Below are 57,671 nucleotides of genomic sequence, written 5' to 3'. Positions count from 1 at the left end.
CACCCACCATGGGTTGGCCCGTGGTATCTCTCACAATACCGGAGATCTCCCTTTTACCGTTGTTCACAGGCGCTGTGCCGGCTGGCTGCTGGCCGCGCACGGTTACGGAAATATTATTGCCGGCCGTTTTGAACTGTAACCCGGCCTGCTTGCCGATCTCGGATAGCAGCTTTTCTACGGTAATGGTTTTGTAGTTCAGCGTGAGGTTGCGGGGAGCCGCTTCCAGCGATTTGTCATACAGGAACCTGAACGTAGTCTGTTTTTCAATACTGCGGAATACTTCCGTTACCCCGGCGTTCTTTACCGAAATGTTAACGGTCTGTGCATCCGTGCCTTGCGCCAGAACAGGCGTGGCAAGCGCCAGCAGCGGAATAGCGAATAGCAGCAGCCTGAGTTGCTGCAGCTTTCTCTGTAAAATTGGATTCATACATTCTGTTTTGAGCGTGTTAGGTGGTTATTTTTTGCGGATACGAACGGTGTTGCCATCCTGCGTGTATTGCAGTTGGAAAATGAAACAAATGGACTCCAGTGTGCTGTTCAGGGAAGTGTTGGCCTGGGTGCCTGACAGCATATAGTTGCCTATACCGGGTGTTTCCAGCACCACCCTGATGCTGTACCATCTTTCCAGTACGGCGCTTACTTCCTGCAGTGTGAGGTTGTTCATATTAATGATACCTTGCTGCCAGTTGCTCATCAGCGCGGGATCTGCGGTGGCGCTGCTGAAATCATCATTATCTGTATTATAGGATGCCTGTTCTCCTTTGGCCAGTACAATGCTGGCGCCGTGAGGGTCGGCCACTTTTACTTTACCGGTCAGTACGGCTATACGCGGTTTTTCTCTTGGGTAAGACTTTATATCGAACGACGTGCCGAGCACCTGTGTGGAAAGCTCCCCGCTGTGTACTACAAAGGGACGCTCCTGGTTTTGCCTTACATCGAAGAAGGCCTGCCCCTGCAGGTACACCGTGCGGGCAGCACCGGTGGCGGACAGGTTGTAACGGATGCTGGAGCGGGCATTGAGCGTTACCACCGAGCTGTCTGGCAAGCGGAGGGTCCTGATCTCTCCGTCTCCGGTGCTGGCGGTGAGCCATTCTGCGGACTGCGGGGAGGGAGAGGGCCATAACAACCGTACTGCCACCAGCAGCACGGCCGCGGCGGCGGCATAGGGCAGCAGGCGGCGGAGCAGCGGCTGACGGGGCGCGGCCTTGCGGAGGATGCGTTGCTGCAGATGCGGCGGTAACTGCCGGGGATGGGCCTGCTCCCACTCCTGGAAAGGCAATGCTTCCTGCTGGTCCTCCTTTTCCGTCAGTTCAAGAAAAAGGCGCAGTTCTTCCGGGGTAGCGGTGTTTTGCTGTATCTTTTCGTATAGTTCCCTGATACGCGCGGAATGGTGTTGACTCATATGGCAAGAGAAGCTTCTTTCCCATATATACACGAAAAACGGCGGCACTACTTAGCCGGTCTTCAAATTTTTTTAGCGGAGGAAGAGGAGCACCAGGAGTATATAGCTGTCTTTCAGCTCAGCCCTGATCACTTTAAGGCTGCTGTGGATATGGGCTTCTACGGTGCGGATGGAAATGCCGAGCCGGTCTGCTATTTCGCGGTGGGTGAGGCCTTCTTCGCGGCTCATTTTAAATACGGTACGCTGTTTATCTCCCAGTTTACCGAGTATTTGCTGGTACTGGCGGTACAATTCATTGTAGTCCAGCTTGCGGAGAATGCTGTCTTCCTGGTGCAGGGCGGCCTCTACCGGGCTGGCAGCAGCCAGTTGGCGCAAGGCCTTGTTGCGCATGAAGTTGATGATATGGTTGCGGGCAATCGTAAAAATGAGTACTTCCGGGTTGGCTTCAGGGTCCAGCTTGTCCCGGAAATGCCAGAGCTTGAGAAAGATGTCCAGCGTCAGTTCTTCCGCATCTTCATCGTTCCCCGTTTTCTTTTTACAATATCCCAATACTTTTGGGCCAAGGATGCCGAGTAGTTCCCGGAGAGCCTCTTCCTCGCCCTTTTTGAACCGGAGCATCAGGCCCGGCGCCATGTGGTTCACTCTAGTCTCCATGATGAACGCAAAATTAGAAAGCGAATGTTATCGAAAGGTTATGCTTCGTCTGCGCGGAGTGCCTGTCTTTCATCTGACCTAAAATTGTGGAATTAGCTACGGCCAATATTAGTAAAATAAAAATTAAATTTTCACTGGTAAATTCGCCTTCCCATGAGCTGGAAGGTGGGTAGGGGGTAATTTTGTATTGATATGGAGGGGATTTTTATGCGTAAAAATTTGGCTATTTGAAATAAATATTTCTATATTTGCAGCCCCGAAGGGGAACAACAGATGGGCTGAAAGGCTTGTCTGTGGTGAGGATCGGTAGTTCAGTCGGTTAGAATGCCGCCCTGTCACGGCGGAGGTCGCGGGTTCGAGTCCCGTCCGGTCCGCACGATTTAGAAGAGACCCGCGCTTGGCGCGGGTTTTCTGTTTTTAGTCGAGTATTTAGCCGAGTTCCCTTTTGTTTTCAATGATCTTTACGGAGGTTAACATACTTTTCATTTAAGAAAAGTGATTTGAAAAGATGGGATCAAGTCAAATTCCTGGGGGATTCTAAGTTTACGCATACAACTTCCGCATACGGAGTTCCAAGCCGATAACAAGGCGACAAGAAGCCGATAAGCCCGGGGTGCCAAGCCGACAACAAGGCGATAAGAAGGCGGCCGCCCCTTTATATGTCAAATTTAAGCCATCATTATAGCTATGATCCTCAATACCCTATAATACCGTTCTGCTCTTTTACGTCTTCCCCAATTTCTCAACCTGATCCATTTTACTTTTAACGGGTTGATTTTCAGAATTTAACAACAACTTCACCGCACGTTCTTCCTACCTTTATTTCAGCTTGACAATTTAAAAACTCGACCTGCAACTCGACCCGGGTCACGGTCTTTAAAATGTCAGGGTCATAAGGTTACCGATCAAGCTGATTTGTCGCACAAAAAGAATGCATGAAGACGGTACTGCTACCGTATTCATGCAATACTGTTACACAGCCGAACAAAGAACATTGCTGCATACCGGCATCAAAATTCCACCAGCTTACTGGAATAAAAAGCAGCGCTGTATTTCCGATGAACTGCCCTCCGAAGTAGGTAATCATGAAGAACTCAACATTGAGCTTAGGCGACAATTCAGGATAGCGGAAGACCTGGTGACACATGCCATCCGAAATAAAATGCCGGACAAAGGCGCATTCGTAAGGAAAACCTTCACGCCTTCTTTGGTAATCACATCAGTGGAGGAACGTGTCAATGAAGCAGCTGAAAAAGAAGAGGAAAGCAAAAGGTCTAAGATGGATGTCTACTACCAGTTTGACGAATATATCAAATCAAAGGAACGGAAGGTCAAAGAACTGCGTTTGATTTCGGGCGCTTCCTGTTAAATAATCCATATCAGTTATTTTGAATACTTGCATATTCACCAATTATTATGCTAATATCGGTAGTTGTCCATTTTTTTTCTTTTTTATACGCACCTCTTTTTTAGTGGTGTTAATTAGTAAGAAGTTCGAAGTGTGAATAATGCAGTTGATGTTAAGTTCAACTGCTCAGTTTTATTCGTCCAGCCCGGAATACTGATGAGCAGCGAACAAGACGATGAGATTATATTCGTCAGCTAGCATAGCCCTGTTAGTAGCTGTTGCTATTCGTACGTACAAATGATTTTAACATGGGAACAAAATTGTCTGCATTTTGATATATAGCTATATGGTCGCCTGTTAAACTGCCCGTTTTTGCATTTGAAAATTCTCGGCTAAGCAATTTATCAACTGTTTTATTTGGTTCGATTGTTTTAGTTCCAGTCACAATCAATACCGATTTTGAAAAAGCATATAGTTTTCTAAAATCGATTTTGTAGGCAGATACGACAGACAATCCTTTAAGGCGATCTTTTTGTTTTAGCCACTTGGGCCACATGGGGTGAGTGCGAATGTCAAACGTATCGCAATTAGTCATCTCACATCGAAAACTTTTGATCATGTCTTCGGTCACAATTGCTTGCGGCGTAAAATCTTTGGATAGCTCATCTATTTGTTTCATTTTTTCGGAATACTCGCCTTTTCTTTTTGCAATGTCAAACAAAGGAGGTTCAACTAAAACAAGGCACTTAATCCTATCAGGATGGTTTAGGGCAAACTCGAAAGCAATAACTCCACCGTATGAGTGTCCAATCAAAATGATTGGAGTCGTGATATGAAGGGAGTCAAGTGTCGCTTTTATAGCATCACTTTCCATACTCACGGAATAGTCTATGGGTAACGTCCACCCTGCGTCCGCATACTGAACATTGAATTGAAGCATGCGGATTACTGTAAATGTATCAGACAACAGCCTAGCGTGAGCAGCAAAAGCCGTATAGTCAAACGTACCGCCATGAAGAAAAACAATAGGTTGGCCGCTGCCTTCAATAAATACTTGTTTAGTCTTAGCCTGTGCTTGTCCAACCAGTTGGCTAAAGGAAAATAGCAAAAAAGTTAATATTCCTTTCATAACGAAAGTACGTTTTGCAATGGCTACTAACGAACAGGGCTTTATGCAGGTTGGGAATTGGTATTCCGTCTGCCAATAACCGCGGCTAATTGAAAATATGTTGTTGAAGTTACAAACAAAAGTTGATAGTAATTCGTTTGACTGGATTGAAGCTGGGATTTGTATTTGGCTGATGCAACAATGATCTTTACGGAAGTTAATGTTATATATATTCAATTTAATGAAACCCCGGGAATCCTTCTAGTTGCCCAAATTGAATCCACACAATTTTGATCGAGTGATAGGGATGCCGTTAACAAAAAAAAATGCAAATATATTTGCGCAACTCAAAAGTTGCACATATATTTGCAACCTGAGGGTTGCTCAATTAATAACCAAGAATGAAACAAGATATATTCCAGGCCATAGCCGACCCGACACGGAGAGCTATTTTAACGTTGCTTGCCATCCAGGCGTTGACACCAAATGCAATGGCGGGAAAATTTGATATGACCCGCCAGGCGGTGTCAAAACATATTAAAGTATTGCACGAATGCGAATTAATTAAACCGGAGTATAGCGGCAGGGAGATTTATTATCACCTTAACGCGAAAAAAATGCAGGAGTTTGACCATTGGCTGGCCCAGTTTAGGCAGAACTGGGAGACTCAATTTAATCAGCTTGACAATCTATTATCAACAATAAAAAAGCAGAAAAAATGAGCAACGATATGCTATTTGATTTTAATGTTGACAAAGCAGCGAAAACGGTATTCATAGCCAGGGAATTTAATGCAGGGCTTTCTTTAGTATGGGATGCCTTTACTAAACCAGAACTGCTGGACCAATGGAGCGCACCTGCACCTATGCGCGCCAAAACCAAGTATATGGATTTTAAAGTTGGTGGGCGAAGGTTCTATGCGATGATAAGCCCCGACGGACAGGAGCGTTGGTCGGTTCAGGAATATATTTCGATTACCCCGAAAACCAATTTCAAAATGTATAATTCTTTTGCAGACAAAGATGAAAACCGGGAATTGCCTGGGTCTGAATGGGATTACACTTTCAGCGAACAGCATGGCAGAACAAAGGTGAGTATCACTATTTTTAATGAATCCCTTGCCCGCATGGAGAAAATGATTGAAATGGGCTTCACCGAAGGATTTAAGATGACAATGAACAATCTGGATAGTGTGTTGGCAGCCTTATCGCAGAAATTATAAGAAAGAAATTGCCAATCATATTGACAATGGCAACGCTGAATAGCGTGAGCAGAAATTTTTAAAACTTAAAAATAAAACTATGAGAACAATTAATCCCTGGATCAACTTCAATGGCAACGCCGAAGAAGCATTCACCTTTTACAAATCGGTTTTTGGCGGAGAGTTCACAAAGATCATTCGCTTCAAGGATCTGTCAGGTCCTGAATTCCAGGTTCCAGAAAACGAAGCAAATAAGCTCTTACACATTGGTTTACCTATCGGCAAGCACAATGTATTAATGGCCAATGATGTTCCGGAATTTATGGGACGGGTAAACGAAAATGAAAACAGGTCTAAAATATTAATTAGTGCGGAAAGCCGTGAAGAAGCCAACAAAATATTTAACGGATTATCAGCAGGAGGAGAGGTTGAAGGGCCTATTGGAGACAGCCCCTGGGGTACATACGCCGGTATGTTCAGAGATAAATATGGCATTGAATGGATTGTGGAGTTTGACCCCAATTACAACGGATAAATTTAACGGAGATAAAAGCGGCCCTTACATGGTGCCGGGCCCAACGTCATAAAAGCCTGTGCGCTACAATTATCTCGTTTCCCTCTAGGTAAAAAGCCGCTGTTCCTTTACTGCTTCCATATTTTGGCAGTTGTTTACTGTTTCGACTTTATCCTGAAACTTTTATCCAGCTCAACCGCTTCATTTATCAGCCCGGTTAAAGCGGAAATATCAATTTCATCGACCGATTGATAGATCTTGTAGAAGATCTGTTTGTTAGTGCCATGTGTCAGATAATTGTTTTTATCTTTCAGGCGATTGCCATACCAAAAGCCGAACAATACGCCGTTTTTTACGCCACTTCGGGGAACGGATGCGGGAAAGATCAGGCAAATAGATTTGGTGCCGTAGAAAAACGGAACATTGTAAGACAGTTTCTCTTTTCCGTACCCATTTAAGGTTGCTATTGTTATCTCGCGTAGAACGTCTGTTAGCAGGACTTCATCTCTTGGAAGAAACTCAAAGAGTTCCAGCAACGACCGGAATTTTATCTGTTCTTTTGCCATTTATATTACTTTCCTTTTTTTAGGGTCAATAACAATTTGTCCAATTGCTGAAAATCTATGATCATACCTTCTTTAAATCCCATCTCTATCTCTTTTTCAAGATCAGCCAGCGTGTCATAAGTCAGCAGCATATCTACCTGCACTTTATTATCTCCCGGAATAAAGTTGTTCTCCCACAAATTTTGAGGGAACGCGGGGTTTAGAATGCCCTTTTCATCACTCAACCCACCTTTTGAAGCAAACGATCTTTCTTTTTCAATAGAAACAAAATTGGCTTTGGCATAGTGCTTTTCACAATTATTTGGTTTCGCAAATATTTTTAAGTGGGGATAAGCGGCTATACCATCAAAATCCACTTCCTTTCCCGCCGAGCACTTCCAGCGCAGTGCCTTCGGGCATCCCGTTCAGCAACGGCATGGCCTTCGTGATCAGCTCCCGCGTGGCGGGCAGCTTCAGGGAGTTATCATGTTCTTCCTTGCTTTCCCAAATTTCCCATACGCGTACGGCGTCCTCATCTTTTTCGTCTTTGGTAACAACGTACAGCAGGCAGCCTGCATAATTTTGCAGCCCGCCGGCCGCTTCCAGCAGGATGCCCGCCAGCTCGTCCCTTTTTCCCGGTTGGGCCCTGAGTACACCCATGTATCCGTACTTGCTCATTTTAACAGTTTTGTTCCTGCAACAAACTTAATCATAACTACGGTCACACCTGCATGTTATTGCCGGAATTTTTAACGGCAGTTATGCCGCTGATGGATTGTTAAAAGCCTGCAGCAGCCTGGCGGGTGCTAAACAATCCCGCTGGGTATTGCAATTCTCCCGGGAAATTTGCAAATTAGCGTCCTTCCAACTTTTTCCACGATTTCAAAAACGGACATGCGCAACTACTTTACACTCATTTGGCATATTGCCTTTCTTCCCTGCCTGTTTTTTTCTACGAGCATATTGGCTCAAAGCGCTCCTTCGGGCGCAAAGAAAGTTTACCGTTTCCATGCTTCCGAAGCTGCGGTCAACAAAGCAACTGCCGAAGTGGTAGCAGACGAGCGTTTAGGCAATCATAAAGGCACAACGCTGAAAGCCGGTGTAGCGGCTACGGTTGATGGCAGCACGCCTGAAGCCGACCTCGTTTTCCACGTAAAGCTACCCGCCGCCGGCCGTTATATGATGCATAGCTACGCCGTTACAGACGCGGAAGGCGCTGCGCTGATGAAAAAAGCGAAGACGAAGTTTGAGTCTTTATTTATGAAGCTGCAGGTGGGCAACGGCCGCCCCACAAAGAGGGTGGTATATGTGCCCTGGGACAGGCCCCGCCAGGAAACCGGCAAATTTGAATTTGACGGCGGGGAACAGGCCGTAAAGATCTGGCTGCCCAGGGGCGTGCGGCTGGAATATATTGAGCTGACGCCCTATACGCCGCCAGCCGTACCGCCCCAAGCGCAAAATTACCGGCCTGCCGTAGTGCCGCCGGCGGCACATCCCAGGCTCTGGGTGAACCGGCAATCTTTGCCGCTGATAAAGAGCCGGCTGGCGGCTGATGGGAACCAGGCGGCCTGGGAGAAGGTGAAGAAGGCCGCGCTGACGCCGTTCGTTTTTGAATTTGACAGGGCCAAAGAAGTGGCTTATAATGCTGAACTGGAAGTTGCGGCGGAGAGTAAGGCGTTCTACTACCTGATGACGGGAGATAAGAAAGCCGGCCGCGAAGCGATCACCCTGATGACCGATTATTTGTCGCACGTAGAGTTCGGCAACATCCTGGATATTACCCGGGAAATTGGCAGGGCCATTTATTATGGCTCGGAGGTGTATGACTGGTGTTATGACCTGCTCAGCGCAGAAGAGAAAAAGCAGCTTTGCAAACACCTGCTTCGCCTGGCAGATGATATGGAAATAGGCTGGCCGCCCTTCCTGCAAAAGATCATCAACGGGCACGGCAACGAAGCGCAGGTGAACCGGGACCTGCTTTCCATGAGCATTGCCATTTATAACGAAAATCCCTTGCCTTACCAGTACTGCGCTTATACTGTGCTGGAAGACCTGGTGCCGATGCGCAAATTCGAATACCAGTCTCCGCGGCACAACCAGGGCGTGAATTACGGCGCCTACCGCATGGGTTGGGAAATGCATGCCGCATGGCTGCTGTACAGGATGACAGGGCAGGAAGTGTTTGACCCCAATATCAAGAACGTTCGGAAATTCTGGCAATATATGCGCATGCCCAACGGACAAATGCTGCGTGATGGCGATGGTTTTGGCGCCGGAAAGCCGGGAGAGCCCTATTACTGGAAGTCTCCGCTCACCATGTTGCTCTTCTACGCTTATGCGGCTGACCCCGTGCTGAAAGGTGAATTTGTGCGGCAGGGCGGTTTACCGGGCAATCCCGTATTGTTCCTCCTGCTGAATGACCCGGCCCTGCAGGCGGAAGCCAGCCTGCAATCGCTCCCGCTTACCCTGGATTTTGGGCCTGTACTGGGAGCTATGGTAACGCGCACGGGCTGGAACATAGACGCTAACAGCAATGATGTGGTAGCAGAGATCAAAGGAGGCGGGTACCATTTCGGGAACCACCAGCATAGCGACGCCGGCGCCATACAATTGTACTACCGCGGCATGCAGTTTGGCGACCTGGGCGTGTATAAGTTTTACGGCACGCCGTACGACTTCAATTTCAATAAACGCTCCATTGCTCACAGCATGATGCTGGCCGTTGATCCCGCTGAAAAGTTCACCCGCGCGGAAGCCAACGACGGCGGAACGAAGTTCAACCAGCGCGCTCCAACCACTGTGCAAGAAGTACAGACAGACCCCTGGTTCAACAACGGCAAGGTGCTGTCTGCGGACTTTGGCCCATCAAAGACGCGCCCGTTCTACAGCTATTTTGCGGTAGACCTCACCGGCGCCTATACATCAAAAATGAACGGTTACAACCGCGGTTTTTGCTTTCTTAACCTGGGCCGCGAAGACGTTCCCGCCGCCATCATCCTGACAGATGATATGACCACGGCTTCGCCCGGTATCAAAAAATACTGGCAGATCAATGCGCTCAATGCACCCGAAACAACAGCGAACGGTGTGGTGCTGACTGCCCGGCAGGGCAACCTGACAGGCAAGACCCACATCAATATGCTGCTGCCCGCGGCCGCTAACCGCCAGATGGAGGTGCGCAGCGGCCCTGATGCCAACAACGTTTTCGACAAGAAATATGAAGTGCCCAATGTTGGCCAGCCGGAAGAGAACGGCCATCGTATCATGATCTCTCCCAAAAAGGCATCCCCGAGAGACCGCTTTCTGACGGTGCTGCAGTTAACCGCGGGAGACCAGCAGGCTTTGCCGGTCAAATATTATGAAACCCCGGTGAGTTATGTGGTGCTGCTGGCAGACCGCGTGGTGAGCATGAGCAACAGCAGGGAACTGATAAATAAAGGTTTCTCTGTAAAGGTGCCCGGTAATGCAGCCTGCCAGATCGTACTGACGGGCATGGCGCCCGGCAAATGGAACATCCGCGGGGGGAATAGCAGGCTGAACGTGAATACCAGTGTAGAAGCCGGCAAAAATACCATCTTCCTCAAAGCCAAAGGAGGAACGTACACCATTAGCCCGCAGTGGGCCGCGGATGCTGAAATGTTGCGCACGGAAGAGAACTTCGTACCATAAAATTTTTACCTTCGCCGTTCAATTTTATTTTCAAAGACATGAGTTCATTAGGCTGGAAGCTAGTCAGGAATTTTGAGCAGGATTTTCCCGTTGAAGGGCAGGCAGTAACGGTGAGGTTTGTTACCATGAGCTGCGTACACAAGCAGCTGTACCAGGTGTACGTGCCTTACAACGGCAAAACGGCGCGCTTTCACATACAGAAAAATGATGCGGGGGAATTTAAAATTGTAGGGAGCGGCGTATGCCCGCCACCGTATTTACCGCTTGAGGCAGATTTTGCGTCGGCCATTGAGGCGTCGCCGGTGGGGTAAGTGATAAAAGCGGTCAAACAACGCAGGAGATTTCCGCCTTTTAGCCTCCCATTATAGCAGTTTTTTCACTCAAAACAGTGTTATTTTACCATTTTGACCCTAACTTCCTAAAAAAAATAAAAAGTTTCTTGTTCATTTTAAAATTGTGACTATCTTGTAGCTGTTATTCTACTCCATGAAAAAGGATGAACAATATAAACGCCTGATTCTTCGTGAGTTTTATTATTCGAACATTCTATCGGCAACTGAGCTGAGTGAACGCATAGGTAAGAGCTTGCCTTTAATTATACGGACGGTCAATAACCTGGTGAAGGAAAAGATTTTGCAGGAGTCCGGTTATGCACCTTCCAGCGGCGGTCGCCGCCCTATCATCTACACTATCAATAAAAAAGCGCTGTACATCCTGTCTGTTTCCATGGACCAGTTGGTGACACGTATATCGTTGATGGACCTGGAGAACCGCCACGTCAGGGGAATTGAAAGATTTGAACTGCCGCTGAAGAACAATCCTGACGTGCTGAAGAAATTGGCAAAGAAACTGCTGGAGGTTATAAAAGAATCAGGGATCAGCAAATCAAAGATCATTGGCATAGGCATAGGCATGCCGGGTTTTATCGATGTGGAAAAGGGGGTGAACTATTCGTTTCCCCTGATGAGCAACGGTACGGGTACCATTGTAGAGTACCTGTCTACCGCCACCAAGCTGCCGGTATATATCGATAACGACTCCAGCGTGATTGCCCTGGCGGAGTACCGTTTTGGCAATGCGCAGCAAAAGCTCAACAGCATGGTGATCAACATCGGCTGGGGCGTAGGGCTGGGCATGATACTCAATGGCCGCCTCTTCCGCGGCAACAACGGGTTTGCGGGAGAGTTCAGCCACATACCGCTTTTTAACAACAACAAACTTTGCAGTTGCGGCAAAAGCGGTTGCCTGGAAACGGAAACATCCATGCTGGTGTTGCTGGAAAAGGCGGCGGAGGGGCTGAAGGCCGGCAAAATATCATCGTTGCCGAAGCATTTCCCCACCGGTGATATTGAGAAAGACTGCGAAAGCATTGTAGAGGCCGCCACCCGGGGAGACAAATTCTGTGTGGAGCTGCTGGCGCAAATTGCCTACAACATCGGCAGGGGCATGGCCATCCTGATCCACATCCTCAACCCGCAGTCAGTAATACTGAGCGGGAGGGGCTCGCTGGCCGGCAAGTTATGGATGGCTCCCGTACAGCAGGCGTTGAACGAACATTGTATTCCCCGCCTCGCAGATCATACGGAGGTGGAGGTGTCAAAGCTGGGATATGAAGCGGAATTGATAGGATCAGCCGCACTCGTGATGGAGAATTATGTACATCAGAATTAGGAGACAATAAAAATATCGATAGCACAAAACGTAAAATGATTTTCCCGGAAAAAGGGAGCAAGTTATGAATGAAAAACAGGGCAATGAATAGTCGCTGACTATCAAATTTATTCGTATACAGTGAACATTTTTTTCGTAACAGTGAACATTTAGTAATTCCTCGCTTTCATTGCCATTTGAGACAGGTTGTTGAGATTAGTACGCGTTCCAAAATCTAATTTTTAAATCAAAACAGATGAACAGATGTAGACTGCCCCTGTGGGCAATTTCCATGCGGTAGCGGCGTGGAAATAACAGACAGATCAACCAAATACCAGAATCTACGACTCTAAAAACTTCATTCTCATGAACAGATGTAAACTGCTCTTGTGGGCTATATCCCTATTGCTCATAAGTAACACCCCGTTATTTGCCCAGGTGAAACGTACCATCACCGGCGTTGTAAGGGGTACAGACGGTAATCCCATTCCTTATGCCACGGTACAGGTCAAAGGCGCCAAACAGGGCACGGCGGCAGACGAAACGGGTATGTACGCCATTATGATAGACAACCCCAATACCGTGCTGGTATTCAGCTCTGTGGGTTTCTCCTCCAAAGAGGCTGCCGTTGGGGCAGATAATGTACTGAACATTATGCTGGACCCGCCGGTAGCCATGAACGAAATAGTGGTTACGGCCATGGGCATCAAACGGGAAGCCAAATCTATCGGCTACTCCGCGCAGAAAGTAAGCAGCGTGGAAATTACCAGGGCGGCCGCGCCTGATATTGCGTCAGGCCTCATGGGCAAGTCGGCCGGTCTCAACATCACGCCCAATAACGGTGTGCAGGGCGGCTCCAGCCGCATCGTGATCCGCGGCAACAACAGCATCCTCGGCAATAACCAGCCCCTCATTGTAATGGACGGCATCCAGGTGCAGAACGACCCCGTGGGCGGCTCCGCGCAAACGGCTTCCACCAGCCTGGAGAACCCCAAAGACTGGGGCTCTTTCATGAACTTTATCAATCCCGATGAGGTTGAAGATATTACCGTGCTGAAAGGCGCTACCGCCGCCGCCCTTTACGGCGCCAGGGGCGCCAACGGCGTTATTCTTATCACCAGCAAAAAGGGCGCTAAAAGGCAGGGCATCGGCGTAGACTATAACTACTCCAACCTCTACACCAAAGCCTACCGCTTCCAGGAGATGCAGAACGAGTACGGTTATGGCGGCTCCAACGCCATGTGGTCTGCCGTACCGGAATTTCCCACCACAGCTTCCGGGGAACTGCGGTACCCCGGCAACTATCCGTGGGACGGGCAACCGGCGGGCGACAAATACCAGGCCGCGGGCGCTATACCGGGCGGCTATTCCACGTGGGACATCTTCAGCTGGTACGGCCCCGCCGCTTCATGGGGGCACCGGCTGGACGGTACGGAAATTGTATGGTGGGACGGCGTAAAACGTACCTGGTCTCCGCAGCCAGACAACCGCAAGGCGTTTTTCCGCACCGGCAACACCCAAACGCATAACCTGTCTTTCAGCGGCGGGGGAGATTTTGGAACCATCCGCGTAGGCCTCACCCATATAGACAATAAATCCGTTCAGCTCAACAGCCACTATGACCAGAACAATGTGAACCTCGGTTCCAACCTCAATATTTCCAAAAAACTGAAAGCCGAGATCAATGCCAGCTATACCAGCTACAACCGCCTCAACACGCCAGACGTAGGCTCTGAGAACGGTATCAGCAAGTTCCTCATACACGGTATGTCAAGAGATTACCGCCCGCTGGAAATGGACATCTATAAAAATGCGGACGGCAGCAAGAATATTTTTGACCAGACCTCGCCGCTGCGTTTTTATCCTTACAACAATAACGCCTTCAAAGACCTGTTCTGGAACCTGTTTGAGCACAACCAGCGCCTCAGCCGCAACCAGTTGCTCGGCTCCGTGCGCCTCACCGCAGACGTAACGCCCTGGCTTAATATTTCCGGCCGCACGTCGCTGAACTACGCCAATACATCCGTAGAAAGCAAGTACACGCCCATAGACGCCCTTGGCGTACGCGGCCAGTACGGCATGGAAAGCATCCGCAACCAGGATGTGAACTTTGAACTGTTTACCACCGTGCATAAAGAAAACCTCTTTACCAAGGGCTTCAACGCCAGCCTGCTGGTAGGCAACAGTGCGCTGAAAAGCCGTATGTATGGCAATAGTGCCTGGAACAATGGGGAGAAATCGGCTTTCTCCGTACCGCACAAATACTTCCTTGCCAATACTACCGGTACGCTGGACCTGCCTAAAGAAACATTTGCCAATTACAACCTGAACTCGCTGTTCGGTGTGCTGGACCTGTCTTATAACGATTACCTCTTCCTGCAGCTCACCGGCCGTAACGACTGGTCTTCCACGCTGCCGGTAGAAACGTCTTCGTACTTTTTCCCTTCCGCCAGCCTGAGCTTTGTGTTTACGGAAGCGTTCAAGAAGATGCAGAACATCAGCTGGCTCACCTACGGCAAGCTGAAAGTATCAGCCGCTCAAAGCGCTAACGGCGCCAATCCTTACCAGACCACGTATACCTACAATTCAAGGGTGATCTCCAATTACCTGAACGTAGCGGCGGAAAGCGCGCCTACTACTTTCGGGGGCCTCACCGTAAGGAGGCTGCAGCCCAACCTGCCGCCGGCAGACCTGCTGGTGCCGCAGCGCAATACATCTTATGAGCTGGGCCTGGAAATGGGTTTCCTGAACAACCGCCTGAACGCGGAGATCACCTACTACCAGGCAAAGGCCACCAGCCAGATCATGAGCGGCTCCCTGGCCTGGTCTGCAGGCGCCAACGCCATTACCTTCAACAGCGGCGAGCTGTCTAACAAGGGCGTTGAGTTCATTATCAGGGCCACGCCCGTTTCCACTCGCAACTTCCGCTGGAACCTGGCGCTGAACGGTGCGCACAATACCAACAAGGTAGTAGCGCTGGCGGAAGGTATTGACAAGTACCTGCTGCAAGACCTCTGGGGTAACAATGGTGTACAGATGTATGTAAAAGTAGGAGAGAACTACGGCACCATTTACGGGTATGACTATACGTACCTGAACGGCCAGAAGGTAGTGCAGCAAGTGCTGGATAAAAACGATCCCGCCAAAGTAGTAGGCACGCAATACGTAACTACCGCAGACCCTGTGCCCATCGGCAATGCCACGCCCAAGCTCACCGGCGGTTTGAGCAATACTTTCAGCTACAAGAATTTCAGCCTGTATGTGCTCACAGATTTCAAGCTGGGTGGCGATATTTACTCCGCGGACTACGCGGGGGCGGTAGGCATGGGCCTTTCCCCCTCCACGCTGAAAGAACGGAACGGCGGCGGCCTGGCTTACATTTATCCTGACGGTACCACAGCCAACCACGGCGTGATACTGGACGGCGTGTTTGCAGACGGGAAGCCTAATACGGACGTAGTGCATTACATGTATAAATACGCCGGTATATCACAAGGCTGGTCTAACATTAAAATGCCCCGCAGCGAAGGCATCTTCGAAAACTCCTGGGCCAAACTGCGCGAGCTGACCATCACCTACAGCCTGCCTTCCCGCATTGTGAAACGCACCCGTATTTTCCAGGGCCTGGATGTTTCCCTGATAGGCCGCAACCTGTTCTACCTGTATTCTTCCCTGCCAGACAACCTGAACCCCGAGGCCATCAACGGCATCGGCAACGGGCAGGGCATACAGTGGGCACAGTACCCGGCCATGCGCGATTTCGGTTTCTCCATTAAAACAAGGCTCTAACCCAAAACATGCAGATCATGAATTACATCAAACATATCAGGAACATTTGCCTTTTTGCCGGCCTGCTGGCAACAGCATCCTGTAAAAAGAACTTCGAGACCATCAACACGCCGCCGCTGGATGCTACCGATGCTTCCACGCCGGAGGTGTTCAACTCCGTCATCAGTTCCCTGCCGCTGGATGCGGGTGAGCAATCCGTGCTGCATGCATGGATCTATCCCATCACCCAGCAGGCTATTATCACATCCGGTTCTTACCCGTATGAAAATGCCATCAACGGGCTGTGGGCCAATTATTACGGCGCGCTGGCCAATTACCGGATCATAGAAGACAGGATCAGCAAGGAAAGCAACCCTGCCAGTATGAACAACGTGTATGCCATGCTGAAAACGGTGATGGCGTACAAGACCATCAAAATGACCAACTACTTCGGCAGCATGCCCTATTCAGAGGCAGGTTACGCCGCCATTAAAAAGGCGGCCGCCTACAAAGTGCCGTATGACAAGCAGGAGGATATCTATGCCGCGGTGCTGGCAGACCTGAAATGGGCGGTAGACAACCTGGCCGCGGGCGCTGACCAGTATTCTGTGGGCAACCATGAAACCCTGCTTAAGAATAACGTGGCCCTGTGGGTGAAGTTTGCGAACAGCCTGCGTTTGCAGGTAGCGCTCACCATGCATGACAAGAACGCCGCGCTGGCCACCACGCATGTTACGGAAGCCCTGGGCAAGCCGCTGCTGGAGACCGGAGAGAACATTGGCCTGTGGCCCACCCAGATACCGGGCCTCAAGTTTGAGTGGCGCCAATGGTCTTTTTCCGCCAACTGCTACCTGCGTTTAGGCTCTACCATGTGGAACCTGATGTCTTCCAGCAATGCTCCTGACGGCAGCGGCATCTTTGACGTGCGGGCAAAGGTTTTCTTTGAAGGCAACAACGCCAACCAGTGGGCCGCTTACCCGCAGAACCCGCTTACCACCACGCCGTCAGAAGGCGGGGCGCCCTATGATTTTAACAAACGTGATGCCGCCTGGGCAGACAAAGGGGCCGGCTGCATTTATTCGCCCTTCAACTTTTATTTCGAGAAAGACATCACCACTATTCCTGAACTGATACTGACCGCGGCGCAGGTGTACCTGCTGAAAGCGGAAGCATATAACCGGGGTATTGGCGTAGCGGCCAGCCCTGCACTGGCAAAGGCGGAATATGACAAAGGCATTGCCGCTTCCGTGAACATGTGGAAAGGCATTGCCTTTAACTCCCCGCAGTGGACGGAGAACAAACCGGCTTCCGCCACGGCCACACCCGCGGAACTGACGGCTATCACCACCAACCCCGTTACCGCGTATAACCTCGGCAACGCGGCCACCGCGCTGCGCCAGATCTACGCCCAGTACTGGATAGATGCGTTCCGCCAGCCCTGGGACGCCTGGACGCTGCTGCGCCGTACCGGCGGCAAAACGCCCATGTCTGCGGCCAACACAGACTATTACAACAAAAACTTCAGCAGCTACACGCGTTTTGTGTACCCGCAGGAAGAGTTCAACTTCAATTTCGAGAACTGGAGGGCGGAGACCAATTCTACAGACGTATCAACAACCAAGCTCTGGATCATGCCATAATTCGTTTTCGTTCGAGGAGTATGGTTACGGGGCCGTCTCAAAAGTAATTTTTACCTGATCTTATTCGGGTACCTGATGGAGAGATTTTTCGTTTACGTGATTCTCGGGGCCATCAAATTACTTTTGAGACGGCCCCGTTTTTTTGGTACCAACGGGGCATAGCATCTTTGATGTTTTATTGACATCTTTGTGAAATATTAGCAAAAAGGGCATGGGGGAGCAAAAACGAAAAATGGGCTGGAGCGATTTTCTGCTGGGGCCCGGTATCATCATTACCCTGCTGCTGGCCAATTCTGTTGTTGGCGCACGCCTGATGCAGGGGCAGGGGCTGAACGTGGTGAACCTGGCAGGTTCCCAGGTGGTGATCTCCCTTTGGTGCTTTTGCGTATGGATAGCAACGGTGCTGGTTGTTCATTCTCCCCTCCGCAACCGGCTGCTGCAAGTACTGGCCGTATTGCTGGCCGCCGCGGCCTGCTCTGTTGGCGGGTATTATCTTTCCGCGTTTGAAGATTATCCCCTTGATCCGCTGTACAATCACCACTGGCCCAAGGCGCTGCTGAGGCTTACGTACCGGGGCGCGCTGGTGGGGCTGATCATGTATCCCATCGTTTACCATCTTACCGGCTCCCGGAAGGTCAGGCAGGAGCGGGAGACCATGGAAAAACAGCGCCAGGCCATGCTGGAAGAAAAAGCGCGGCAACTGGAAGAAGAAGTGGCGGAGCGTACCAAAGAGCTGGAAAACGTTATTGTACAGCTGGAACAGTCTGAGTGGGAGCTGGCGGAAAGCAACAAAACCAAAGACAGGGTGATCACCATGGTGCTGCATGACCTGCGCACTCCCCTGGGCTTTCTGCAAACCGTCAGCAAAAAGCTCGTAAATGAGCATCAGCAGATGGACCCGGCCTCGCTGGGAGAACAGGTGGAGCACCTGAACAACAGCATACTGGTGCTGAATGAATTTACCCGGCAGTTCTTTACATGGGCCGTGGCCCAGCACGCCGGGTTTAAAGTGAACATCCGGAAAGTGGCCGTGCAGGAACTGTTTGAAAGCATCGTGGAGCTGTACAGCGATATTGTAAAAGCGAATAATAACACCATTACGCTGGTGCCTACTGACATAACCTGTGAAACGGACTACGATATTTTATCCACCATTCTCCGCAACCTGGCAGACAATGCGCACAAGCACATGAAGAACGGGCGCATCACGCTCAGCGCTTCCCTGGCAGGAGAAAAGCTGCGCATTACGGTAACGGATACCGGCTCGGGCCTCACGGCCTCCCAGCAACAGGCATTTGTGAACGATCATGATTTTAATACGGCGGGCGGTAACGGCAGCAGCCTGGTAGGTAACCTGCTGCAAAAAATAGGGGGAGAGCTGAAGATAGCAACGGGAAAAGAAGAAGGGGCCGCTTTTACGGTAGTGCTGGCGCTGCGGCCGGCTTAGTTGTTTTTGTAAAGTTCTACTTTCTGCAGCAGCTCCACCAGGTTTTGTACTTCCAGCTTTGAATAGATCCGGGTTTTATACGTGCTGACCGTGCTTACGTGCAGGCTTAGCATGTCTGCTATTTTGGCTACCGGGTGGCCTTGCAGCAAGAAGTTCAGCACATCGGTCTCACGGGCGGAAAGCGAGGACAGCGGGTTTTCCCGGGGCTGGCCGCTGTTCCGGTACAGCCACTGCTGGCGGGTGGCCGGGCTCATGTACTTTTCATTGCGCAAAATAGTGCTGATGGCGTTTTTGATCTCTACATTGGAGGTGGATTTTTCAAGATACCCGTCTGCTCCGGCCTGCAGGTATTTTACCGCGTATACCTTTTCATCGGATGCAGAGAAGATCAGTATTTTTATGGCAGGCTGACGGAGCCGCACGGCGTCCAGCATGGCGAGATGAGTGCCGCCGGGCAGGTTGATGTCCAGTATCAGCAGGTCAAAAGGGCGCTGTTCCAACAGGCCCACCACTTCGTCAAAACTGGCGGCCTCTTTAACGGTAGATGGGATGAAAGAGGTGGATATGATCTGTTTGAGCCCGAAACGGATAATGTTGTGATCGTCTGCAATTAAAAAATTGGTCATAGTGGTGTATAGCGCGTACTGCAAAGCGCTAAATTAGCCAATTTTATGCTGCAATGGCCATCTGCGGCCTTTTTGGGCTATTAATGGTATATTTAGGTACCGTATCAAACCTGGAAGCCCTATGTTACAGAAAGTATTGTTCTACGCCATACTGGTATTGCCCTGCATGATAGCTTGCAGCAGCAGGGAAACGGCCTCCCGCAAGGGAAAGGTGCTGCTGAAAGACCTTACGCTGATAGATGGCACCGGCCGCGCGCCGCAGCCGCATATGGACGTGCTGATAGTGGGAGACACCATTGCCGCCGTTGGCCAGGGGCTGACGGAAGAGAATGCCACCGTGATCTCCTGCAGCGGTAAAACCGCCATGCCCGCGCTCATCAGCGCGCATGTGCATGTAGGTACGCTGAAAGGCACCACGGCGGGCGCCGCCAACTATACCCGCGAAAACATACTGCGGCAGCTGACCCGGTACCAGCAGTACGGCGTGCTGCAGGTGCTGGCCATGGGAACGGACCGCCCGCTGCTGTTTGAGAACAATTTATATGATTCGCTGCTGAACGGCGCCCTGCCCGGCGCCCGCCTGCACTCCGCCGGTTACGGCTTTGCCGCGCAAGGCGGTACGCCGCCCCCGGTGAACGGTATGGACAGGGTAAACCGCCCGGCCAATGCCATGCAGGCGCTGCAGCAGGTAGACAGCCTGGCGGCGCTGGGGGTACAGACCATCAAAATGTGGGTGGACAATTACAGCGGCGGCCCCGGCATGAACGCGGCCGTTAGCCGCGCGCTTATACTGGCCGCGCACCGCCATGGCATGAAAGCCGCCGCGCACCTCTTTTATAAGGCAGACGCAGAACAGCTGGTGGCTGACAGCATAGACATTATTGCCCACAGTATCCGCGATAAGGAGGTAGATGATACCCTGCTGACCCGCCTCCAGTCTCAGGAGATCATTTACATCCCCACGCTGGCGCTGGACAAATTTGCCTACAGCTACGGCGAAACGCCCGCCTGGACCAACGACGAGTTTTTCAGGCGCTCCCTGGAGCCGGGCGCCTACGAGTTGCTCACAGACACGGCCTACCGCCGTAGAACCCGGGAGTCTGCCGGTTACCAGCGTAGCAAGGCAGCGTTTGAAATGGCATTGAAAAACGTGTACAAGATCCACAAGGCCGGCATTCTTGTGGCGTTGGGCACAGACTCCGGCGCCAGCGCCCCCAGGGCACAGGGCTTCTCCGAGCACCTGGAGCTGGAATTGCTGGTACAGGCAGGTTTTACACCGCTGGAAGCTATTACGGCCGGCACGCTCAACGCGGCCAGGGCCTTGCGGGTAGATGACCGGTACGGTACATTGGCCGCGGGCAAAGTGGCTGACCTGCTCATATTGCACGCAGACCCGGCTGCCAGCATCACCAACACCCGCCGTATTGCCGCCGTGTACAAGGCGGGGGAAGAAGTGAGCAAGGGCCCCTTGCAGGAAGAATAGGCCCCTTGCAGGTATGTTCATTTCGGAATAACAGATCTCGTCTGTCCGCCCCTCTCAATTCATGTTCCCAAAATTGACAACGGCAGCGGTACCCCGGAACTTAGCCCCCGCCCCTGATGGCATCAATATCTTCCAGGGCATAAGCGGGCCAGCCTCCCGTTCTGGAGGCCACCAGCGCTCCCAGCGCGGCGGCAAAATCAAGCGTGTCCGCTACCGGGGCCTGGCGGATGATGCCGGAGAGAAAAGCGGCGAGGAAAGCGTCTCCGCTGCCTACCGTATCGGCTACTTCCACCTTGTAACCGGGGTGCCGGTGGAGCTGGCCTTCTACGTCTATGGCCGCCCCGTCTGCGCCCATGGTCACTATGATAGTGGGAATATGGAAGCGGTTGCGCAGCAGGTCTGTTTTTTCCGCCAGGGTGGCCGGCTGGCCGTACCAGTTGCTGATCAGCTCCAGCTCGGAAAGGTTCATTTTCAGGATGTCTGCTTTGTGCAGCAGGGTTTCCAGGGTAGCGGGGGTGAAGTGGGGCGGGCGGAGGTTGATGTCCAGCACCTTGGTGGCCGGCGTATCCAGCAGGCGCAGCAAGGTACCGGCAGACACGGCCTCCCGCGCGGCCAGGCTGCCGAAAACGAAATACGCGGCCCGGGCGGCGGCCGCTGCCAGCGCCTCACTATATGCGATGTTATCCCATGCGGCCGGCGCTACAATATCATAGTGCATTTCATGGGCCTCTCCCGGCTGGGCCAGCACAATGCCGGTAGGTGTGTCCGCGTCTGTCTGTATCCCTTCAGCGCTGATGCCTTTTTCTTTCACCACGTTCAGCAGCTCGCGGCCTCTTTCATCTGTTCCCACCCGCGTAACCAGTGAGGCGGGGAGGCCCAGCCGGTGCAGGTGATAGGCTACGTTCATAGGCGCGCCGCCGGGCAGGGCGCCGGTGGGCAGAATGTCCCAGAGCAGTTCCCCGAAACAGATAATGTGCGGTGTGTGCATATTGTTGTGGTTTATGTCTTTCGTGGTGCGGCAAGTCCGGCGCCGGCCGGCAGAATATTTCCGAGCAGTTCCCCGGAACGGACAATGCGTGGTGTGTAGTGGTGTTTTACAGGGCAACTTCAGTTGCTGCCGCTTTTCATTTTAATGCACTGCACCTGTACCATCATTTCCCTTTCCTGGCCGCCAGTTGCGCCTGGTACAGCGATGCGGGCGTTACCCCCGGTTTGTTCTGCCCTTCCCATTCCGCATCAGGCCGGTCTTTCAGGCGCCCGTTGTACTTTTCTCCCGTTAGGCCGATGCAGTAGTTTTTGCCGGATGCCCAGGGGCTTTGGATGGCCGCCCGTTTCACCGTGCAGTTCCATACCACCTGCGTAACGCCGGCCCAGCCATGCCCGCTGCCCCAGTTGCCCCGGTCCTGTACATTGATCTCCCCGTCTGTAACAATATTGTCGTACAACGTGCCGCTGGCCCAGCGGTGGTGCGGGCCAATATCTGCATGGGTGCGTTTGGCCGTGCAATGTACAAACACGTTGGGGCCGCAGGTAATGGCCCCGGTTACATAATCGTGCCGCCCGTCTGTGGCGTGGCAGTTCATGAACAGGTTCAATTGGCCGGAGTTGTTGAAAGAATAACGGCGGCTGCCGGTGATGATGGATTTGTGCTCGAAGCAATTGCTGTTCAGCACCGAAATATTCCGTGCGTCCCGCTTCAGGTTTACGCAGCTGTAGCCGAAGTAGCGGGCGGTTACGCCTGTTACCCAGCAATGCTCCGCCTTGCCGAAAGCTACCGCGTCCCAGGCATGATTTTCAGCCGTGTCCGCATCAAAGGTAGATTCACAAAGCAGGTCTTCCACGCCCACCTGCCGGATGCGGCCCTCAAAGGTGTATTTGTACAGTTCCCCGCCGCCGTACTTTGTTTCCAGCGGCATCACCACGGGGTTGTCTACCGTTACTTTATTGCCTGCTATTTTGGTGATGGTGCGCTCATACCGCAGGTCATATTCCCCCGGGCGCCATTGTTTGGTGCCCGGCCGCGTTACGATCCGGTCCATCTGAAGGTCTGTGATCCATTGCTGCGTACCGGGCCTGAACAGGATAACGGCATCTCCCGGCCTGAAGCCCGAAGCATCGGCCACATGAAAGCTGGTGGCGCCTGTGGGCACATATCCGTCCGTGATCTTCACGCGGCTGCCGGGCACTTCCCGGGCCTGCCCGCTGCCGCTTACGTCTATGAGAGACACTTGCGTTTTGGCGGTGGCCACCAGCCGGGTGCCGGCCTCGCCACGCAGTACGATGCCGCTGGTGGTGATGCGGATGCGGTCAGGAATGTAGTATGTGCCTTTTTTTAGCAGCAGCGCCCCGCGGAAGCCGTCGGCATCCGGTGTTTGGCCGGCTATTTCATCAATGGCCGCCTGTATATGCTGCTGGTCATTGTCCGTACCGGTGGCGCTGATGGTTTTCACTACAGCTATACGGGGCAGCGGCCTGTCCCCAAAGTAATAGCCTACGCGGCTGAAATCTGGTATCGTATTGCCCTGCGCGTCCGGCATGTACTCCAGCGCGCCTGTTTTGGACACTTTTACAAATTTGCTTTCCCAACCCGGCGCCGGCAGCATAAAAAAGGAGCAGCAGCCAAGCACCGGCAGCAGCAGGGGAAAGATGATCTTTTTAGATAGTTTCATAACGGGAATGATTTGACGCCGGTAATTTTACATAATATTCAGAATATTTTCTCATTTTCTGCCGCCTACCGGGTGCCATTCCGCCAATCCGCGGGGTTGGTTGCGACATCATTTTGGCCTACTTTCGGGATATGAAACACATCTCCGTAATTGTACCGGAGGGCGGCTCCATGGCCAGCATAGAATGCCCCCGCTTTGTATTCACAGAAGTGAACAAATACCTGGAGCGTACAGGCAGGCCCGCGCTGTTTGATGTACATATGGTGGGCCTCACCAACGCCGTGAGCCTCAACAGCAATATGTACACCGTACAAACGGTGCCCATCGGCGCTGTCAAAAGAACGGACCTGGTGGTGATACCCGCGCTGGAGGAAGATTTCGAAAAGTACCTGGCCGCCAACCAGCCTTTTCAGCAATGGATCGTTGAGCAGTACGCGGCCGGCGCGGAAATAGCCAGCCTTTGCGTGGGCGCGTTCCTGCTGGCCTCTACGGGCCTGCTCCTGGGCAGGAAGTGCGCCACCCACTGGATGGGCGCCAACGATTTCCGGAAAATGTTCCCCGATGTGAACCTGGTGGAAGACAAGATCATTACAGATGAGTTTGGCATCTACTCCAGCGGCGGCGGTTTCTCTTTCATGAACCTCATTCTCTACATTGTTGAAAAATATGCCGGCCGTGAAGTAGCGCTGTACTGCGCCAAGTTTTTCCAGATAGACTTTGACCGCAGCAGCCAGTCTCCCTTTATTATTTTCGAAGGCCAGAAATGGCATGAAGATGAAGGCGTCAAGAAGGCGCAGGAGTTTATTGAACTGAATTTCAAGGACAAGATCACCGTAGAACAGCTGTCCACCCTGCTGGCCCTCAGCCGCCGCAGCCTGGAAAGGCGCTTCAAGAAGGCCACCAGCAATACGGTGTCGGAATACATTCAGCGTGTCAAGATCGAAGCGGCCAAAAAACAGCTGGAAGCCAGCGGAAAGAACATTTCGGAAGTAATGTACGAAGTGGGGTATACAGACCAGAAAGCGTTCAGGGCATCTTTCAAGACCATCACCGGTTTATCTCCCGCCGAATACCGGAGCAAGTATAATAAGGGGATGATCACAGCGTAACGTGTTGCCGCCCACGCTTGCAATCGTTTTTCATATTCCCGTGAGACCAGTATAACAAAGGGATGATCACGGCGTAACCCGCAACGGCCCAGGTTTGCGATCTTTCTTCTTATTCCTGTGAAACCGGTATGACCATTCTGCGGCTCAAGGCTGCCCGTTCAGGTGCGCCAGCTCGCTCTTCAAAGACTTCAACGCCCGGTTCATCTGCACTTCTATAGTGCCGGTAGCTATTTTCATTTGCGCGGATATCTGTTTGTAACTCAGCGCGTGCTCTTTATGCAGGCGGAATATCAGCTGCTGCTGCGGGGGCAGTTTATTGATGGCCGCCTGCAGCTGCGCGTGCAGCTCCCGGTTGCGCAGGTAATCTTCCGGAGAGTCTGCCTTTTCTTCCGGCACATGGTGCTGCATGCCCTGCTGTTTCCGCGCCGCTTTCCGCACCTCGTCCAGGAAAATGTTGCGGGCGTAAGTACGCAGCAGCGCCAGTACGGCCTCATCGTCTTTCACCTGTTCCAGGTTGTTCCACAACCTGATGTAGGCCTCCTGCATAATATCTTCACACATCGCCTTGTCTTTACACAAAGGGTAAAGGGATGCATACAACCGGTCTACCGTCTGCTCCATGATCTTCTTAAACCGTTGTTGCGATATGTTTCGTATCAGCGTCATTTACGCAATTCTGAACGTTTAAAGTTAATAAATAGTTAACGAAAAGAAACTTGTATAGGCAAGTTTCAGAAAAAACGTGTTTATCTGCAAGGAATTGACTTAAAAAAACTTTCGAAGATCAAAGAACAACCAAATGGACCATCATCTATTAGGAAAATATTTAAAGGGAGAGGCCACCCCGGAAGAGTGCCAACAGGTAGAGGAATGGCTGCAGAACGCGCCGGAAGACTGGGTAGACGCTTTTATGGAAAGCCAGGAGCAGGCTGGTGAGCCGCTGCCCCCGCTGGAAAAGGAAACGTTCACCGCCCGGGTCATGCAGCGGGTAAGGCCCCGCAAAAACCGCTGGCTGCAGGTAGCGGCCGTTATGGCGGGCCTGCTGGCCGCGGGCTGGTACCTGGTGAAACCGGGCAAGGTGAAGCCGCGCGAGCTGGAGCTGGTAGACATTTCCATCCCCGCCAACAAAACCGGCAGAATAACGCTGCCGGACGGTTCAAAGGTGGTGATGAACGCCGGCAGCAGGCTGCAGTATGTGCGGGATTTTGAAGGCAGTACGCGTGCCGTTACCCTTACCGGGGAGGCGTTTTTTGATGTAAGCCCTGATACGGAAAAGCCTTTCATCATACAGGCCGGGGCGCTCAGCACCCGCGTGCTGGGCACCTCGTTCAATATTTCCGCTTACCCTGGCGCCCGGCGCCTCACGGTAACGGTATTGTCCGGCAAGGTGTCTGTAACAGACACGCTCAGCAGCCGCGCCGTTACGCTGCTGCCCAGGCAAAAGGCCGTTTTCCTGCCGGGGTCCGCATCCCTGGCGGCGGAAACGGTAGCGCATCCTGAAAACGAAATAGCCTGGCAGCAGGGCCGCATGACATTTGACGAAACGCCGCTGTCTGAAGTAGCGGAAAAACTGTCGCGCCGGTACAACGTTCACATTGTGCTGGCCAGCGGCCGCCTGGCCAATTGCCGCTTCAACGGTGAGTTTGAAAAAGAACCGCTTGACGTGATCCTGAGAATGATCACCCGCCTCACCAGCACACGGGCCAGGCGGGAAGGGGATACCGTATACCTCTCCGGCCAGGGCTGTGCGCCCGCCAACTGATTTTTTCACCTTAAAATATATGTCCTTATGCAGCTATGATCAAACATCTACAACATTCCCGAACATTTTATCAAGAATGCACAACAATCAAAACTATGTGGAACAAACTACTCCCGTCGAAATGGATAGCTGTGCCCGTTATGTTACTGCTGCTGGTTATTTCCACAGGAGCCATGGGCCAGGCAAACTTGTCCGGAAAAATTAATGTCAACTTTAAGAACACGCCCCTCAAGGAGGCGCTCAGGACCATCACGCGGCAGGCCGGTACGGTATTCGTATACACGTCTAACGATGCTGCTTTTCAAGCGCCTGTTACCTATTCAGCTAATGCAGAAAGCGTAGAAAACGTCATTAAAAAAATACTCGCGCCGCAGCAGTTGCAATTCAGGGTAATGGAAGGCAAGGTGCTGATCGAAAAGGCCCGGCCGGTACCGCAACAGGAGAAACCGCTCAACATCACCGGCAGGGTGGTAGACGCGGAGAACGGCCAGCCCATGCCCGGCGTATCTGTCAGCGTTAAAGGCACCGGCCTTGGCGCATCTACAGACGCGGAAGGCATCTACCACCTCAAAGGCGTGCAGCCCGGCGCCACGCTGGCTTTTTCCCTGCTGGGCTATGCCCGCCAGGAGCAACCGCTGAACGGCCGCGGCGTGCTCAATGTGAACATGCGGGTTTCCGCCAGCGAACTGAGCGAGACCGTGGTGATAGGCTACGGCACGCAGAAACGTTCAGACCTCACCGGCTCCGTGGGCAGCGTGAACGTGAACGATATGAACAAAGCCCCCGTGGCCTCTTTTGATGAAGCCCTGGCCGGCCGCGTGGCGGGCGTACAGGTGTCTTCCACGGAAGGCCAGCCCGGCGCGGGCATCACCATCTCCATCCGCGGCAACAACTCCCTCACGCAAGATAACTCCCCGCTGTATGTAATTGACGGGTTTCCCATTGAGTCTCCGGACAATAACATGATCAACCCGGACGATATCGAGTCTATCGACGTGCTGAAAGACGCTTCCGCCACCGCCATCTACGGCGCCCGGGGTGCTAACGGCGTGATCATCATCACCACCAAAAGAGGGAAAACGGGCGCGCCAGTTATCTCCTACAACGGCCGTTACGGCTGGATGGAGAACATTCAGCGTATTCCTGTAATGAATGCCTACGAGTTCGTGAAACTGCAGCAGGAGATCAATGTGGGAGACCTGGATGAGACCTACCTGGCCAACGGCGTAACGGTAGACGATTACAAGAACGTGGAAAGCATAAACTGGCAGAGCAAGCTCTACCGCGTAGCCCCGCAGCAGAACCACAGCATTTCCATGAGAGGCGGTTCCGAAAGAACGAAGTATGCCGTATCAGGCCAGGCGCTTGACCAGCAGGGCACCATCATCAATTCCGCGTTTAAACGTTATCAGGCTAAAGTAAGCCTTGACCAGCAGATCAATGACCAGCTGAAGGTAGGCGGCAACGTGACCTACACCAATACCAAAACCACCGGTACCACTCCTTCCGCCCCCAGCCTGTCTTCCATGAACAACCTGCTTTACAGCGCATGGGGTTACCGCCCTACGGGCCCTATCAACTCGTCAAAGCCCATCAATGAGAACTTTGAGGACGAGCTGATAGACGATATGGTAAATTCCGGAACAGACTACCGCATCAACCCCTTCCTCAGCGCGGAAAACGAATACCGCCTGCGGAACGTAGACAACCTTGTTGCCAACGCTTTTGGTGAGTATACGATCATCCCCGGCCTGCGCCTGCGCGTATCCGGCGGCCTCAACAAAACCACCCAGCGGAACGATGCGTTCAACAACTCCAAAACAAGGAGCGGCAACCCCTACACCGTGTACAAGGTGAACGGGTCTATCATGTACTACGAAACCACCAACTGGTTGAATGAGAATACGCTCACGTACGACAAGAAGTTTAACAAATACCACCGCCTCAATGCCGTTGCAGGCTTTACGGCGCAGGGCAACCACTACAGCGTGCACGGCATGTCTGCCAACCAGCTCCCCAACGAGAGCCTGGGCCTCAACGGCCTCAGCCAGGGCGTGCCGCAGCCGGTAACCAGCCGCGAGTCCGAATGGGCGCTGGCCTCCATGCTGGCCAGGGTGAACTACGTTTACCGGGATAAATATTTCCTGACCGCTTCCTTCCGGAGCGACGGTTCTTCCAAGTTCAGGGCGGATAACCAGTGGAGCTACTTCCCCTCCGGCGCCGTGGCCTGGCAGATATCCAAAGAGAAGTTCATGCAGGAGATCAAATTCATCTCCAATGCCAAACTGCGCGCCAGCTGGGGCATTACCGGCAACAACCGGGTGGGAGATTATGCCACTTACGCCCTGCTTGACTTTGGCGTGCGCAACTCCTACTATTCCTTTGCCAACGAGCTGCAGCAAAGCGCCATCCCTACTTCCATGGCCAGTATTGACCTGAAGTGGGAGAACACGTCTCAAACAGACGTGGGGCTGGATGTGGCTTTCCTCAAATCACGTATTTCGCTTGGGCTGGACTATTACAGGAAAGTAACGTCAGACCTGCTGCTGAATGCCCGCCTGCCGCCCACCGTAGGGTATGGCACCGCGTACAAGAACGTGGGCAAAACCAGCAACGAAGGCATGGAGATAACGCTGAACACCCGCAACGTGGAAACAAAAGATTTTACCTGGAGCACCAACTTCAACATTTCTTTCAACCGCAGCAAGGTGCTGGCGCTTACGCAAAACCAGGAAGCCCTTACCTCCAACATGGGCTGGGACTCCTGGTATAGCAGCGTGGCGCTGTACATTGCCAAAATAGGGCAGCCTGTAGGCCAGTTCTACGGCTACATCTGGGACGGCGTGTACGGGTACAACGATTTTGATGCCCTCCCCAACGGCGGTTACCTGCTGAAAGAAGGCATTCCCACCAACGGCAATACCCGCGCGGCCATCAAGCCGGGAGACATCAGGTACCGCGATCTGAACGGGGACGGCGTAGTGAACGTGTCTGACCAGACGGTGATAGGCAGGGGTTTCCCCGTACACGTGGGCGGCTTCTCCAACAACTTCACCTACCGCGGTTTTGACCTCAACATCTTCTTCCAGTGGTCTTACGGCAACCAGGTCATGAACGCCAACCGCATCAACTTTGAGAACGGCAACAAAACATACCTGAACCAGTACAAGACCTTCGAGAACAGGTGGACGCCGGAGAACACCACCAGCAACATTCCCCGCGCAGGCGGCCAGTACGGTTACGTGTACTCCACCAGAACGCTGGAAGACGCTTCTTTCCTGCGCCTGAAAACCGTATCGCTGGGCTACAACGTACCGGGCGCTTTGCTGAGAAGGGCGCGCATCAAAAGCCTGCGGGTATTTGCCGCCGCGCAGAACCTGGTTACGTGGACGAAGTACACCGGCTCCGATCCGGAAGTGGCCATCGGTTATACAGCGCTCACGCCCGGGTTTGACTACTCTTCTTACCCGCGTGCCAGGACCGCCACCATTGGTGTAAACCTCGGCCTGTAATTCTGAAATTTTAAAAAGAAAGATTATGAAGAAGCTAATTTCCATCTCCTGCATTGCCCTGCTGACCATAGCGGCCGGCTGCAGCAAGTTCCTGGATAAAAAGCCTATCTCCACCGTATCTCCCAATAATTACTATAATAGTGAATCGGAGGTGAACTCCGCCCTGGCCGGCGTATATGCCATCTGCGGCATGGAGTTCATGTGGGGCGGCAGAATACCCATCCGCCACAACGCCAGCACAGACGAGAGCTTTTACTCCGTTACCAACCAGCTGGTGGGCGTATGGTGGTTCAACTACGATGCGTCTGACCCCGTTGTAACCGAAATGTGGACGTACCTGTACACCGGCATTGAGAGGGCCAACATGCTGCTAGCCAATATCGAAAAAACGCAGATGGACGAGGCGAAGAAGACCGCCATTGTTGGCGAAACAAAGTTCCTGCGCGCATGGTATTACTTTACATTGGTGCAGTACTACGGCGGCGTGCCGCTAAAAACGGAACCTTCCAGCTCCGTAAACAATGTAGACATTACCCGTACCCCCGCGGCGGATATTTACGCCTTTGTTGAAAAGGAAATGAAAGAAGCGGAAGGCATGGTGCGGGAAGTGACAGACATCAATACCACCGAGCGCATTTCCAAATCTACCGTGCGCAGCGCGCTGGCCCGCGTGTACCTGCAATGGGCCGGGGAACCGCTGAAGAACACCGCCAAATACCAGGATGCGCGGGATATAGCGCTGAAAGTGGTACAGTCCGGCGTACACGAGCTGAACCCTGACTACAAGCAGATCTATATCAACGAATGCCAGGATATCAACGACTGGAAAGAATGCATCTGGGAAACCGGCAACTGGGGCAACAATAGCGATGCCAACCGCATTGGCGGCCGCCACGGCAACGAGAACGGCGTACGCTGCACTTCCAACAACGACCAGGTGATCGGTTATGCCTACGGTTTCAACAGCACCACCTACAAGCTGTACCATCTCTATGAAGCGGGAGACCTGCGGAGAGACTGGGCCATCAGCACGTACACCCTCAACTCTTCCGGCGTAAAGGCCAACATTGGCGCCACCAGCATCTACAACCGCAACTGCGCCAAATGGCGGCGGGAGTATGAGCTGCTGCGCCCGCTCAATAAAAACTATACGCCCACCAACTTCCCCATTATCCGGTATGCGGATGTGCTGCTGATGCTGGCCGAAGCGGAAAACGAAGTGAACGGCCCCGCCGCCGCGCTGGAGTATATCAATATGGTAAGAAGAAGGGGATACGGCAAACCGGTCAACGTGCCCGATGCTGAAGCAGACCTTGCCGGCCTTGACCAGCTCGGCTTCCGCCAGGCCATCCAGGATGAAAGGTCCCGTGAGCTGTGTTTTGAAGGGCTCCGTAAAATGGACCTCATCCGCTGGGGCATTTACCTCACGGCCATGAGAGACCAGGCCATAGAGATCAAGGCGAGGGCTTCCGCTACCTACCAGTACGCGGCGCTGGCGGCAGACAGGGTGGCGGAAAGGCACCTGCTGTACCCCATCCCCGCCATCGAAATGTCTCTCAACAAACTGATCCAGCAAAACCCAGGTTGGTAAAAAGATAAACAAGCATTTATGAAGAAACTCCTGTATATACTCATGGGCGGCGTGCTGGCGGTAAGCTGCAGCACCAAGGATTCCCCTTCGCCCGATTTTAACGTAACGGTGAGAAGTGATTCCTATCAACTGGGAGACACCTCCTTCTTCTACCTCACCGGCAACCCGTACACGCTCACCTTTTGGGCGGGAGACAGCACGCACCGGTACAAATACCGCCACCGCACCACCGCGGCCGGTAAACCGGAAATGCATTTCACCTCCTACCGCCAGGGCGGCAACCAGAACAATTCATTGCAGCTGATGGTGTCTACAGACTTTCCAGGTGTGTATGACTCCGCCAGCGTGTATAGTCCCAATACGCACTGGACAGACCTGACGGACAAGGCAAAACTCTCCACCGGCACCACCGGCACCGCGTCTGGCGTGATAGACCTGTCCGAGTTCCTGAGCGGTGACAGGCCCATATATATTGCCTACCGCTACACCGGCCAGAAAAGTACGGTGGCCCAGCGCACCTGGACCATCCAGAGCTTTTCCGTGACCAACGTAACGGACGAAGACAAGGCCCGCATGCCCGTAGCCGCCGATGTGGCCGCCGGCGCCTGGGCCATTGTAAAAATGAAGAACCCGGCCGTGCAATGGGTGCTGTCTGCCGCTTCCTTTAAAGTGACCGGCGGCGCCGCCAATAGCGATGAAGCGGAAAGCTGGATCATTTCCAAACCGCTGCGGCTCAACAAGGCCATTCCGGACGTGGGCGTGCCCATCAAGAAAATGTCTGACAACCGGCTGGGAACCTACTTTTCCATTTACAAAACGGCAGGCCAGTACACGGCCACGTTTGAAGCCGCCACCACTACGGTGTATGACAGTAAAACGGCCGTGCAGTCTGTAGACGTGAACATTCTCCCCTAGTAATACCCTTAAGAGCAGGGCCGGCACCTCTTCAGGGCCGGCCTTTTTTTGCGGCCGCCGCCTGCTGTTTAAAAATATTTGATAATATACCCCGAAATACTACATTTGCAGGCGCAACCCGGGAGAGCCCGGGTTCGTCGTTTATGCAAAATCCCTCTACCACAGCAGGCCTTTGGGTCTGACGGAAGGGTTTACTATCTTTATGATGTACTTTAACCTTTTTAAACCTGAGTATGCAATTTCTGGATTTTGAAAAACCAATTGCGGATCTGTACGAACAACTGACGAAGCTGAGAGAGAACGGTGAAAAGTCCGGTGTGGATGTTTCCGCTACCGTGAAGGAGTACGAACAAAAGATCATCGACACCAAACAACAGATCTATAACAATCTTACCAGCTGGCAAAAAGTTCAACTGAGCCGGCATCCCGAGCGCCCGTACACCATGGAATACATTGAGCGCATGAGCACTGATTTTGTGGAGCTGCACGGAGACCGGAACGTGAAGGACGACAAGGCGATGGTAGGCGGTTTTGCCAACCTGGACGGGGAAACGGTGATGTTCATTGGCCAGCAGAAAGGCGTGAACACCAAGATGCGCCAGATTCGCAACTTCGGCATGGCCAACCCGGAAGGGTACCGCAAGGCGCTGCGCCTGATGAAGCTGGCGGAAAGGTTCAACAAGCCCGTTATCACCCTGATAGACACGCCCGGTGCTTATCCCGGCCTGGAAGCTGAAGAGCGCGGGCAGGGAGAGGCCATTGCGCGCAACCTGTTTGAAATGGTGAAACTGCGCGTGCCCGTGATCTGCGTCATCATCGGCGAAGGCGCCTCCGGCGGTGCGCTGGGCATTGGTATAGGAGACCGCATCTTTATGCTCGAAAATAGCTGGTACACCGTTATTTCCCCTGAGAACTGCTCCACCATTCTGTGGAGAAGCTGGAACTTCAAGGAAAAAGCGGCGGAAGAGCTGAAGCTCACCAGCGGCTACATGAGCCAGTTTGGCCTGGTAGACGGGGTGATCAGGGAACCGGTGGGCGGCGCGCATTCCAACCACGAAGAAATGGCCGCTATTCTCAAGGTTCAGCTAAAGAACACCCTGGCCGAGCTGAAGCAGATAGACCCGGATACGCGCATCACGCAACGCATTGAGAAGTTTTCGAATATGGGCTTTTTTGAAGAGCGATAACGGATAGCACTTGCGGGAACCGATCCAAATTTCCATATTTGCATTTTTTTCGGCGCCCGCAGGGCAATTTTGACAAGTTTTGATATGCTACAGGAACAACTGAGGGGTACCGGCGTAGCGCTGGTAACGCCCTTTACTACACAAGGAGCAATAGACTGGACAGGCCTGGAAAGGCTGATCGATCATGTGATCGGAGGAGGGGTGGATTACGTGGTTACACTCGGCACCACCGGCGAGACCCCCACCTTGTCTTCAGAAGAAAAGCTGGACCTGATAAAGTTTACCTTCGAAAAGGTCAATAAACGGGTGCCCGTGGTAGTAGGGGTGGGTGATTACAACACCCAGGATGTTGTGAAGCGTTTGGAAACCTGTCCGCTGGATGAGGCGGCCGCTGTGCTCAGCGTGGCCCCCTACTACAGCAAACCCACGCAGGAAGGTATTTTTCAGCACTATAAAGCCATTGCCGCCGCTTCCCCGAAGCCGGTGATCCTCTATAACGTACCCGCCCGCACCGGCCGCAACATGACGGCAGACACCACTATCCGCCTGGCCAATGAAGTGAGCAACATCATTGCCATGAAAGAAGCCTCCGGGGATATGGTGCAGTGCATGCAGATCATCCGGGACAAGCCGGAAGGTTTCCTCGTGATCAGCGGGGACGATGCGGTGGCCATGCCCCAGATAGCCTGCGGCATGGACGGCGTGATCTCCGTGGCCGCCAACTTCTTTGCCAAAGACATGTCTGCCATGGTAAAGGCTTCCCTGCAGGGCAATTTTGAAGCGGCCCGCCGCCATCACTACAAGATGCTGCAGGCCTTTGACCTCATGTTTGCCGAAAACAACCCGGCAGGCATCAAGGCGTTCCTGCATGCCGCCGGCCTGATGGAAAATACGTTCCGCCTGCCCGTAGTGCCCGTTACAGATGGCCTGTACGGCCAGATCAAGGGCTTCGTCAGCAAATACTAGACTTTTTTTATTTATGTGCCAAGTGTACTGGCCGCACCCCCCGGGGTGCGGCCTTTTTTTGCGCCCTGCGCGCGCTATGGCCGCTTTGGGGCAACAGGCAGGCCGGCGGCTGGGAAACTGTATGTTATATTATGGTTTTCCTACTGTTTAACCTTGGATAAGGCAGGGATAAGTTACCCCTATATAGGGGTGGGATATGGATGGGATATCCCTGGGATATGGGTATGATATGGGTAAGATATCCTATCCGAAACCCGCCAGCAGCAAGGATTTTGTCCTTGTCCTGAAATAGGTTTACAGGGTTCAAAAATAATCCTGGTTGCGGTTGACGGGCTTTTGGGGCATGACCCGGCCGCCCTGCTTGTGGCCCTTTTCTGGCCAGCAGCCGCCCGCGGGACGTACCGGCCCGCGCCGCCGGGGTACAACCTAACCGGCTGATAATCAGCCATAAAAAAGGGCTGCATCGCATGGATGCAACCCTTCCCGGTATAGGTCTGTTTGTCTAAAAAGCGAACCCTATGGTCAGGCCCAGCCCCCGTACGCCGAGGAAAGGCAGTTTTACGTCTGCGTACATCCCGTCGTTGCGTACGTCTGCCGTGATGTTCTTTTTACCGCCGATGTCTATCAGGGATTCCACTTCTTCTTTCAGGTCTGCGCGCTCCTGCTCGTCCAGCATGCTCAGGTCTGTAGGCGCGTCTACCTTGCCGCTCATGCTGCCGTAGTGGGCGCCGATGATAAAGAGGTCTACGATCACCCGTTTATGGATGTTGAACTGCCCTCCCAGGATCACGCCGCCACCCAGGCCGCTGCTTTTGCCTTTCATGGGCACCAGCACCACGCTCTCGTCAGGCCGCTCAAAGTCGTACGGGTAATCATATTTAAAGGAGGCGTAACGGCCGTATACGCCCGCGTAAAAGCCTTTGGCGCCGGGTCGGCGGCCGGTGTAGAAGCGTATCTCGGCGGTAATGGCGTTGCCGCTCATTTGCAGCTTGTCCAGCTGGGCGGCCATATCCCCGTCTTCCTTGAAATAGTCCATCACCTTTTCCGTGAGCGGCGTTTGGGTGAGGCCGGTCTTGGGCATGAACCGGTAGCCGAGAGAGGCGGATATCTTCCGGGCAATCAGGCGCTCGTATGTAATGCCGTAGTTGCCCAGGGCAATGGTAGACAGGTTGGTTTTGATGATGTTGGAGAAGTAAGGCTGGTTGCGGAGCCTTTCCTTGCGGCTGGGGGCCTCTTCAGTAGTTTGTACCGGTGTGCTTTGCGCTGTGGCGTGCAGGCACGCGGAAAGTAGTAACAGAACAGGTAACGCTGCTTGTTTCATAGTTATAGGAGTTATTGTTTTAATGCGTAAAAGTAGTTGCAGATAACGCATTATACAATACCAATTACTAGGTATTTTACTGGATAAGGTAGCTGGCGCCCTCCAGGGCCAGTTCGGTCTGGGGGAAGATGGGGAGGCTTTCGTCCAGGAACGGCTGCAGTTCCGTGTATTTGGAAGAGAAATGGCCGATGAGCAGGCGTTTGGCGCCGGCCATGCGGGCCAGGGTGGCGGCTTGTACGGCGGTGCTGTGAAAACGGTCTTGCGCCCGCTGCACCAGTTCGTGCAGGTAGGTGGCCTCATGGTAAACGAGGTCTGCGTCCTGGAGGTGGGGTACCAGGTCTTCGTCATAGATGCTGTCTGCGCAGAACACGTAGCGTTTGCCGGGGGCGGGGGGCAGGGTCACCCAGTCGTTTTTCACTACTTTGCCGTCTTTCTGCTCATAATCCGCCCCTTCCTGCAGGTGGGAGTAATAGGCGGCGGGAATGTTGTACGCCCGCGCCTGCTCGGGAATGACCCGGCGTTTGCGGCGCTGCACGGTAAAGGAAAAGCCGTAGCAGGGAATGCGGTGTTTGGTGGGGAAGTAGCTTACTTCCATATCTTTTTCGCGGAACAGCAGGCCCGTACGGTCCGGCAGCAGCGCATGAAAGGAGAGGTTGAAACGCAGGGTAGTGGCGGCGCACTGCAATTGCAGCCGCAGTATTTCTTCCAGTTCCGGCGGGGCGTAGAGGGAGAGGGGTTCCGTGCGGCCCAGCAGGCTCATGCTGTTGATCAGGCCTATCAGCCCGAAGTAATGGTCCCCATGCAGGTGGCTGATGAAGATGTGCCGTATTTTACCGCGGCGCACCTTGTATTTCGTTAACTGCATCTGGGTGCCTTCCCCACAGTCTACCAGCATCAGCTGATCGTTGTAAGTGACCACCTGTGCGGTGGGGTGGCGGTCAGGCGTGGGTATGGCCGAGTTATTACCTAATATCGTTACAGCAAACATAGTGTTCAGCATATGAATTATTCCGCGCCCAGGTCCAGTTCCCGCTCCAGGTCTTCCATCATCACCATATCAATGGCTTCAGACAGGGTGGGCACAATATTGAGCATATCCGGGTGGGCGGCGGAGAGCCGGGCTGTTAAATCTGTGTTAAGATGGGCAACCGCCGCAGAGAGGCCGCGCTCATACTGGCGGTTATATACTGTAAAAATGGCTTCCAGTCCCTCATCCCCCGCTGAACGCAGGGAACCCAGGTCCAGTATAAGGTTCTTTTCCTCCAGCGCGGTGATATTGCCGGCCTCCGCTACCAGCGCCGCTGCCATTTTAGCATCCAGCTCCTGCTCTTCCAGCCGTAAAAGCACAATTTTTTCTTTGGTATCAATTTTGAATTGCATATTGCCGGATGTTATTATTTTAACATTTTAAAAAAAGGACAAGCAAAAAGGAAACCTGTCCGATAATTATCCTTGCCGGAAGTAAAACACCCGACCACAACATCCATTCTTCTCGTAAGTATATTTACCAAACACGGCCCTTCAGCGCAAAAGTAAATCTTAACTTTTTATGTACAAGGATAAAAACTAAATCCAAATTTATTTGGTAATATTGTATAAGCAAGCCCCCGTAAGGGTTTAACAAAATCAACTACAATGGATCAGAATTTTTCACCGCAAGTAAAGGAGATCATTTCGTTCAGCAGGGAGGAGGCTTTACGCTTGGGAAATGATTTCATCGGTACGGAACACCTGCTATTGGGTATTATTCGTGAGGGTGAAGGAACGGCTGTTAAAATTCTACAGGCTTTGAACGTGGATCTGTATGAACTGCGCAAAGAGGTGGAACTGGCTATAAAGGACAAGACGGGCAAGAACATAGCGAATATCAACAGCCTGCCGCTGACACGCCAGGCAGAGAAAGTGATCCGTGTAACCGTACTGGAGGCAAAGGCGCTTAAAAGTCCTACCGTGGAAACCGAGCACCTGATGCTGTCCATCCTCAAGAATAAAGAAAACGTATGTACTCAAATCCTTCAACAGTTTGACGTGGACTACGATACTTTTAAAAACGAATTGGGCTTCGTAAAATCCGCAGATCCGAAAGCGGAGTTTGACGACCCCGGAGAAGAGGAGTTTGAAGACGAACGCAAGAGCTATGCTTCCAAAGCGAAACAGGCTAACACGAAGTCTAAAACACCTGTACTCGACAATTTTGGCCGTGACATCACGAAACTGGCCGAAAGCGGCAGCCTGGACCCTATTGTGGGCCGTGAGCAGGAGATAGAACGCGTTTCGCAGATACTCTCCCGCCGTAAAAAGAACAATCCCATCCTCATCGGGGAGCCGGGTGTTGGTAAAACCGCCATTGTGGAAGGCCTGGCCCTCCGCATTGTTCAGCGCAAGGTTTCCCGCGTGCTGTTCGACAAACGGGTGGTAAGCCTGGACCTTGCCGCCCTGGTAGCCGGTACCAAGTACCGCGGCCAGTTTGAGGAAAGGATGAAGGCCATCATGAACGAGCTGGAAAAGAACCGCGATGTGATCCTGTTCATAGACGAGATCCACACCATTGTGGGCGCCGGCGGCGCCTCCGGTTCGCTGGACGCTTCCAACATTTTCAAACCCGCCCTGGCCCGCGGCGAGCTGCAATGCATCGGCGCATCCACCCTGGATGAGTACCGCATGTACATTGAGAAAGACGGCGCGCTGGACAGAAGGTTCCAGAAAGTGATGGTAGACCCGCCCACCGTTGACGAGACCATCCAGATACTCAATAACATCAAACCGCGCTACGAAGAATACCACAACGTAAGCTATACGGACGATGCCATTGACGCCTGCGTGAAGCTGAGCAACCGTTACATGACGGACCGCCTGCTGCCTGACAAGGCCATAGACGTACTGGATGAAGTAGGCGCGCGCGTACACCTCAAGAACATCAACGTACCGCAGAACATCCTCGACCTGGAAAAACAGATCGAAGACATCAAGCAGGAAAAGAACAAGGTAGTGAAGAGCCAGCGCTTTGAAGAAGCCGCGGCCCTGCGCGATACGGAAAAGAAACTCGGCGAAGACCTGGAAAAGGCCAAAGCCGTGTGGGAAGAAGAAGTGAAGCACAAACGCTACCCTATTGACGAAGAGGCCATTGCGGAAGTAGTGAGCATGATGACCGGCATCCCCGTAAAACGGATGGTGCAGGCGGAGAACGAAAAGCTGCGCCGCATGGGTGATGACCTGAAGAGCGCCGTAGTAGGGCAGGAAGAGGCCATCAGCAAAGTGACCAAAGCCATACAGCGTAACCGCGTAGGGTTGAAAGACCCGAAAAAGCCCATCGGTACCTTTATTTTCCTCGGGCCTACCGGGGTGGGTAAAACCGAGCTGGCCAAAGCGCTCGCCAAATACATGTTCGACTCTGAAGATGCGCTCATCCGCATAGACATGAGCGAATACATGGAAAAATTCTCCGTAAGCCGCCTCATAGGCGCGCCTCCGGGATATGTAGGCTACGAAGAAGGCGGCCAGCTCACTGAAAAAGTGCGCCGCAAACCTTACTCCGTGATCCTGCTGGACGAGATCGAGAAAGCGCACCCGGATATCTACAACATCCTGCTGCAGGTGCTGGACGATGGCATACTCACCGATGGCCTGGGCCGGAAAGTGGACTTCAAGAACACCCTCATCATCATGACGTCTAACATTGGCGTACGCCAGCTGAAAGACTTCGGTGCCGGGGTAGGCTTCACCACCACCGCCAGGGCCGTTACGGAAGAAGAGAACACCAAGGCCGTGATAGAAAAGGCGCTGAAACGCACTTTCTCCCCGGAGTTCCTCAACCGTATAGATGATGTGATCATCTTCAACTCCCTGACCAAAGAGCACATCTACACCATTATAGATATCACAATGAAAGGTGTGCTGGCCCGCCTCCAGAACCTGGGCTTCAGCCTGGAACTGACAGACGAAGCAAAAGGCTTCCTGGCGGAAAAAGGGTACGATCAGCAGTTTGGCGCCCGCCCGCTGCACAGGGCCATCCAGAAATACCTGGAAGACCCGCTGGCGGAAGAGATCCTCAATATGAACATCCACAATGGTGACATCCTGATCGCAGACCTCGATAAGGAAAACCAGAAGCTGGTGTTCTCCCTGAAGAACCCTTCCAAGAGCAAATCAGAAAAATCAGAAGCATAATTTTTAAGGACTGTTAAATAGAGAAAAAGCTGCCGGACTCGTTCCGGCAGCTTTTTTTTTGACATTCCTGCCTGATTTTCAAGATATATCCATTATAAACAGATTAAATAAATAAAAAACATTATAGAAATAACGTATTAATCAAAATATATATGTAATATTGTAGAAGTGTTGTTACCCTAAGATGGAGAACGAAAAATATAACAGTGTTTAAGACTTTGCTACCGCTCCTATCTTAAAGGGCTACTACATGCAGACTGAGGCATGATCGACAAAAATCATATATCGTAAATTTTAAGGACTTATTTTTTTAACCTATTACCTATGAAAACATCGTTACGCATAGCCGGTGTGCTACTGGCATCGCTATTGTTCCATTCCATCAACAACAGTTTGAAAGCGCAGGTCAAGATCGGGGGCAATCCTGCCATAGTGGACAAAAACGCTATTCTTGAACTGGAAAGCGTGCGCAAGGGCCTTTTACTGCCCAGGCTGACAGACGCCGGTTTCCAGACACTGAACACCAACACGCCCATTGCAGACGGGTTGCTGATCTACCTGACCGCTACCTCCATGGGCTTCACGCCAGGTTTTTATGTAAGGGAGAACAACTCCTGGAAACGGATTGACGCGGACGGGTCCGCTTCCACGCCCTGGCGCACTAACGGTAACGACGGCGCGGCCGGGCAATGGCTGGGTACCAAAAACCTTTTCCCGCTCAACCTGCGGACCAACAACACGCAGCGCATGGGCATTGACGGAGACGGTAACTTCACCTTTGCCGGCGCCAGCTACGTGTTCAACAACGTTACCGCCGCGGCGCCTACGGAAAACGACGTGCTGATCATCAACAGCAGCGGGCAGATCTTCAAAAAAACGCTGAACAACGTGTCTGTTACCTCGCTGCAAGACCTCTCCGGAGACCTTGACCTGGCCATCAGCTCCAGCAATACGCACACGGAGACCGGCATTACCACCGCGGGCCAGGTGATCTCGCTCAACCTGCCGGTAATGGCAGACGCCGCCACCCAGCAGTACGGTTTCATCACCGCCGCTGATTTTGACAAACTGCAGAAACTCACCAGCGCCGGCGGCCTCACTTTTGCCGATGTGGTAACAGATAATACCCTGGGAGACGCAGGCGGTAAATTTGAGTGGGACGCCGCCAACAAAAAATGGACGCTCACGCTGAACGCCGCGGGAGAGACCCATGCGGGCGTGGTAACCACCACTGACCAGACCTTTGCCGGCAACAAGACCTTTCTCGGCAACGTGATACTGGGAGATGCCGCCGGTACCGGCGAAGCTACTGTGAACAGCGTGCTGGCGCTCAACAAGGCAGACTTTGTTGATCCCGCCGGTCCGGAAACAGAATATAACCTGCTGTTGAAGAACGCCACCAACCAGGTGCAGGCGGTAACCGTGCCCAAGTGGAAAATGAACGCGGAAGGCATTGCCGCCATCACCATTGAAGGCGGTACGCCGGTAGATGTTACCGGCAGTACGGCAGACGGCAAGCTCGCCTTTGAACAGGTCAGCACCGGTACAGACTTCACCATTAAAAACAGCGGCTCCAACAAGATCGTGTTCGAAATGCCCAGCGCTTCAGAAACCAACCGCGGTCTGGTAACCGCCGGCGCGCAGGATATTGGCGGCGTTAAAACCTTCAAGTCAGAGATAGTGGCCGGTTCTGCCGCCGGTAACGCGCTCAACATACAGGGCGGCGTAACCGTGAAACAACGTGCGTTCACAGGCGGTACCGTGGGTGTGGGAGACTATGTGCTGCTGGTAAAAGGCAGCGGCTCTTCCGTAGTGAGCGCAGACCTGCCGGCCGCGGCCGCCAACGCGGGCAAGGTGTATATTTTCAACCGGCTGCCGCAGGAAAGCGTTGACCCCGCGGATGAGGCCAACTCTACCGTGCGCATTACAGACAACGGCGGCGCTACGGTAGCTGAAATAGATGAACCTTATACTTCGCTCACCATATTGTCTGATGGTACCAAATGGATCGTGATGAGCAGGAACATGGCTGGTTTGTAAACTTTATCCGATTGAAGGGAACGGCCGGTAACATGGCCGGCCGTTCCCTTATAATCCAAATAAAAGTGTATGCAACAATTATACAAAAAGAGCCTGGTCTTACTTTTTTGTCTGGCTGCCTGCGCTGTATGGCCGGCGGCTGCCCAGATGAAGTTCGGGGGCGATGGCTCCCTGCGTAAAGACGCTATTCTCGAACTGGGCTCTACCCGCAAAGGGTTCTTATTACCACGTGTGAACAATGCAGCGCTGGCCGCTCACCCGCTGGATACCGCCGCTGCCGGTATGATGGTATTTAATACCAACGACCAGGGCCTCTATATCAAAAAACAGAACGGCCTTACACCCTGGACCCGCCTGAACGATGGCGGCAACCTCTCCCTGGCCGGCCTCAGCGATGCACTGCTTGCTGCTCCGGCCGATGGCCAGTTACTCAAATTCGAATCAGGTAAATGGGTTAACTGGGCGCCCAACTACATTACCCCGGCGCAAACGCTGACTTTTTCCGACGGTGATGTAACCGGCAGCGGGGCGCTTTCGGGCAGTATCTTGCTGAGCCTCGCCAACCTTCACAGCGGCGGCACTCACCCCAAAGTGACCTACAACGAAAAAGGCCTGGTAACAGGCGGTTCCGCGCTGGCGGCCGCAGACGTTCCGGCCGGCTCCACGCATTATATCCAGAACCAGACCGGTTCCCAACAAACAAGCGCAGGTTTTAACATAGACGGCGGCGGCGCCATGAAAGCGCTCACCGTGAGGGATATGGATGTAAACGGCGGTATCCTCTTCACCAGCGGCACCGGCGGCGCCGTAGCGCAAGACGCGGGGCAGCTGGTATGGGTGGCGGCCAGCAATGAACTGGGTATCGGCACCGCCAACCCGGATGCCAAACTGGATGTGAACGGGGACTTCAAGCTGGGGACCTCGGGCAGCGTGCTGGCAAGCATTCAGAAAACAAGCGTTACGTTCGGCGATAATACGCAGTTTGACTACAATACGGCGCGGAACTTTACGGTAACCCTGCCTGCCGGCATCGTATTGAAGAATAACGACAATATCATTATCAACCCCCGCAGTAACCTGCCTGTAAAGATCGGCATTGCCTGGTGCCGGGTAACCAACGCGGCCGCGCGGCAAATTACCGTCAGTTTCACGAACACGGGTAACAATACAGCCGTTGGCAGCCGTGAATACGACATCACCATTATTCAAGACTAACATCCATTATCCCGTGCGCACCATCTTCTCCATACTGCTCCTCCTCGCCGCCCTGCCCCTGGCAGCGCAGCAAGACCTTTACATTGCCCCCGGCACCCGCCTGCAGGTAGGCAATACGGAGGCTGTGAACATCTATGGCAGCGTAACGAACGATGGCGCTTTTGGCACGGCAGACAATGCCCTCATCAACTTTTTCGGCAAGGCCTGGAAAAACGGCATGGGCGCCGCTTTGCCAGACAATAGCCAGAACGGCTTCAGCGCAAAGGGCGGCCTGTTCCGCTTTTCCGGGGATAATCCGCTGTACGGCAACCTGGGCGCGCAGCAAGTGTTTGGCGGTTACAGCATTGTTTCACGGATGGGCGCTACTTTTCCCAACCTGGAAGTGAACAATCGCCTGGGCGTGCTGCTGGCAGACCTGAGTGACCTGAAGGTGCGCAACACCCTCCATTTTTCTACCGGCCATCTCTTCCTGAACGGCTGGAACCTGGTGGTAGGCAACGGCCAGCCCGGCGCCATTACCGGGTACAGCGAACGATCTTTTGTGGTAACGGGTACAGACATTGCCGGCGGTTTCCTGTACCGCGAGCAGGTCAATGCGGCGGCGGGTAAAGTGGTGTTCCCCATCGGCACTTCCATTTCCACCTACGCGCCCGCGGTAATAGAGTACGGCGGCGCGGCAGACGATGTGAGGGCGCGCGTGTTTGACAGCGTGTACCAATATGCTATTTCGGGCATCGCCAACAAGCTAGACTTTACCAACAAAACCTGGAACATTGCCAAAACAACGCCAGCCGCCGCTGAAACAAAGCTCACCCTGCAGCATATGGATGCGGACGAAGGGCGGGACTATGCGGCCTTCCGCGCGGCCAGCTACGTAACGCGGTTTGTGAACAATGCGTGGGATTACCTGGAGAACCCCGGCAACCTGCCTGTGGCCGGTAACATTACCACCACCGGCACCCTGCAGCATGCCACCATGCACTACCGCATTATGAAAGACGGTATTTCCACCAACGAATATTTCACCAAGGCCTCCGTGTTGTACGGGCCGTACGCGCCGGCCGTATTCATCCTGTTTAACGCGTACCGCCTCAACGAAAACTTTGCGCAGCTGGAATGGTCAGTCAGCCGCGAGCTGAATAACGACCACTTCGAGATAGAAAGACGGTTCGACAATGAGCCTGATTTCACCAAAGCCGGGGAAATAAACACCATGGCCCCGGGCGGCAATACCAACATCCGCATGGACTACCGGTATGCAGACCCCAACGGGTACGATGGCTGGACGTATTACCGCATCAAGTCCGTATCCAAAAACGGCCGCGTAAGTTATTCAGAGATCAAGGCCGTGCCGCCCTTCCTGCGGGTAGATGTATGGCCCAACCCCAATGTGGGCCAGTTTGAAGTGCGCGTACGCGGGCAGCAAACGGAGCTGCTGATGCAGATCGTGAATACCATGGGCCAGCTGGTGGAACAATACGAGATAGCGGGAGAGCGCACCATCAAGGTGCAGCACCTGGCCAAAGGCACGTACCTGCTGGCGTTTTACGACAAGGCTACCCAGCGCCTGGTGCGCACCTTCAAAGTGATCGTTATAGACCGGCGCTAGCAGAAAAGTCTTTGATTATTCCCGGATTTGCGGCAAATTTGCAGAAGCAATTGTTACCGCTTACACCGCTAAAAAATCCGGGCGTGAAAAAGATCATCATTACAATAGACGGTTATTCTTCCTGCGGGAAGAGCACGCTGGCCAGGCAACTGGCAGAGCAGCTGGACTACCTGTATATTGACAGCGGCGCCATGTACCGGGCTATCACCCTCTATTTCATCCAGCAGCGGGTAGACTGGGCGGACCATGTACAGGTGAAGAACGCACTGGAGAACATTCACCTGCAGTTCGTATACAACCAGATCTCCGGCCGCAACGAAATGTACCTGAACGAGGAGAATGTAGAACAGCTCATCCGTGAAATGCTGGTGGCCGAAAAAGTAAGCGAAGTAGCCGCTATCCGCGAGGTGCGCGAGTTTGCGGTGGCGCAGCAGCAAAAAATGGGATTGCAGAAAGGCATTGTGATGGACGGGCGGGATATTGGCACCGTAGTATTCCCGCATGCTGAACTGAAAATATTTATGACCGCGGATCCCGCCGTACGCGTGGAACGCCGGTTCAAAGAACTATACGAAAAGAACAAGAACATCACCCTGCACGAAGTGAAGGAAAACCTGGAATTGCGTGATTATATAGACGCCAACCGGGAGGTAAGCCCCCTGCGCAAGGCAGATGATGCCATTATATTGGATAACAGCCAGTTATCAATAGAAGAGCAGCTGGAACTGGTGAAACAATGGGTGGAAGACGCCGTATTGGAACATTCTTCTTGAATTTTTTTTGTATATATCAAAAACGTTATTACCTTTGGAATAACGAAGGGAGCGATCCCTGCTTACATTTTATACCTCATCCTCCGAAATTCCTCAATTTTAATGGTCTTGGCCCTGAAATTCCGTATGAAAGCGGAACGTGAAAGATATATGCCGCAGATACTTTTGGACCGGAAGTGACTCATAACCTTGAAAAGAACCTGAATTTTTGTTGCACATCAGAAATGATCTGAGCTACCGGATAACGCTTGGCGGGTCCCGTAACTTTTGTCAGCAGCAAACTGGTTCACGTGATGATCGTCCAAAAAAAGGCTTTTTGCCATATCCCGGACTTATATCCAGCAAAAGACCACGCTATTAACCGTATATAAACGAACTGCAATATATATCAGGTATGCCGGCCAAGGCCGTAGTACCGTAAAATTAATGTGAGATTCGGCCGTACAGCGGCCTTGTTTCATATTTTCAGTAGGTGTATTCGGTTAATAGGAAAGGGGCGAATTCTTTCGCCCCTTCATTTTTTTGTAATTGATTATCTTAGTTGCACTGTTTCACCCTTTTACCATGTTCCATAAAGCGCTGATCTTTATTGCAAGCCTGTATCTGCTCCTGTGGGCGCCTGTTTCGGCGCAGGACTCGGCGCTTGTTTTCCGCAGCCTGGATTCTATCCGCAAAATGCCCGATGACACGGTAAAGGTGAACCTCCTCATGAACCGCGCCAGGGGCCTGTACCGCTTTTTTGACGGCCGCGGGCAGGAAAACGCCTTTTTGCAGGAGGCCATCACCACCTCCCAGAAAATGCGCTACGCCAAAGGCATGGCCGAAGCCTATAACGAGCTGGGCACCTCCAAACGCAACAAATCGCAATACCTCCTGGCCACCGAGTACCACGAAAGGGCGCTCAAAAGCGCGCAGGATGCCAGGGTGACCCGCCTCATCACCATCTCGCTCAATAACATAGGGGTAGATTACCGCCGGCGGGACATGCTGGAAAAAGCGTTCGACTTTCACTTCAGGGCCCTCAAATCTGCCGAAAAAGATAAGGATGACCGCAGCCTGGCCATCGCCACCAATTCCATCGGCAACATCAAACTGTCAGACGCCAAATATGACGAGGCCATAGAAGTGTTCAACCGCAGCCTTCGCATTGAGCAGGAAAGAGATAACGAACTGGGTATTGCCATCAACCTCGGCAACCTGGGCTATGCTTACGAAGGCCTGGGCAAGCTGGACCTCGCCATTGACTATTACAAACGCTCCCTGGCCGTGAACGAGCGCATCAAAAGCGTTACGGGCATGTCTATCTGCTACACCTGCCTGGGTACGGCCTACCAGAAAAAGAAAAACTACCCCCTGGCCATGGACTACCTGCAAAAGGCGCTGGCACTCAATGACAAGGTGGAAGACAAGATACACTCCGCAGACAGCTACATCAGCATCGGCCGCCTGCTCAACGAAGAAGGCAAGTATGAAGAAGCGCGCAAATACCTGCAGGAGGCCATTGACCTGGGGCTGAAATGGGGTTTCAAATCTACCCTCATGGAAGCCTACAAGTCTATGAGCGACAATTACAAACATGCCGGGGACCTCAACCTGGCCATGGATTTCAACAACTACTCCATCCTGTATAAAGACAGCCTGCTGCGCGAAAAGTCCAGCACCGAATTTGCGCAGATGCAGACCCTGCACGATGTACACCAGAAAGACAACCAGATCAAACAGTTACAGCAGGACCAAGACCTCAGCCAGTTGCGCATACGCCGTAACCTGGCGCTGGCCATTGCCCTGGCCGGTTTCCTGTTCATGCTGATAGTGGGCGGCTTTTTTTACATCCGCCACCGCAACCTGCAGGCCAACCGGCAAACGCTGCAGCTGGAGCTGCGCTCGCTGCGTGCGCAGATGAACCCGCATTTCATTTTCAATTCCCTCAGCTCCATTCACCGCTACATATGGAGTAACAACCAGGAGGAGGCCTCTGATTATCTTACCAAGTTTTCCAAGCTGATGCGCATGATACTGGACAACAGCCAGCACACCTTCATACCGCTCAACAGGGAACTGGAATCATTGAAGCTGTACCTGGACCTGGAGGCGCTGCGCTGCAATTACATGTTTGATTACAGCATCACCGTGAGCGAAAATATCAACGAAGAAGAAGTGCTGATACCGCCCATGATCATTCAACCGTACGTGGAAAACGCCATCTGGCACGGGCTGGTACACCGTAAGGAAAAAGGGATGCTGGACATAGCGGTGCTGCTGCGGGGCAAGGTGCTGGAGGTAACGGTAACGGATAATGGGATCGGCCGCAAAATGGCCATGGAAATAAAAGAGAAGAAAGGCCGCATGCACAACTCCATGGGCATGAAAGTAACAGAAGGCCGCATAGCCCTGATACGCAAGATCAATAATACCAAAGACGCGAATGTAGAGATCCACGACTTGCAGGATAACGGGGAGGCAACCGGCACCAAAGTGAAAATAGTGTTGCCGGCCGAGTTTTTATTTTAGGCAGAGAAAAATTTAAAAATCACCACATGAGCGAAATCAAAGCTATCATTGTTGATGACGAGCAGCATTGTATTGACGCCTTACAGGCTATGCTACAGAAAAAATGCCCGGAAGTAACCGTGCTGGCAGGGGTGAACAGTGTGGAAGAAGCCCGGCGCGTAATTGATGAACTGGGGCCTGACCTGGTATTCCTTGACGTGGAAATGCCGCATCAAAACGGGTTTGAGCTGCTGAAGCAATACGACCGGATATTGTTTGACGTAATTTTTACCACCGCTTATGAACAGTATGCCCTCAAAGCTATCAAGTTCAATGCGCTGGATTACCTGCTGAAGCCTTTCAGCGTGCAGGACCTGCAGGAAGCGCTGCGCAAGTTCCAGGAGCGGCGGGCGGGGAAGGGTGCAGACCCGGCCATTGCCCCGCTGGAGGTGTTCCTGCAGAACATGAAAACCATGCAGCAGTCTAACAAGAAAATAGCCCTGCCCACTATCAACGGCCTGGTATTCATGCCTGTGCAGAACATTGTGCGCTGCGAGTCTACCGGCAATTACACCAAGCTGTTCTTTACAGACCGCAAGCAGTTGCTGGTATCCAAGCCCCTGAAGGAATTTGAGGAGCTGCTGACGGACGTGGATTTTTTCCGCGTACACAATTCCCACCTCATCAACCTGCAGCAAATGGAATCCTACATCCAGGGAGAAGGGGGCTTTGCCCTCATGAGCGATGGCACGCAGGTGGAGGTTTCCCGCCGCCGGAAGGCGGATTTCCTGAAAAAGGCCATGCAGTTCTGAGCGCGGACGGAGGGGGGAGCCGGCCATAAAACGCTGGCCCGGCCGCCGTTGTGTCACTCCCTTCAACTGCCGGAAGGCGGTGGGCCATGCCGGAGGTACAACCGGATTTACACCCATTCATACCACTTATCGGCCGAGGGATACCGGATATTAAATCGGGGTTGCGGTGGCTTTTTTGAGGTTGTATTTTTGTTTCACAATCAGAAAATCAATTGTTTGTTAGATACAAAAAAGAATTTTCTCTGCATTACTAGCGTTTGATTAGCCCCAAAGGAAAAAGGCACCTTCTGGTGTCTTTTTTGTTTCCAGGAAGTGAGGATGGTGTTCAGGTACCGGTATAGCCGCCGGGTTTCCGGTACGTTACAAAGCAAGGCCCCTGTGGGCTTTTTTTGTTGTGCCTCAGCTGAAAGCCGCGGCCTTTTCCGATACTTTATCTTCCAGCCCGTAAAAAGAGAGCAATTTGCGGATCACGCCTTCCACCACCGCGTCCGGGCAGGAGGCGCCACTGGTCAGCAGCAGGGTGGCCACTTCCTTGTCCGGCAGAAAACCGGAGGTGTGCAGCTCCTGGTGATGGTGAAAATCCCAGTGCAGTATTTCGTTGCGGGAAAGGAGTTTTTCTTCGGAACTTACAAAGTAGGTGGGCAGCTTCTCTTCACAAAGTTCCACCAGGTGGGAGGTGTTGGAGCTGTTATAACCGCCCACCACAATGGCGAGGTCTGCCTCCACGTCCAGCATGCCGGTAACGGCGGTCTGGTTGTCGTTGGTAGCATAACAAAGCGTGTCCCGGGTATCCGCAAAATGGGCGGCTACTTCATGGTCTGCCAGCTGGTATTTTTCCCTGATGGCCTGTTTGATATAATCTGCAATGGCCTGTGTTTCAGAGGCCAGCATGGTAGTCTGGTTCACTACGCCTACTTTCTGGAGGTGGCGGGTTACGTCAAAACCATCGGAATACTGGCCTTTGAACGCTTCATAGAACTGTTCCGCCGGTTGGCGGCCGTGAATATATTCCGCCAGCCGGTGGGCTTCCTCCATGTCTTTTACCACCACGGTGGGCGTATGAAAGCGGCTGTGGGAGAAGGTGGCGCGGGTTTCCTCGTGTTTGGGCTTGCCGTGTACGATCACGGTGTAACCCCGGGCTGCTATCTGCTCCGCTTTGTTCCATACCCTTTCCACAAAGGGGCAGGTGGTATTGTACTGCAGGGGCGTAATGCCAATGGCCTGCAGGCGGGCGGCTATTTCCAGGGTAGTGCCAAAGGCCGGGATGATCACGATGTCATTGGCATTCAGCTCTTCCCAGGGTATCAGCTGCCGGCCCCCCGTGTCCATCAGGAAGCGTACCCCGCGGGAGAGCAGGTCGCTGTTCACCTGGGGGTTGTGTATCATTTCGCTGAGCAGGAAGATGCGCTTGCCTTCGTTTTCCTCAATGGTCTTGAAGGCTATTTCAATAGCGTTTTCCACCCCGTAGCAAAAGCCGAAGTGGCGGGCCAGCAAGATGCGTACCGGGCCAAAATCGAGCAAAGTAGGGCTGAAATCCTTTTTCATGCGGTCCTGCTGCTTGCGGTATTGTTTGATGGCGGAGATCAGCGGACTGCGGTATATAATGGGAACGTTGAATGTTTTCATGTGATCTGCCTCAATGGGGCAAAGATAATCATAATCGGCCGAATGCCTCCCGCGGCAAAAAGTAGCAAATCTCAACTTTTCTAGTTAACTTCCACTTGCTATTAAAACCTGTACGTTGAAAGCATCCAAAATCGCACTATGTCTGGGCATAGCTATATGCCTGCAGATCAGTTCCGCGTATGCGCAAAGCCCCCGTGATTTCAGGGACTCTCTCATTGCTGAGGCTGTGAAGGGCCTGCTGGTCAAAAAAACGTTCATATTTTTCGTACAGTCCGTGGTGCCGCCGGGCGGGCAGAGCATGCCCATTGCCGGGGAGAACTATACGTTGCGTTTGTTCGGGGATTCCCTGCAAATGAACCTGCCGTATGTGGGGCGCTCCCACCAGGCCATTACAGACTATTCCCAGGTGGGCTTCAACTTCAAGACCGGCGGGCTGGATTATGAGATCAAAGACCGCAAACGGGGCGGCTGGAACGTGGAGATCAAACTTCGCAACTCCACCAATGTGAGCCAGCTGTTGCTGAACGTGCTGAAAAATGGCAGTGCCACGCTGCACCTGACGCCCAGGAACAAACAACCTATTTCATACCAGGGAAATATAGCAGAGAAGGAGTGAGGCAGAAACGGATGACGCCCGGCTGACAATTTTTGCGGAGGGCGGGCAGGTATTTATCCGGAGGCGGTCTTTTATACGGCGTTCAGCATACGCTTTATTTGGGGCAGGCCTTATCTTACCTGTTGCAATACCAGCATTTTACGTTTACTGATATAGACAAATGCAGTAGCCCCGGGTCTCCGGGGCTTTTTTAGTTTTTGGGGGAAATTGGGTGCTTTTAGCTGCCTTGATGCCGTGGGCTTCCCGCTTTGACGGGATGTTGCGGGTACCGGGGCTTTCCCGCCGCGCCCCCTGCGGCCGGGTGTTTCATTCCAGCCATTGAACCGCTATTCCGGTTCCCTACTTCTCGTCGCTATACTTTTTCAGCCATTGTTTTTCGTCTGACGTAAGGCTGTTGTAGCCTTTTTCGTTGATCTTGTCCAGCAGCTGGTCCAGCTTGCTGGCGTGAGAGGGCTCGGCGTTGCGTACCACGCGGAGGGGCGATTTTTTAGGTTTGAACTTGCGGGGGCGGGGCTGCCGGGAAAAGAGGCCGGATATTTTTTCGAACAGCGAAATGAGCGGGGCGCAGAGGTCTGTACCGTTGTTCTGGAGGACGCGCACGTAGGCGTAGCCGAAGGCCGCGCCACCAAGGTGTGCCAGGATGCCGCCTACGTTACCCCCGGGAATGGCAATGATGTCAATGATGATGACGCCCACGGCCACCCATTTGAGGCGGATGTGGCCGAGGAACAGCAGGCCTATTTCCACGTTGGGCATCAGGGTGGCGCTGGCCACCAGGAAGCACATGACCGCGGCGGAAGCGCCTATCATGGGGCCGCCGAGGGTGCTGTTGCCCGGCAGGGCATAATAAAAGAGGATGTACACCAGGGCGCCGATGATGCCGGAGAGCAGGTACAACGGCAATACCCGTTTGTTGCCCAGGGTGCTGCGGAACATGTTGCCGAACCAGTACAGGTTGAGCATATTAAAGAAAATATGGAAAATGCCCGTGTGAACGAACATGTAGGTAAGGAGGCCCCAGGGCTTATACAGTAATTCGTTGTTATATATATTTAACTGGAGGTTATGTAAGATGAAGGCATGGATAACGGCCGCAACATCGAGCCGGAGAAAGGCGAGAAGATACAGGATACCCAGTACCACGAAAACTGCAATATTCACAAACATGAGGTGATTCACCGTATTCTCCTGTTTGAGCCAGTATCTGATGTCCGATTGAAAAGAAGTGCCGTTCATACCGGAAAATTAAAGAAAATTGTTGAGCCAAACGCGCAGGGGCCTGCCTGCAGGGCGAAAGCGGCACCTGCGGCGTAGTGATTAATAATATATATAAACAGTTGACTTACAGGTTTTGTTTGGCTCAAATAAAATTGCGGGAAAGGGAATATCTCCGTATCTTTGCCTCCCTTAAAATACTTTACTTTAAAAGGAGGAAACAAATTTTGACAGAAAACAACATTACTAACGAACAAAACGCTGAACAACAGGCCCCGGCAGCAGCCGCTCCGGCAGAAACAGCGACAACAAATGCTCCTGTTGCCACCGCTCATGACGATTTTGACTGGAGCGTGGACAAACGCAATGTATCTTCTTACAGCAAAGAAGAGAAAGAAAAGTATGACCAGACTTATGACAGCACTTTTAAAGTGATCGAAGAGAACGGTCTGCTTACCGGCACCATCGTAGGCATTACCAAAACCGACGTGGTGATCAACATTGGGTTCAAATCCGACGGCCTTATCTCCCTCAACGAGTTCCGCGATCTGCCGGGCCTGAAAACAGGTGATGAGGTTGAAGTATTGGTAGTAGAAAAAGAAGACCGCGACGGTAACCTGCACCTGAGCCGCAAACAGGCTCGCATGCAACGTGCATGGGAACGCATCGTGGAAGTTTACAAAACCGGCGAAGTGGTTACTGGTACCGTTACCAGCAAAACCAAAGGCGGCCTGATCGTGGACGTTTACGGCATGGAAACCTTCCTGCCCGGTTCCCAGATCGACGTTAAACCGGTTACCGACTACGATCAGTTTGTAGGCAAAACCATGGAGTTCAAGGTAGTGAAAGTGAACGAAGCTATCCGCAACGCCGTAGTATCTCACAAAGCCCTGATCGAAAGCGATATCGAACAACAACGTGTAGACATCATCTCCAAACTGGAGAAAGGCCAGGTATTGGAAGGTACTATCAAGAACATCACCGACTTCGGTGCGTTCATTGACCTGGGTGGCCTTGACGGTCTGCTCTATATCACAGACATCAGCTGGGGCCGTATTTCTCACCCGAGCGAAGTACTGCAGATGGACCAGAAGATCAACGTGGTGGTACTGGACTTCGACGACGAGAAAAAACGTATCAGCCTGGGTTACAAACAACTGACCCCGCATCCGTGGGATACTTTGCCCGCTACCATCACCGAAGGTGCAAAAGTAAAAGGTAAAGTGGTGAACATCGAAGATTACGGCGCATTCCTGGAAATCCTCCCCGGTGTGGAAGGCCTGGTGCACGTATCCGAGATCTCATGGGCTTCTACCCCCATCAACGCCAAAGAGTTCTTCAAACTGGGCGAAGAGTACGAAGCAGTGGTAGTTACCCTGAGCAAAGACGAGCGCAAAATGAGCCTGTCTATCAAACAACTCACCGAAGATCCCTGGTCTACCATCGAAACCAAATTCCCGCTTGACAGCCGTCACAAAGGCATCGTGAAAAACATCACTCCCTACGGCGTATTCGTTGAGCTGGAAACAGGTATTGGCGGTATGATCCACATCTCCGACCTGAGCTGGATCAAACGCTTCAACCACCCGAGCGAGTACACGAAAGTGGGCAACGAAATTGAAGTAGTGATCCTGGGCATTGATAAAGACAACCGCAAACTGAGCCTCGGTCACAAACAGATCGAAGAAGATCCCTGGAATACTTTCGAAACTATATTCCCCATCGGTTCTCTCCATGAAGGAACTGTAGTGAAGAAAGATGACAAAGGCGCTACCGTGCAACTGCAATACGGCCTGGAAGCATACGCTCCCGCCCGTCACCTGCGCACCGAAGATGAAAAACCGATTGCCGTTGAAGATGTGAAAGAATTCATGATCATTGAATTTGACCGCAACGAAAAACGCATCCTGGTTTCTCATAGCAAGGTTTGGGAACAAGCTAAAGCCGACGAGAAAGACGCTGTGATCAAAGAAAAACGTGCTGAAGCTGAAAAGACCCGCAAAACGGTGAAAAACATTCAGTCCAAAGTAGAAAAAGCCACCCTGGGTGACCTGGGCGCGCTGGCCGAACTGAGAGAAAAACTGAAACAATCTGAAGGTGGTGAAGAAAAGAAAGGTGAATAACTGACCTGATTGTTTTAAAGATAAAAATCCCCCGGCGTATGCCGGGGGATTTTTTTTGTTTGAAAGAATATTTGTAGCTTCGCTATGCCTGTTGCAATTGAAAGTCGTTCTTAGAACGTGGCAGTATACAAAGGCTGCTTAGGTTGTGGATGGGCTTTTTTTATGCCCTGTTGTGAGCAGTTCTTCCTGCCCCAATCTCCGGATGCCGCCCGGTATGCCGTTGTGATAAAGATGTATGATCATGCTGAATTTGTCCATTACATAATGATAGAACCTTTTCTCTCCCTTCTCATACACCCGTTGCAGGCTCCAGCAAAGGTAGTCCGCGATGTTTAGCAGCGGCTCGTCAAGTTGGTCTTGTACATTAAATACCACATCAGGTGTAATGCACACCTCCGGCGAGTCTGCCTGAAAAAGCAAAACAGCCTTTTGTAATCCCGCTGCAAGGTTCTCATGCCGGGTGCTGGCCGCCCGCCTGGCAATGTTCAGCACAAGCCTGTGCGCTGCAGGAACGTGCCGGTGAAGCAGATGTGACAGCAGTGTCGCATAGAACTCATTAGATCCATTACCGCCATGGGCCGGGCAGTGCGCATCTGGTACCTTGGCTGCAACTACGGCTTCAAATGAGCAATCCAGCGTTTTAATAAAGTCGTAGAATAATTTGCGGATTTCAGGAATATCGTCTGTTGCATGAAAGAAGTAGCCATATTGCGCTTTTTTCTTTTCTATGCTCGCAATGCCTTCAAAATAAGGAGAAGCCAGCACTTCTTGCTGCAAGGCCAGTATTCGTGTTCTGATAGTGTGCAGGTCCTCGCGGAAGCTCACCATGCCCAGAATAAAATGTGAAGAAACGCCCTGTTCCCCAATAATGATCCTTCGTCCCTTCCCGTAAAATACAGGATCACCCGCTTCGTCCAAAAAATAATGCCGTTTTTGCATACTCCTGTTTTATAAATCTGAAATATGCATACGGAACAGATGCTACAACATGAGGTTATCAACAACGATCTCAATATAAGACTTTCACCCATTCCACCAACCGCATTCATCATTCGTTATGCCCCATAAATAATATTTATTAGGTTAGTTTTAACACTTCCCATACCTTCGCTCCCTATAAAGTCTATATAATTAATAGGGTAATAATCATGAGACATTTGTACAAGCTTACCCTGCTTTTGCTGCTGACCAACCTGACTATTTATGCGCAAAACAGGAAAATTACCGGCAGGGTCACTGCCGGCAGTGGACAACCGTTACCAGGCGTATCCGTGTTCATTAAAGGTACCGGCACCGGTACCGCTACCACGCCAGACGGCAACTATGCCCTCAATGTGCCGGATACCGCCACTCAGCTCACCTTTGCTTTTATTGGCATGGAAACACAGACAATTGTCATCAACGGGCAAACGTCTATCAACGTGGTATTGCAGTCTGCGGATAAACAGCTGCAGGAAGTAGTAGTTACCGCACTGGGTATTTCCCGCGCCAAAAAAGCGCTTGGCTATGCTGTGCAGGAAGTAAAAAGCACCGAGCTGCAAACCCGCCCCACCAACGCGCTGAGCGCCCTCTCCGGCAAAGTGGCCGGTTTGCAGGTAGTGTCTTCCGGCGGTAACATGGGCGGCTCCAGCAGGGTGCTGCTGCGCGGTATCAACTCCATTTCGGGCAACAACCAGCCGCTCTTTGTGATTGACGGTATTACAATAGACAATGCTGACCTGAACACCAAAAGTACCGTTAACGGCTCCGCGGGGAAGGATGTAGGGAATATGATACAAGACCTCAACCCGGATGATATTGAAAGCGTGAACGTACTGAAAGGGCCGGCCGCGGCTGCCCTGTATGGCACTCGCGCGGCCAACGGCGTTATTGTGATCACCACTAAAAAAGGCCGTGCCGGCAAAGGGCTTGACGTAACAGTGAACTCCGGCGTTGAACTGGAACGTGTAGTGCGCCTCCCCGAACGCCAGCAACTGTACGGCGGCGGCAAAAGCAATACCTTCCAGGAAGCCACCATCAACGGCCAAACCTACAAGATAGTAGACTATGGCATGGACGAAAGCTGGGGCCCGAAGCTGGACGGTACGCCCGTGCTGCACTGGTACAACCTTGACCCGGAGTATGCGGACACCTACCTGAAACCCGAGCCGTGGGCATATCCTGAACATGATGTGAGATCATTTTTCCGCACCGGCATTGCAGCCACCAACAACGTATCTGTAAGCGGCGGTGGCGAGAACCAGACCTTCCGGCTGTCTTACACCAACCGCAGCGTGCGCGGCACCGTGCCCAATTCAAGCCTGAGCCGCAACACCGTGAACTTCTCCGGCTCATCCCGCTTCTCCCGTTTGCTGGCAACGGCTAACTTCAACTATGTAAAGAACCAGAGCACCGGCCGCCCCTGGACGGGCGCTTCCAACCGTAACATTATGCTGGAAGCCTTCCAGTGGGGCCAAACGCAGGTAGACTATGAAAAGCTGCGAGAATACAAGCGGCCAGACGGTACGCCCCGCTCCTGGAACCGCAACAGCTGGGAAAATACCGCTGCCGGCCGCGCCACCAAATACATAGACAATCCTTACTGGTCTGCTTATGAAAGTTATCTCGAAGAGAACCGTGACAGGTTCTACGGCAACGTAGGCCTTGCCTACGATGTGAACAACTGGCTGCAGCTCAGTTCCAAGGTGAACGCAGACCTGTACAACTACCAGCAGCAAGACAGGATTGCCGTGTACTCCCGCAGCCAGAGCAACTACTCCGAGTATGCCAACAATTTCAGTGAGTTCAACTACGAGTTCCTGGCCAATGCAAACAAACGCTGGAACACTATTTCGTTAACGGCCTACGCCGGCGGTAATATCATGAACCAGAAGCGCCGTGTGAACAGCGCCGTTACGC

General features: G+C 52.5%; 45 protein-coding genes and 1 tRNA gene (2 of these 46 running past the window's edge). 29 read left to right on the top strand and 17 right to left on the bottom strand.

Features of this window, described 5'->3' with window-relative positions:
* From D3A97_RS02530 to D3A97_RS02520, 3 genes are all read right to left on the bottom strand, one after another.
* A protein-coding gene (locus tag D3A97_RS02530; protein WP_119076336.1) for a SusC/RagA family TonB-linked outer membrane protein crosses the window boundary here: on the bottom strand, window positions 1–427 show its beginning. It extends 2,903 nt beyond the left edge of the window; the window shows 427 of its 3,330 coding nt (coding positions 1–427); its start codon is at window positions 425–427; its stop codon lies off the left edge, out of view.
* 27 nt (window positions 428–454) lie between these two features.
* Window positions 455–1,402, bottom strand: a complete 948-nt coding sequence (locus tag D3A97_RS02525; protein ID WP_119076334.1) for a FecR family protein — start codon at window positions 1,400–1,402, stop codon at window positions 455–457.
* Window positions 1,403–1,474: 72 nt separating this feature from the next.
* Window positions 1,475–2,056, bottom strand: a complete 582-nt coding sequence (locus D3A97_RS02520; protein ID WP_119076332.1) for an RNA polymerase sigma-70 factor — start codon at window positions 2,054–2,056, stop codon at window positions 1,475–1,477.
* A gap of 300 nt (window positions 2,057–2,356) precedes the next feature.
* On the opposite strand from D3A97_RS02520, the gene D3A97_RS02515 reads away from it, so the two are divergent.
* A tRNA-Asp gene (locus tag D3A97_RS02515) sits at window positions 2,357–2,430 on the top strand.
* A gap of 518 nt (window positions 2,431–2,948) precedes the next feature.
* Window positions 2,949–3,425 carry an Arm DNA-binding domain-containing protein gene (locus D3A97_RS02510; protein WP_317126377.1) on the top strand — a complete coding sequence of 159 codons (477 nt, stop codon included), beginning with the start codon at window positions 2,949–2,951 and terminating at the stop codon, window positions 3,423–3,425.
* A 247-nt stretch (window positions 3,426–3,672) separates the two neighbouring features.
* Here D3A97_RS02510 and D3A97_RS02505 read toward each other — a convergent pair whose 3' ends face one another.
* Window positions 3,673–4,533 (bottom strand): alpha/beta fold hydrolase, encoded by an 861-nt coding sequence (locus D3A97_RS02505; protein ID WP_119076328.1) that lies wholly within the window; start codon window positions 4,531–4,533, stop codon window positions 3,673–3,675.
* A 380-nt stretch (window positions 4,534–4,913) separates the two neighbouring features.
* Here D3A97_RS02505 and D3A97_RS02500 point away from each other — a divergent pair, with 380 nt between their 5' ends.
* The 3 genes from D3A97_RS02500 to D3A97_RS02490 all read left to right on the top strand — a co-directional run bounded on the left by D3A97_RS02500 (window position 4,914) and on the right by D3A97_RS02490 (window position 6,248).
* Window positions 4,914–5,234 carry an ArsR/SmtB family transcription factor gene (locus D3A97_RS02500; protein WP_119076326.1) on the top strand — a complete coding sequence of 107 codons (321 nt, stop codon included), beginning with the start codon at window positions 4,914–4,916 and terminating at the stop codon, window positions 5,232–5,234.
* Window positions 5,231–5,734 (top strand): SRPBCC family protein, encoded by a 504-nt coding sequence (locus tag D3A97_RS02495; RefSeq protein ID WP_119076324.1) that lies wholly within the window; start codon window positions 5,231–5,233, stop codon window positions 5,732–5,734. Before D3A97_RS02500 ends, D3A97_RS02495 begins: the two co-directional genes overlap by 4 nt.
* Before the next feature lie 79 nt (window positions 5,735–5,813).
* Window positions 5,814–6,248, top strand: coding sequence for a VOC family protein (locus D3A97_RS02490; protein ID WP_119076322.1), 435 nt, complete (start codon window positions 5,814–5,816; stop codon window positions 6,246–6,248).
* A 134-nt stretch (window positions 6,249–6,382) separates the two neighbouring features.
* On the opposite strand, the gene D3A97_RS02485 is transcribed toward D3A97_RS02490, so the two are convergent.
* From D3A97_RS02485 to D3A97_RS02475, 3 genes are read right to left on the bottom strand one after another with little or no spacing between them, the layout of a single operon-like run.
* Entirely contained in the window at window positions 6,383–6,793 is a 411-nt protein-coding gene (locus tag D3A97_RS02485) for a DUF1801 domain-containing protein (protein ID WP_119076320.1), read from the bottom strand.
* Between the two features lie 5 nt (window positions 6,794–6,798).
* Window positions 6,799–7,149: a hypothetical protein gene (locus D3A97_RS02480; protein WP_198673833.1), complete on the bottom strand. Its 351-nt coding sequence runs from the start codon at window positions 7,147–7,149 to the stop codon at window positions 6,799–6,801.
* A complete protein-coding gene (locus tag D3A97_RS02475; protein ID WP_119076318.1) occupies window positions 7,139–7,450 on the bottom strand; it encodes a putative quinol monooxygenase in 312 nt (103 codons plus the stop codon). Before D3A97_RS02475 ends, D3A97_RS02480 begins: the two co-directional genes overlap by 11 nt.
* A gap of 285 nt (window positions 7,451–7,735) precedes the next feature.
* On the opposite strand from D3A97_RS02475, the gene D3A97_RS02470 reads away from it, so the two are divergent.
* From D3A97_RS02470 to D3A97_RS02445, 6 genes are all read left to right on the top strand, one after another.
* Entirely contained in the window at window positions 7,736–10,441 is a 2,706-nt protein-coding gene (locus D3A97_RS02470) for a hypothetical protein (RefSeq protein WP_198673832.1), read from the top strand.
* Window positions 10,442–10,479: 38 nt separating this feature from the next.
* Window positions 10,480–10,752, top strand: coding sequence for a hypothetical protein (locus D3A97_RS02465; RefSeq protein WP_119076314.1), 273 nt, complete (start codon window positions 10,480–10,482; stop codon window positions 10,750–10,752).
* Between the two features lie 274 nt (window positions 10,753–11,026).
* Window positions 11,027–12,112 carry an ROK family protein gene (locus D3A97_RS02460; protein ID WP_232825825.1) on the top strand — a complete coding sequence of 362 codons (1,086 nt, stop codon included), beginning with the start codon at window positions 11,027–11,029 and terminating at the stop codon, window positions 12,110–12,112.
* Window positions 12,113–12,457: 345 nt separating this feature from the next.
* Window positions 12,458–15,880, top strand: a complete 3,423-nt coding sequence (locus tag D3A97_RS02455; RefSeq protein WP_198673831.1) for a SusC/RagA family TonB-linked outer membrane protein — start codon at window positions 12,458–12,460, stop codon at window positions 15,878–15,880.
* Between the two features lie 17 nt (window positions 15,881–15,897).
* A complete protein-coding gene (locus D3A97_RS02450) occupies window positions 15,898–17,499 on the top strand; it encodes a SusD/RagB family nutrient-binding outer membrane lipoprotein (RefSeq protein ID WP_157986315.1) in 1,602 nt (533 codons plus the stop codon).
* Between the two features lie 211 nt (window positions 17,500–17,710).
* Window positions 17,711–18,946, top strand: a complete 1,236-nt coding sequence (locus tag D3A97_RS02445; protein ID WP_119076308.1) for a sensor histidine kinase — start codon at window positions 17,711–17,713, stop codon at window positions 18,944–18,946.
* On the opposite strand, the gene D3A97_RS02440 is transcribed toward D3A97_RS02445, so the two are convergent.
* The gene (locus tag D3A97_RS02440) at window positions 18,943–19,572 is read right to left on the bottom strand and encodes a response regulator (RefSeq protein ID WP_119076306.1); all 630 of its coding nucleotides are present in this window, start codon (window positions 19,570–19,572) and stop codon (window positions 18,943–18,945) included. The two genes, D3A97_RS02445 and D3A97_RS02440, sit on opposite strands and share 4 nt — an antisense overlap.
* A 121-nt stretch (window positions 19,573–19,693) precedes the next feature.
* Between D3A97_RS02440 and D3A97_RS02435 the strand changes: the two genes are divergently transcribed.
* The gene (locus D3A97_RS02435) at window positions 19,694–21,055 is read left to right on the top strand and encodes an amidohydrolase family protein (protein WP_119076304.1); all 1,362 of its coding nucleotides are present in this window, start codon (window positions 19,694–19,696) and stop codon (window positions 21,053–21,055) included.
* A 100-nt stretch (window positions 21,056–21,155) separates the two neighbouring features.
* Here the strand turns inward: D3A97_RS02435 and D3A97_RS02430 are convergent, their stop codons facing one another.
* Window positions 21,156–22,043 carry a carbohydrate kinase family protein gene (locus tag D3A97_RS02430; RefSeq protein ID WP_119076302.1) on the bottom strand — a complete coding sequence of 296 codons (888 nt, stop codon included), beginning with the start codon at window positions 22,041–22,043 and terminating at the stop codon, window positions 21,156–21,158.
* A 163-nt stretch (window positions 22,044–22,206) separates the two neighbouring features.
* Window positions 22,207–23,724, bottom strand: a complete 1,518-nt coding sequence (locus D3A97_RS02425) for a hypothetical protein (RefSeq protein ID WP_119076300.1) — start codon at window positions 23,722–23,724, stop codon at window positions 22,207–22,209.
* A gap of 131 nt (window positions 23,725–23,855) precedes the next feature.
* On the opposite strand from D3A97_RS02425, the gene D3A97_RS02420 reads away from it, so the two are divergent.
* On the top strand, window positions 23,856–24,833 hold the full coding sequence (locus D3A97_RS02420; RefSeq protein ID WP_119076298.1) for a GlxA family transcriptional regulator: 978 nt from the start codon (window positions 23,856–23,858) through the stop codon (window positions 24,831–24,833).
* A 144-nt stretch (window positions 24,834–24,977) separates the two neighbouring features.
* Here D3A97_RS02420 and D3A97_RS02415 read toward each other — a convergent pair whose 3' ends face one another.
* The gene (locus tag D3A97_RS02415; RefSeq protein ID WP_119076296.1) at window positions 24,978–25,499 is read right to left on the bottom strand and encodes an RNA polymerase sigma factor; all 522 of its coding nucleotides are present in this window, start codon (window positions 25,497–25,499) and stop codon (window positions 24,978–24,980) included.
* A 133-nt stretch (window positions 25,500–25,632) separates the two neighbouring features.
* Between D3A97_RS02415 and D3A97_RS02410 the strand changes: the two genes are divergently transcribed.
* From D3A97_RS02410 to dapA, 6 genes are all read left to right on the top strand, one after another.
* On the top strand, window positions 25,633–26,595 hold the full coding sequence (locus D3A97_RS02410; protein ID WP_119076294.1) for a FecR domain-containing protein: 963 nt from the start codon (window positions 25,633–25,635) through the stop codon (window positions 26,593–26,595).
* Between the two features lie 95 nt (window positions 26,596–26,690).
* Complete coding sequence (locus D3A97_RS02405) at window positions 26,691–30,107, top strand: SusC/RagA family TonB-linked outer membrane protein (RefSeq protein ID WP_232825824.1); 3,417 nt, start codon at window positions 26,691–26,693, stop codon at window positions 30,105–30,107.
* Between the two features lie 25 nt (window positions 30,108–30,132).
* On the top strand, window positions 30,133–31,698 hold the full coding sequence (locus D3A97_RS02400; RefSeq protein WP_119076290.1) for a RagB/SusD family nutrient uptake outer membrane protein: 1,566 nt from the start codon (window positions 30,133–30,135) through the stop codon (window positions 31,696–31,698).
* A gap of 18 nt (window positions 31,699–31,716) precedes the next feature.
* Complete coding sequence (locus D3A97_RS02395; RefSeq protein ID WP_119076288.1) at window positions 31,717–32,613, top strand: DUF5017 domain-containing protein; 897 nt, start codon at window positions 31,717–31,719, stop codon at window positions 32,611–32,613.
* Window positions 32,614–32,846: 233 nt separating this feature from the next.
* The gene (locus tag D3A97_RS02390) at window positions 32,847–33,800 is read left to right on the top strand and encodes an acetyl-CoA carboxylase carboxyltransferase subunit alpha (protein ID WP_119076286.1); all 954 of its coding nucleotides are present in this window, start codon (window positions 32,847–32,849) and stop codon (window positions 33,798–33,800) included.
* An 84-nt stretch (window positions 33,801–33,884) separates the two neighbouring features.
* Window positions 33,885–34,766, top strand: a complete 882-nt coding sequence (gene dapA, locus D3A97_RS02385) for a 4-hydroxy-tetrahydrodipicolinate synthase (RefSeq protein WP_119076284.1) — start codon at window positions 33,885–33,887, stop codon at window positions 34,764–34,766.
* A gap of 502 nt (window positions 34,767–35,268) precedes the next feature.
* Here dapA and D3A97_RS02380 read toward each other — a convergent pair.
* The 3 genes from D3A97_RS02380 to D3A97_RS02370 form a co-directional block, all read right to left on the bottom strand.
* Window positions 35,269–36,087, bottom strand: a complete 819-nt coding sequence (locus tag D3A97_RS02380; RefSeq protein ID WP_119076283.1) for a DUF3575 domain-containing protein — start codon at window positions 36,085–36,087, stop codon at window positions 35,269–35,271.
* A gap of 76 nt (window positions 36,088–36,163) precedes the next feature.
* On the bottom strand, window positions 36,164–37,087 hold the full coding sequence (locus D3A97_RS02375; protein ID WP_232825823.1) for a ribonuclease Z: 924 nt from the start codon (window positions 37,085–37,087) through the stop codon (window positions 36,164–36,166).
* 5 nt (window positions 37,088–37,092) lie between these two features.
* On the bottom strand, window positions 37,093–37,467 hold the full coding sequence (locus D3A97_RS02370) for a hypothetical protein (protein WP_119076281.1): 375 nt from the start codon (window positions 37,465–37,467) through the stop codon (window positions 37,093–37,095).
* Window positions 37,468–37,722: 255 nt separating this feature from the next.
* Between D3A97_RS02370 and D3A97_RS02365 the strand changes: the two genes are divergently transcribed.
* From D3A97_RS02365 to D3A97_RS02335, 7 genes are all read left to right on the top strand, one after another.
* A complete protein-coding gene (locus D3A97_RS02365) occupies window positions 37,723–40,254 on the top strand; it encodes an ATP-dependent Clp protease ATP-binding subunit (RefSeq protein WP_119076279.1) in 2,532 nt (843 codons plus the stop codon).
* A gap of 324 nt (window positions 40,255–40,578) precedes the next feature.
* A complete protein-coding gene (locus D3A97_RS02360) occupies window positions 40,579–42,294 on the top strand; it encodes a phage tail-like protein (RefSeq protein WP_157986314.1) in 1,716 nt (571 codons plus the stop codon).
* A gap of 69 nt (window positions 42,295–42,363) precedes the next feature.
* A complete protein-coding gene (locus D3A97_RS02355) occupies window positions 42,364–43,509 on the top strand; it encodes a phage tail-like protein (protein WP_157986313.1) in 1,146 nt (381 codons plus the stop codon).
* Window positions 43,478–45,118 (top strand): T9SS type A sorting domain-containing protein, encoded by a 1,641-nt coding sequence (locus D3A97_RS02350; RefSeq protein ID WP_157986312.1) that lies wholly within the window; start codon window positions 43,478–43,480, stop codon window positions 45,116–45,118. The genes D3A97_RS02355 and D3A97_RS02350 overlap by 32 nt, the downstream gene beginning before the upstream one ends.
* 83 nt (window positions 45,119–45,201) lie before the next feature.
* A complete protein-coding gene (cmk, locus tag D3A97_RS02345; RefSeq protein WP_119076271.1) occupies window positions 45,202–45,891 on the top strand; it encodes a (d)CMP kinase in 690 nt (229 codons plus the stop codon).
* A gap of 564 nt (window positions 45,892–46,455) precedes the next feature.
* Complete coding sequence (locus D3A97_RS02340) at window positions 46,456–48,402, top strand: tetratricopeptide repeat-containing sensor histidine kinase (RefSeq protein ID WP_157986311.1); 1,947 nt, start codon at window positions 46,456–46,458, stop codon at window positions 48,400–48,402.
* A gap of 26 nt (window positions 48,403–48,428) precedes the next feature.
* Window positions 48,429–49,193: a LytR/AlgR family response regulator transcription factor gene (locus D3A97_RS02335; RefSeq protein WP_119076267.1), complete on the top strand. Its 765-nt coding sequence runs from the start codon at window positions 48,429–48,431 to the stop codon at window positions 49,191–49,193.
* Window positions 49,194–49,592: 399 nt separating this feature from the next.
* On the opposite strand, the gene D3A97_RS02330 is transcribed toward D3A97_RS02335, so the two are convergent.
* Entirely contained in the window at window positions 49,593–50,819 is a 1,227-nt protein-coding gene (locus tag D3A97_RS02330; protein ID WP_119076265.1) for a 4-hydroxy-3-methylbut-2-enyl diphosphate reductase, read from the bottom strand.
* 115 nt (window positions 50,820–50,934) lie between these two features.
* On the opposite strand from D3A97_RS02330, the gene D3A97_RS02325 reads away from it, so the two are divergent.
* A complete protein-coding gene (locus tag D3A97_RS02325) occupies window positions 50,935–51,435 on the top strand; it encodes a DUF4251 domain-containing protein (RefSeq protein WP_157986310.1) in 501 nt (166 codons plus the stop codon).
* 339 nt (window positions 51,436–51,774) lie between these two features.
* Here the strand turns inward: D3A97_RS02325 and D3A97_RS02320 are convergent, their stop codons facing one another.
* The gene (locus D3A97_RS02320) at window positions 51,775–52,671 is read right to left on the bottom strand and encodes a rhomboid family intramembrane serine protease (protein WP_119076262.1); all 897 of its coding nucleotides are present in this window, start codon (window positions 52,669–52,671) and stop codon (window positions 51,775–51,777) included.
* 206 nt (window positions 52,672–52,877) lie between these two features.
* Between D3A97_RS02320 and rpsA the strand changes: the two genes are divergently transcribed.
* Window positions 52,878–54,773: a 30S ribosomal protein S1 gene (gene rpsA, locus D3A97_RS02310; protein WP_119076258.1), complete on the top strand. Its 1,896-nt coding sequence runs from the start codon at window positions 52,878–52,880 to the stop codon at window positions 54,771–54,773.
* Window positions 54,774–54,911: 138 nt separating this feature from the next.
* Here the strand turns inward: rpsA and D3A97_RS02305 are convergent, their stop codons facing one another.
* Window positions 54,912–55,712: a DUF3800 domain-containing protein gene (locus tag D3A97_RS02305; RefSeq protein ID WP_119076256.1), complete on the bottom strand. Its 801-nt coding sequence runs from the start codon at window positions 55,710–55,712 to the stop codon at window positions 54,912–54,914.
* A gap of 209 nt (window positions 55,713–55,921) precedes the next feature.
* Here D3A97_RS02305 and D3A97_RS02300 point away from each other — a divergent pair, with 209 nt between their 5' ends.
* Window positions 55,922–57,671: the 5' portion of a SusC/RagA family TonB-linked outer membrane protein gene (locus D3A97_RS02300; RefSeq protein WP_119076254.1), read on the top strand. It continues 1,436 nt past the right edge of the window; only the first 1,750 of its 3,186 coding nucleotides appear in the window; the start codon lies at window positions 55,922–55,924; the stop codon falls past the right edge of the window.

The organism is Chitinophaga alhagiae, from assembly GCF_003568665.1.
GTDB lineage: Bacteria > Bacteroidota > Bacteroidia > Chitinophagales > Chitinophagaceae > Chitinophaga > Chitinophaga alhagiae.
The sequence above is the reverse complement of the archived record's forward strand: the minus strand, read 5'-3'. Positions and strand labels throughout refer to the sequence as shown.

Bases quoted from the DNA above. Each gene is read 5' to 3' on its own strand.
- D3A97_RS02320 (WP_119076262.1), bottom strand. From the start codon at position 52,671: ATGAACGGCACTTCTTTTCAATCGGACATCAGATACTGGCTCAAACAG.
- D3A97_RS02465 (WP_119076314.1), top strand. From the start codon at position 10,480: ATGAGTTCATTAGGCTGGAAGCTAGTCAGGAATTTTGAGCAGGATTTT.
- dapA (WP_119076284.1), top strand. From the start codon at position 33,885: ATGCTACAGGAACAACTGAGGGGTACCGGCGTAGCGCTGGTAACGCCC.
- D3A97_RS02445 (WP_119076308.1), top strand. From the start codon at position 17,711: ATGGGGGAGCAAAAACGAAAAATGGGCTGGAGCGATTTTCTGCTGGGG.
- D3A97_RS02405 (WP_232825824.1), top strand. From the start codon at position 26,691: ATGTGGAACAAACTACTCCCGTCGAAATGGATAGCTGTGCCCGTTATG.
- D3A97_RS02390 (WP_119076286.1), top strand. From the start codon at position 32,847: ATGCAATTTCTGGATTTTGAAAAACCAATTGCGGATCTGTACGAACAA.
- D3A97_RS02425 (WP_119076300.1), bottom strand. From the start codon at position 23,724: ATGAAACTATCTAAAAAGATCATCTTTCCCCTGCTGCTGCCGGTGCTT.
- D3A97_RS02305 (WP_119076256.1), bottom strand. From the start codon at position 55,712: ATGCAAAAACGGCATTATTTTTTGGACGAAGCGGGTGATCCTGTATTT.
- D3A97_RS02380 (WP_119076283.1), bottom strand. From the start codon at position 36,087: ATGAAACAAGCAGCGTTACCTGTTCTGTTACTACTTTCCGCGTGCCTG.
- D3A97_RS02485 (WP_119076320.1), bottom strand. From the start codon at position 6,793: ATGGCAAAAGAACAGATAAAATTCCGGTCGTTGCTGGAACTCTTTGAG.
- D3A97_RS02415 (WP_119076296.1), bottom strand. From the start codon at position 25,499: ATGACGCTGATACGAAACATATCGCAACAACGGTTTAAGAAGATCATG.
- D3A97_RS02420 (WP_119076298.1), top strand. From the start codon at position 23,856: ATGAAACACATCTCCGTAATTGTACCGGAGGGCGGCTCCATGGCCAGC.
- D3A97_RS02450 (WP_157986315.1), top strand. From the start codon at position 15,898: ATGAATTACATCAAACATATCAGGAACATTTGCCTTTTTGCCGGCCTG.
- D3A97_RS02520 (WP_119076332.1), bottom strand. From the start codon at position 2,056: ATGGAGACTAGAGTGAACCACATGGCGCCGGGCCTGATGCTCCGGTTC.
- D3A97_RS02330 (WP_119076265.1), bottom strand. From the start codon at position 50,819: ATGAAAACATTCAACGTTCCCATTATATACCGCAGTCCGCTGATCTCC.
- D3A97_RS02505 (WP_119076328.1), bottom strand. From the start codon at position 4,533: ATGAAAGGAATATTAACTTTTTTGCTATTTTCCTTTAGCCAACTGGTT.
- D3A97_RS02500 (WP_119076326.1), top strand. From the start codon at position 4,914: ATGAAACAAGATATATTCCAGGCCATAGCCGACCCGACACGGAGAGCT.
- D3A97_RS02370 (WP_119076281.1), bottom strand. From the start codon at position 37,467: ATGCAATTCAAAATTGATACCAAAGAAAAAATTGTGCTTTTACGGCTG.
- D3A97_RS02455 (WP_198673831.1), top strand. From the start codon at position 12,458: ATGAACAGATGTAAACTGCTCTTGTGGGCTATATCCCTATTGCTCATA.
- D3A97_RS02355 (WP_157986313.1), top strand. From the start codon at position 42,364: ATGCAACAATTATACAAAAAGAGCCTGGTCTTACTTTTTTGTCTGGCT.
- D3A97_RS02430 (WP_119076302.1), bottom strand. From the start codon at position 22,043: ATGCACACACCGCACATTATCTGTTTCGGGGAACTGCTCTGGGACATT.
- D3A97_RS02495 (WP_119076324.1), top strand. From the start codon at position 5,231: ATGAGCAACGATATGCTATTTGATTTTAATGTTGACAAAGCAGCGAAA.
- D3A97_RS02395 (WP_119076288.1), top strand. From the start codon at position 31,717: ATGAAGAAACTCCTGTATATACTCATGGGCGGCGTGCTGGCGGTAAGC.
- D3A97_RS02335 (WP_119076267.1), top strand. From the start codon at position 48,429: ATGAGCGAAATCAAAGCTATCATTGTTGATGACGAGCAGCATTGTATT.
- D3A97_RS02375 (WP_232825823.1), bottom strand. From the start codon at position 37,087: ATGCTGAACACTATGTTTGCTGTAACGATATTAGGTAATAACTCGGCC.
- D3A97_RS02490 (WP_119076322.1), top strand. From the start codon at position 5,814: ATGAGAACAATTAATCCCTGGATCAACTTCAATGGCAACGCCGAAGAA.
- D3A97_RS02340 (WP_157986311.1), top strand. From the start codon at position 46,456: ATGTTCCATAAAGCGCTGATCTTTATTGCAAGCCTGTATCTGCTCCTG.
- D3A97_RS02475 (WP_119076318.1), bottom strand. From the start codon at position 7,450: ATGAGCAAGTACGGATACATGGGTGTACTCAGGGCCCAACCGGGAAAA.
- D3A97_RS02360 (WP_157986314.1), top strand. From the start codon at position 40,579: ATGAAAACATCGTTACGCATAGCCGGTGTGCTACTGGCATCGCTATTG.
- D3A97_RS02440 (WP_119076306.1), bottom strand. From the start codon at position 19,572: ATGACCAATTTTTTAATTGCAGACGATCACAACATTATCCGTTTCGGG.
- D3A97_RS02435 (WP_119076304.1), top strand. From the start codon at position 19,694: ATGTTACAGAAAGTATTGTTCTACGCCATACTGGTATTGCCCTGCATG.
- D3A97_RS02365 (WP_119076279.1), top strand. From the start codon at position 37,723: ATGGATCAGAATTTTTCACCGCAAGTAAAGGAGATCATTTCGTTCAGC.
- D3A97_RS02525 (WP_119076334.1), bottom strand. From the start codon at position 1,402: ATGAGTCAACACCATTCCGCGCGTATCAGGGAACTATACGAAAAGATA.
- D3A97_RS02400 (WP_119076290.1), top strand. From the start codon at position 30,133: ATGAAGAAGCTAATTTCCATCTCCTGCATTGCCCTGCTGACCATAGCG.
- D3A97_RS02410 (WP_119076294.1), top strand. From the start codon at position 25,633: ATGGACCATCATCTATTAGGAAAATATTTAAAGGGAGAGGCCACCCCG.